This is a genomic window from Glutamicibacter uratoxydans, from assembly GCF_050753455.1.
GTDB classification, from domain to species: domain Bacteria; phylum Actinomycetota; class Actinomycetes; order Actinomycetales; family Micrococcaceae; genus Glutamicibacter; species Glutamicibacter uratoxydans_A.
Genome location: NZ_CP192736.1, coordinates 173,015 through 228,225 on the forward strand (window position 1 = coordinate 173,015; position 55,211 = coordinate 228,225).

Sequence of the window (55,211 nt, forward strand, 5' to 3'; positions counted from 1 at the left end):
CAGCCGAAGCGGCGGAGGTGAAGGAGCTGGACAGCACCGCTCACGCTTCCTGTAACCGCACCTGTGAGCTGGGAATGAGCCGGGCCACCGGCAAGGACTACCAGCATGTGCTCGAACTGCTGGCACAGGTCACCGCCGGCTAAGTCGAGGCTCTAAGCACTAAACCTTGTCAGCTTGCCCCCGAGTATGCTCCGTGAACTCACAGGTAGAACTCGGGGGCGCAAGGTTGTCTTAGCTGCTCGCCTGTGACTAGATAGAACTATGACGGTCACCGGTGAAGTGCAACTGCCCTGGGATATTACGCGGACCTTTCACTGGTTCGCCCAACCCGGCGCGGTGCGCCGGTTACTGCCGCCCTGGCTGCCACTGAAGGTGCTCAGCGAAGCACAGAGCCTGCGTGCGGGCACCGCGCTCATGCAGCTGCCCGGCGGGGTGCGGTGGATTGCGCAGCATCAGGCAGATGAGTACGTGCCCGAACGTCGCTTCGTGGATGAGCTGGCGCCAGCTGGGGTGCGAGCCCTACCCACCCGTGCCCTGACTTGGCGTCACGAACACGACTTCGAACCGGTCGGTGCACACGAGACCCGGGTGATTGATCGGATCAATAGCAACCTGCCCCAACGCGCCGTGCGGCGCATGCTGGACTACCGATACCGGCAACTTCGCGGGGATTTCGCCGCCCACCAACGTGCCCAGGATGCCGGTTTAGGCCCGCAAACTATCGCCCTCACCGGCTCCAGCGGTCTCGTGGGGCAGGCGCTTGGCGCCTTTCTCAGCAGTGGCGGCCACCGTGTGATCAAGCTGGTGCGACACACGCCGCAACAGGACCTGGAACGACGGTGGGATCCCCAAAATCCACAGCATGATCTCCTCGCCGGGGTAGACGCGGTAATTCACCTAGCCGGGGCGAGTATTTTTGGGCGTTTCGGTCATCAGCACCGTAGGGCGGTGATGGCTAGCCGGATCGAACCCACGCGGAAGCTTGCCCAGCTGGCGGCTGCCAGTGGCGTGCGCAGTTTCATTAGCGCCTCGGCGGTGGGGATTTACGGGAGTCAGGCAGGTCCAGCAGAGCTTGATGAGCAAAGCCCGCCCGGCTACGGCGGGGATGATTTCTTGGCTGATGTCACCCGGCGCTGGGAAGCCGCAGCTCGCTCCGCAGAGCACGGGGGTGTGCGTAGCGTCCAAGTCCGCACCGGGGTAGTGCTCGATTCGGCCGGCGGCATGCTCTCGGTATTGCGCCCGCTCTATGCTGCGGGACTTGGCGGGCGGCTGGGCTCCGGAAAACAGTGGTTCTCCTGGATCGGGCTAGATGACTTGGTGGAGATCTACCATCGGGCGCTATGGGATACCGAATTAGCTGGCCCGGTCAATGCGGTGGCGCCCCACCCGGTACCTAACGCTGAATTCTCCACCCAGTTAGCTGCCGTGCTACGTCGGCCGGAAATTTTCCCGGTACCGGCCCTCGGGCCCAAACTCGTGCTGGGTCAACAGGGTGCGGAACTCTTGGCCCTAGCTGATCAGCGCGTTATCCCGCGGCTGTTGCTGGAACGCGAGCATTCGTTTCGGACCCCACGCGTTGAGCAGCTCCTCGCTCACACCTTGGGCAGGGTGGGGCAATAGCCGCAGCCACGAACAGCAGCCGACGGGCCAGAACCCGTCGGCTGTTGCGTTTTAGGCTTCTTGCAGCCCGAAACCGGAGACGATTTGTGCCTGACCGTCGGCCAAGTGATAGCTAATGCCCACCACGGCAGTGCGGCCGGCCTCGATCGCATCACCGATGATGCGTGAACGGTCCACCAAGCGCTCGGAGGTTTCCCGAACATGCTCCACCACGGTGGAGTTCACATCGGTTAACCCGCGCCGTTCGGCGGCGAACACCGATGGGGTAATGTGCTCCACCAGATCGCGGATGAAGCCCTTAGGCAGGTTGCCGGTGCGTTTGGCCTCGATCGCGCTGGTCACCGCACCACAGTTATCGTGGCCCAAGATGACGATCAGCGGAATATTGAGAATGTCGACGGCAAATTCCAAGGAGCCCAACGCGGCCGAGTCGATCACGTGACCGGCGGTACGAACCACAAACATGTCGCCCAAGCCCACATCGAAAATAATTTCCGCGGCCAGCCGTGAATCCGAACAGCCGAAGATCACCGCGAAGGGCTCCTGTCCGGCGACCAAGGATTGACGTCGATCGCCGTCCTGGTTGGGGTGCTCGGTGCATCCGTCCACAAAACGGAGGTTTCCTTCGCGTAGCTTTTCTAGGGCTTCGGTGGGTGTCATGGAATGGGTTGAGGAATATGCCATGTCCTAAATTCTATGCCTCACCAGTGACGATCACCCCGAAAACCGGGTGTCAGACCGCAAATGTGAACTATGTCGTGTTGCCCTTTCGCGACTTCGTGCCTAGCCAGTGTCATTATCTGTCAGCTGAGGGCAGGCACGTAAGAATTCGTCGAAAAGCGTCCCCCGCGCCCGCAAGGCAACAGGCACCGCTTCTCAGACGAGGTACTTTTCTCATCTAGCGTTAGTTCGCATTAATGTCGTATCCTTTTCCTGTCAGGAACCCATCGCGTGGTTTCCGGCGCTCTCAAAAGGGGCGATACCCGTTACCGGTTCCGGTAGCGAATGGTAGCGGCAGACATATATGGAATTTTCTTCACCGAAGCAACATTTTTGAAAAGAGTCCATTATGTCGAGTGTTTCTGCAGTCATTGCCCGCGCCCTGAAACCCATCGCGCCCCAGATCTTTGGTTTGATGGGCAACGGTAACGCCCACTTCCTTGATGCTGCGGTCCGCCAAGGTTTCAGTTACACCGCGGTACGCCACGAGCAGGCCACCGTCACCGCGGCCGACACCTACTTCCGGATGAGTCAGCAGCTGGCGATAGCTTCCACCACCTATGGGGCAGGGTTCACCAACGCTATTACCGCGCTTGCCGAAGCCGCTGCCGCCCGTACCCCGTTGTTGCTGGTTACCGGGGATGCGCCCACCACGGGTTTGCGGGGATGGGATGTTGACCAGAGCGCCATCGATACTGCCGTGGGTGCGGTGACCTATGTGGTTGATGCTCATGCTCCGGGACGAACCGCCGTGCAAGCCGCCGCACACGCCCTGCGTGAACGGATCCCGGTGGTCTTGGCCATCCCCTATGACCTCGCGGCCCGCCCTTGTGTGGAGCAAGGCCCGTGGGAGCTTGCGCAGTACCAAGCGGCACCGGCAGCACCGAGCCTAGAGAGCGCACAGCTGGCAGGAATTGCGCAGCAGCTGAATGCCGCCCAGCGTCCGCACGTCCTGTACGGTCACGGGGCAATTGATGCCGCGGAGCTCATCACCGAACTGGCCGATAAGCTCGGCGCTACCAGCTCGGGAACGTTGTTGGCCCGCGACTTGCTCACGCGTCCGGCCGACCTAGGGATCACCGGAGGCTTCTCAACGGACCGTACTGCCGAACTGATTGCGCAAGCCGACACGGTTCTCGTGTTGGGAGCGAGTTTGAACCAATTCCAACTGCGTTTCGGGCAACTTTTCAATTCCGCGGCTTCGGTGATTCAGCTTGATCTGGGCGGCTCGCCAACCGCAGCACGCGTAGATGTCTTCGCCACCGCCGAGGTGAGTGTGGCGCTGCGCCAGCTGTTACCGCTAGTGACCGAACGCGATGCCGCCAACCTTTACTGGAAGCAACTGGATCTCAGCTCGGTCCGCACCCGCCCACAAGGTCAGCCGCGGGCATTGGACGGCTTACTGGACCCACGCCGTGTGGCCACCGAACTAGAGAAGATCCTGCCTCAGCAACGAGTTCTGGTACAGGATGGTGGACATTTCATTGGCTGGGGCCCAATGTATTGGTCTACTGCCGGGGCGCGGTCTCTAGCCTGCGTAGGCACCGCTTACCAGTCCATCGGTTTGGGAGCGGCATCGATGCTCGGCGCGGCAGCCGCCGCCGCAGGGCGCACCGTCGTGTTAGCAGCCGGTGATGGTGGGTTCTTGATGTCGCTCGCGGACCTGGAGTCCATTGTGCGCACGGTGGAGAGTGGAATCATTGTCATCTATAACGATTCTGCTTACGGCGCCGAGATCCACCAGTATGGCTCGATTGGTCTACACGAAGACCCCATGTTGATCCCCACGGTGAATTTTGCGGCCTTGGCCAACGCTTTTGGAGCCACCGGAATTACCGTTGAATCCCTATCTGACTTGGAAGGTGTGAAAGATTGGGTGGATTCGGGGGCGCGCGGAGTGTGCTTGGTGGATGCTCGCATTTCCCCCGATGTCCGCGCCCCTTATATGGAGGAAGTGCTTCAGGCCAACGCTCAAGCTACCCGCGAACTGGTATCACAATCTGATTAAGCCGCTGGAAATCCCCAGTTGGTTCGGCGTAGGGTTGCCACGTGCTCTTTATGTCGGTTAGTCTTGCAGTTTTTGGTTTAGGGATCCCCTTCGCGGCTCCTGCTACACCTACAACTGGCGACCCGATCGACCCAGTGGACTACCGTTGTAAAATAATCAGCATCGAGGAGAATTCTGGGCACCCTTTCAGCTCGGAGCTACTTGAAGGTCTGCTGATTGAACCGGCCGGTCCGCGACTGCGTGTGGCAACCTTTGATGTGAACCTCACGGCCGCAAGCCCTGGCGCTCTCGCCATCAAACTTGCTGGAGGTAACCACCCACACGCACAGCAGGTTGCGGCGGCGATCCAAGAATCCGACGCCGACATTTTGTTGTTGACTGGGATGGACGCGGACGAGGACGCGGTCCGTATCTTCAATGACGAGTACCTGAACCATGCCCGGACTGAGGGGCGAGCAACGGATTACCCACACCGATATGTGGGACCCAGCAACAAGGGCGTACAAAGCGGCGCGGATCTTGACCAAGACAAGATCATCGGCAGTCCCGTCGACGCTTGGGGTTCTGGTGAGTTCCCCGGCCAAGGATCCATGGTGCTGCTCTCTAAACATCCGATCGAACAGGAACGTATCGCTACTCTCACGCAGCTGCGTTGGGCCGATATGCCTGACAGTAGGATTTCCGAAGCGCAACTGAGCGAAGCCGTGGCTTCGGCGATGCCAGTGATGGAATCGGCGCTGTGGGATGTTCCGGTGACCGTTGCCGGGCAGGAAATCCGTGTGATTGCTACACAGATCGATGCTGCGCACGCTGATACCGAATACGCCGGTCCTCGACGCCTGGATCAGCTCAACGCTATTGGTGACTGGATCTCGGCCGAAGACTATCTGCGTGGCGATCACGGCGTTCTTCCGGCCGGCGAAGGAAGCTACGTGGTCGTGGGGGAACTTGGCCAAGGTGCCGGGCAGAACACCTCCATCGACCAACTGCTTGAAACCATCGGCGTGGCCGAGCAGGGTGTGCACAATGAGAGTCACTACATCCTGCCGGACACAGATCTAGAAATTCAGCGTCATGGCAGTATCCCGGTAGCCCCGGCTCCCGGTTCTGCGGTCAATGATGGTTCGCCAACTGTTACCGGGAGCAACCCGGGGCTACTGTTTAGCGAACTGAAATTCTAGGTTCGTCATGACACGGGACACTGGGCTATCGGCCGAAATGCAGTTGAATCCCTGAAAACACCCAACAATATTCGTTAGGGTAGGGGCATCATGAGTAAAGATCCCATCACCATGTCCCTTTTCGATTCGGAGGGCAAGCCGCGCTCCGGAGTGCAACAAGCCATTCTGAAGGGTATCGGCGTGCAGCGCCCGATCGTGCTGGCCTACCTGCGGCGTTTAGAACGTAAACACCCCCAGGCCTCCAGTGCGGAGCTGGCAAAACTCGTTGAGCGCGACTATTTGGCCATCGCCACCGGATCAGGTGCCGCCGTGGGTGGCACCGCGGCCGTGCCTGCCGTGGGCACTGCAGCGGCCCTAGGATTGTCAGTGGTCGCGACACTGGGCTTCTTGGAAGCCAGTGCACTCTATGCGCAGGCACTTGCTGAACTGCACGGTATTGCCATCGAGGACCCCGACCGTTCGCGCGTGTTGGTCATGGGTGTGCTGATGGGGGAGGAAGGCAGTTCGATGATTGCCGGGCTGAGCGCGCAGGCTGCCGGTCGCGGCAGTGGGCCAGTTAAGGGCTGGGCCAAGGCCTTCGGTGCAGGGAAACCCACGAGCTTCTATTCCACCCTGCAAAATTCTCTGCAGAAGAAGTTCATGCGCAAGGTTGTGGGCACCCAAGCCGCAAGCGTCTTAGGTCGTGTGGTGCCCTTTGGTATTGGTGCGGTCATTGGTGGTGCGGGCAACCGTTACCTCGCGCAGCGCGTGATTGAAACCGCTCAGGTGGCCTTCGCAGGGATTCCCACCATCCACAGGGACCAGTTGGAGCTGGACGATCCGAATATCGTGGAGGCCGAGGAACCGCGCGGATCCGGAGACGACCGGTAGGAAGTCGCTGAAGAAGCGTTAACGTAAAGCAGTGGGTGGGGATACCGTCACGGTATCCCCACCCACTGCTTCAGCTGAAGACCTACTTCACTGGGTCGAGCACGAAGTCGTATGTGACCTGATTGCCTACACCGGAAGTAGCTGGCTGAATGTCCAGCATGAGTTCAGGCTTCACCGCGCTGGCGATGTCATCGTCGTTATGCTCATCGCCCGGGAAATAGAGCTGCGCGGTGAGTAGCTCGTGGCCCGGAGCCGAAACCTTCAAATGCAGGTGAGCTGGGCGCCAGGCGTGCCAGCCGGCGGCGGCGATCAGCTGGCCGCAGGCACCGTCGGTCGGGATCTGGTACGGGGCTGGCTGCATGGTGTTGATCTGGAAATTGCCCTCAGCGTCAACCAAGAAGGTGCCGCGCAGATTCCACTCCGGGATCCCGGGAGCGAACTGCGAGTAGAAGCCTTCCTCATCGGCGTGCCACAGTTCGATCTTGGCGTCCTGCAAGGCGCTGCCATCAGTGGAACGAACCTGCCCCTGGAAGAGCAGCTTGGTGCCCTTCTCGTCCTCGCGCATGGAAATGGTGGCGGGGGACTGCTGGGTAGGAGCTTCGGGAACATAGTAGGGGCCCTCGATCGAACCCTTGTTGCCTTCGCGGTGATCGGTGGCGACTTCCTCCACCGAGTGCTCAAGCCACACGTCGAGGAAGAGTGGCCACTCGCCGTCCTCGCCCACCTTGATCAGCCAAGCCTTCAGCGCGTTGAATTCGTCGTAGCTCACGCGCTCTTCGAGGATGATGTCATTGGCGGCCTTGACCAGACGACTAGCCAGCCGATTGACACGCTCGGTGGAAGCCGCAACCCGGTTCAGCTTGCCGGACTGGCGGAAGCTCTCGGTAGCGGCGTTGCCGGACTTGGCGGCGGTTGCGTCGGCTGGAGTTTCGATGCTCATGATGATCCCCTTGGTTGGTCGGTGTGGTGGGCAGGAACCGGTACATCTCATACCGATCGCAGTTTGTGGTTATCCTCACTGTAATGCGGGCCATAGGGTAGAGAGAAATACTTATTTCGGCCCCACTAAGACTTAGCGCATATCAATTGAGGTGAGCTACAGATAGCTAGTCCAGCGCATTCGGGTGCTTCGCTAGCGCGGTCACCTTGATTTTCATGTAGGGGTACATGGGGAACCCGGAGAGGATCTGATGCAGCTCGTCATTGGACTCCACCTTGAAGAGCGAATGGTTGGCGTATTCGCCAACAATCCGCCACAGCCCGAGCATTTTTCCGGTGCGCTGCAAGTTCCCGGAATATTCCTTCTCACGGGTCTGAAAATCGGCAACCTGTTCCGGGGTCAGTGACTCGGGGAAGGTGACATCCATGCGGGCTAGAAACAACATAAGAACTCCTTTTTCGAAATCGGCTTTAGGCCTGACGGTAGTGTGCAAGCTTGTCTTCGTCGATGATCGCCCCCACGCCAGGTAGGTTGCGCACCGCGATTCGACCATCGCGGATTTGGATTGGATCGGCCAGCAGGTCATCGGACATGTCCAAGAAGTTGGATAGCTCCCCGGCCCGTCGGCTGGTGGCTTCGAAGGCTGCGCCGAAGGTCACGGTGGCCAGCGAGCCGACCTGAGTGTCGATCTGGTTGCCCATGGTCACATCCACGCCTAGCCCGGTGCACAACCCCAAGATCTCGGTGGCTTCGGTGAACCCGGAGCGGGCAGTCTTAATGCAGATAGCGTTGGCGCCGCCGGACAGTAGCTCGCGGGAGGCATCTCCCGCGGTCGGTACCGATTCATCGGCAACGATCGGGATCGGTGAATGTTCAACCAGCCGACGCCGGCTTATTGCCTCCTTGGCATCACAGGGTTCTTCGAGCATCGTCAGACCCAGCCCTTCGGTGCGGCGCAGCACCTCCATCGCTTCATTGGCGCTCCAACCGCGGTTGGCGTCAAGGTAAATTTCGACCTCTTCCCCAAGCCCCTCGCGCAAGACATGGCAGGCTTCGATATCTAAGGACAGCGGACGACGGCCAACCTTGAGTTTGAAAGTGGTGATCCCATACTGTTCCCCAAAACGCAGCGCCTCGTCCAGCAACTCCTGAGCAGGTTTGAAACCCAGCATGTGACTGACTCGCATGGAGTCGGTGAAACCACCGAGCAGTTTGTGCACACTGGTGCCCAATAGTTGGCCGATAGCATCCCAAACGGCAATATCTACCGCACCCTTAGCTACTTGGTTGTTGATGGTGCGGTCCATGACCGCGCGGATCTTAGCGCGATCAAGGATGTCCAAGCCCACAAGTTGCGGAGCGAAAATGTCCTGAACGACGGCAATGATCGACGCTTGGGTTTCTCCGTAGGTGTAGGGCCGCGGCGGCGCGTCCGCCGTGCCGATGATTCCGGTATCGGTATGCAGTCGAATCAGCACGTGATCTGCAGTGTGTACCTCACCGCTGGCGAAACGCAGGGGGTGGGTGTACGGAATCGCGTAAGGGATGGCTTCGAGCCGCTGAATCTTCATTTTCTTAGGATCCTTCCTGGGGGAGCGTGGTGGCGCACAAGTCGAGGAAATGGCGTACCAGGGCAGAGTCATTTCCGGCTTTCCATGCCAGTGCTAGGTCAACGGCCGGGGCGTTGGCTAAAGGTCGGAACGTAATTCGGTCACTGTGCGGCAGGTAATTGGTGGTGGGCACTAGCCCTATTCCGAGTCCGGCAGCCACGAAAGTCAATAGTGTTGAGGTTTCACGGGCTACTTGAGCCACACGGGGGATGAAACCGGCCCGACGGCAGGCTTCGAAAGTGATGGTCGTGACGGCCGAGGATTGCGGATAGCAAACGAAATCTAGGTCGGCTAGCTCGGAGATTGTGACTATCTCCTGCTGTGCCAGCCGGTGGCCAGCGGGCAGTGCCACCGAAAGCTTGTCCTCCTCCACCAATTGGTATTCCACTTGGCTGCTGCTTACCGGCGGACGCAGGATCGCCACGTCTAATCGCCCCTCAATCAACGCTTCTTCCATTTGTGGAGTGAGTAGCTCACCGTGGACGTTGAGTTGAATGCCGGGCATTTTTTGGCTGGTGGCCGCGATAATCCGTGGCATCACGCGGTAGGTCGCGCTGCCGGTGGAACCTAAACGCAGCACTCCCGAGGCGCCTTCGCCCACGGTGCGTACATCGCGGGCGAGCTGTTCGTGCTCTTCGAGAAGTACTCGGGCGCGATTCAGGAGCAGTTCCCCGGCGGGGGTAAGTTCTACCTTGCGGGTGGTGCGAATCAGCAACTGGGTTCCCAGCTGTTCCTCAAGCTGTTTGATCTGCTGGGATAGTGGAGGTTGTGCCATATGCAGGCGCTGGGCGGCCCGACCGAAGTGGCGTTCTTCGGCGACAGTGACAAAGTATCGCAGATGTCTGGTGTCCATGGGTGCTCCGATCGTCGAGCCGCGCTCCGGTTGCGCGGGGACGCTTCGAGGCAACTCTAACGCAGCATTCCAATAGTTAGAAATACTTATTCTCGCACCATTCAGAGCAAAAACATATCAATCAATCGGGGATGCTGAGTGTTCCCAAGCCGGGTTAGCCCCAGAAATGCACGAGGATCTGCCCCATAGAGAAAATCAGCACTCCGGCCAGAGCACCGATGACGGTTCCGTTGATGCGGATGAACTGGAGGTCCCGCCCCACCTGAAGTTCTAGCTTGGCGCTCGCTTCGGCCGGATCCCACGCTCGCACGGTGTCGCTGACCAGTCCGGCCAGTGCCGGACCATGATCCTGAATCAAACGTTCAACCATCTGGATCACCCGAGTCTCTAATGTTTCGCGCAAGGCCAGATCAGAGATGAGACGTTGTCCAAAGCTGGCCACCGCTGCCTGTAGCGCCACACGCAACGCGGATTCGGGCTCGGCCAAGGATTGCTGCAAACCTGCCTTGAGCGAGGCCCAGCCACGAACCGCGAGTTGGCGAAGCTGTTGATCATTCAGCAGCGAGTGTTTGAATGCTTCAACCTTGGCGATGGTCGGTGCATCATGTTGCATCCCGTCGGTGAATTCTAGGAGCCACTGGGTCAGTGCCCGGCGCAGCGGGTGTCCCGGCTGGTGACGTACCGCAGCTAGCAGGCTGAGCAGTTCGCGCTGAATTTTCTGAGCTAACAGTTCATCAACCATGCGTGGCACCCAGCTGGGAGACTGGCCGGAGACTATCTCGCCAAAGACCTCGGGATGCTCGCCTACCCAGGTTTCGGCCCGTTCAGCAAGTAGGGTGACGGCTTGCTGGTGGTGCCCATCGGAAATGATCTTCTGCCCCAGCATGCCCAAGGTGGTAGACCATTCGGGGCGCACCATATAGTCCTGTGCCAAGGTCTGCAGCACGCCCAAAACTCGCTCATCATCCAAGGTGTCCAAGACACCGCGCGCAGCGGCGGCTAATTGTGCCGAAGTGAGCGTCGCACCGGACTCGGTCGCCAAGTAACGTCCTGCGTTTTCAACCAGCCGAGCGTTACGCAGTTTGTCCGCCACCACTGGCGCGGAAAGGAAATTTTCTTGGACGAAACTACCTAAGGACTCACCCAGCTCGTCTTTTTTACGCTGAATCAGGTTGGTGTGGGGAATCTTCAACCCCAGTGGGTGACGAAAGAGCGCGGTGACCGCAAACCAGTCGGCGATAGCCCCAACCATGCCACCCTCGGCAGCGGCTTTGAGGTAGCTCAGCGCAGGCCAGCGGGATTGCAGTAGCAGGCTGCCAATGAACAACAGGCACATGACGAGAAATAGAGTGGTGGCTACACGTTTCATCTTGCGCAACGCCTGCGCCTGCGGATCCAAAAGCTGTGGCATGCGCCCAACTGTACCGATTGCCAAGTCACACAGTCGGCCACCCACGCCTAAGTGCCGCTGAGCAAGTAGCGTAGAACTATGCACACGCAAATCTTTGCTCATCGCGGAAGCTCCACTAAATACGCCGAAAACACGCGCGCCGCATATCTAGAAGCTATCGCGGAGGGGGCGGACGGCATCGAATGCGATGTGCACCTCAGCGCCGACGGGCACGTCATCTGCCACCACGATCCAACGGTGAACCGTACCTCGAACGCTGCCGGACCGGTCGGAAGTTACACCTTGGCGCAGCTACGGCAGTTGGATTTCACCGTCTTGCGCGATGAGCCGATCCCCGACACCTATGGGACGGTGGTCGAACAATTGCTGACCTTGGACGAGTTGCTGCTGCACATTGACCAGTGCGAGGTGGAGCTGGCTCTCGCCGTGGAGATCAAGCATCCGAGCCCGGCGGGCCGCGGGTTGGAAGACGCTGTCTTGGCGGTTCTGGCGGCGCACGGCTTTGATCCGGTCACCGGCCGAGCCGGTAGTCGTGGACAGATCCGGGTGAGCATTATGAGCTTTGAGCCCGAGGCGATCCGGTATCTCGCCAGAACGCTGAACCCAGAGTTGTTGTGCCAGTTGATTACGCAGGTGGATGAACAGTGGGTGGATGAGTTGTTGGCCAGTGGGCAAACGGACCGTGCTGCGGTGTACGAGGTGCTGCAGCGCTCCATGCACGAGGGAATCGAGGTTATCGAGCAGGGTTTAGTCGGTCTAGTGGGCCCGGGGGTCGCTTGGGTGCGCCAGCACGAGGCGAAAGTCCAAGCATGGCTAGCTCGCGGCTTGGAGGCGCGGATCTGGACGGTGGATTCGGTTGACGATGCGCGTTACTTGCATAGTTTGGGAGTGCGGCAGTTAACCAGCAATCATCCACGTGTATTACGCGAAAAATCTAAACTAGAGTGATGGCTGTGGAAAAAGTAACCAACTCACAGACGATATATTCGTCGCGCGACATATCTTCGTGGTTGAGCTAAACATGTCGAGACCCGCTCTACGCTGGATGACTCCGGCCACCAAAATGGGGGCGTCCATAGCGATCGCCACCGGACTTTACGGCATCTCTTTTGGCGCACTGTCGATCGCCGCAGGACTGAACTTCTGGCAAACAGTGCTGCTCAGCGCCATCATGTTCACCGGTGGATCGCAGTTTGCCTTCATCGGTGTCATCGCCGGTGGGGGCACCCCCGGTGCGGCATTTACCGCGGCTTCGTTGCTCGGTGTGCGCAATGCCGTTTATGGCATGCAAATCAAACAGACTCTACGTCCCTCGGCGTTGCAGGTGCCGTTGATGGCTCATGTGACCATCGATGAATCCACCGCCACCTCGTTGTCGCAAAGTGTGCCAGCCGAACGAGTCCGCGGGTTCTGGACTGCTGGGCTGGGAGTGTTTTTACTGTGGAACCTCTTTACGGTTGTGGGTGCACTGTTGGGTGAATCCTTAGGCGATCCGGCTGCATGGGGATTGGACGGTGCCGCGGTTGCCGCTTTTCTCGGACTCTTGTGGCCCCGGCTCAAAGGCATGGAGCCGCAACTGATCGCCGTGGCGGCCGCTGTAGTTACGGCGATTGCGGTGCCTTTAACGCCTGCGGGGATCCCGATTTTGATTTCCGCGGCTTGCGCGGTGGTCTTTGCGGTGGCCAGCTACCGGCGCGGAGAGCCGGCGACCGAACATGGGCGACGTGAACAGATTGATAGGCGGCAGTGATGAGTGAATTAAGCTGGTGGATTTTAGGTGCTTGCGCCGTAGCCTTCGCCACGAAACTGAGCGGCTATTTTGTGCCACGCAAGGTGTTGGATTCGGCATTGATGACTCGGGTGGCGGCCACCTTGACAGTCGCTCTGTTAGCGTCGTTGGTGACCATGAACGCTTTCACTTCGGGGCAGGAACTGGTCATTGACGCGCGTGTCGGGGCGCTCGCTGCTGCGTGTGTTGCCTTGCTATTCAAGGCCCCATTCTTGGTGGTGGTGATCTCCGGAGCCGCCGCAGCGATTGTCCTGCGTGCCACCGGGCTGGCCGCGTAGTCTGAGGACTTAAACAGGTGACAGTGTGGGGTGGGCGGTGGCACAGTAGGGAACATGATCGTAGCCTTTTCTGTTGCCCCCAGTACCGACCGAGCCGATGCTTCGGTTCATGATGCGGTCGCCGAGGCCGTGAAGATCGTCCGTGATTCCGGATTGCCTAATCGCACCAGCTCGATGTTCACCGAGATCGAGGGTGAGTGGGATGAGGTGATGGAGGTCGTCAAACAAGCGACTTTCGCGGTCGCGAAATACGGTTCACGGGTCTCGCTGGTGCTCAAAGCAGATATCCGTCCCGGTTATCAAGGTGAGCTCAGCGGGAAAATTGAACGCCTCGAACGCGCGATTCAGGAACGGGAGGCGGAGTAGATGGACAACTTTTCGGCCGATCAGCATGCGGCCGCGGTCGACCAATATATCTACGACGCGCTAGAACTCCACGATCCTCTCTTCGAAGCTGGGCGTGAGCGGGCACATGCCGCTGGCTTGCCGCAGATCGAGGTCTCGGCAGCGCAAGGTAAGTTTCTGAAACTACTCATCGAGCTACTCGGCGCTCAACGCGTATTAGAAGTGGGCACCCTGGGCGGATTTTCTACTAGCTGGATGGCTCGCGCTGTCGGTCCTCAAGGGCAGGTCGTCACCTGTGAATTCGAGCCCTTGCATGCGCGTATCGCCACGGAAAACCTGCGTCAAGCCGACCTTGAACAGCGGGTGCAGATCAATGTGGGTGCGGCGGCTAACACCTTGGGTGAGTTGATTGCTCAGGGCACCGAACCCTTCGATGTCATTTTCATTGATGCTGACAAGCGCAATAACGTCACCTACTTGGAACTGGCCATGGACTTGAGTCATGCCGGAACTCTGATCATTGTGGACAACGTGGTCCGCGGTGGAGCGATCTTGCAGGAAGCGACTGACGCAGAAACGCAGGATCCGGACATCCGCGGCATTCAACAAACCTACCGTTGGTTGGCCGAAGATCCGAGGGTGGATGCCACCGCCCTGCAAACCGTGGGAAGCAAGGGCTGGGACGGATTGGCCTTCGCCAGGGTACTCTAAAACGCTCTAACCAAACGTTTCAGGGTTTGTCCGCAAGAGCTGATGCCGGTTGCTGTTCGGTGACTACCGGGAAAGCCCGGACCAGATAATAGGTGGCTACACCACCGGCCGCGGCAATGAGCGACCCCAACCACCACGCTTGCGCAGACCCCAACAGGGTACAAATGCTCGGCGTGAGGATTAAGGGGAATAAGTAATACCAGTGCTGACGGTTCGGGCCGTTGGTGCCTCGTTCCAAGCGTGCCACGAGGGTAAAGCACGCCATGAGCAACGCCGCGGCCGCAAGCCCCAGCCAGAGCCCTGGAGCCAGGCTCACAACTAACGAAAACCCGGTGACCATCGCAGAGGTGACCCGAGCGAACTTCTCATTTGGAGACACGAAAAGCTACCTCCAATGGTTCCGATCGGCTGCGATTCAAGTATTAAGTCTTCCAAACTGCCTCAGGTCGCTCAATGGTACTTAAGTATGAGAGCGTCCCGGACGCGTCTGTGATGGGCCCCAAAGCTTTGCCCGGTGTGGTGGGTTGTTACCGCGAGCAACCCCTGCCGTACGCTGGATGGGTGGAACTGAAAAGTGACTATCGAATTCGACCCGCCGGACAGGCCGAGATCCGTCCGGCCCTGCTGATGAAACAACAGGCGTGGCGAGAAGCTTACGGGCACCTTCGCGACGAATCATTCTTTACCGCCTGCGAAAATAATTTTGAGGCCGAAGTTGCCTGGTGGGAACGAGGCATTGCCTCCGGCGCAGAATTTTTCATTGCTGAACTGGCCGATGGGACCATTATTGGCTTAGCTGGTGGCACCCCGGTTATCGATGAGGACCGCGACACCGGGGTCGAAATCGAATTGGGGATGCTCTACGTGCTTTCCCCGCTCTACGGCACCGGGCTGGGCGAACATCTGATGGAAACGGTGCTCAGCCAGCGTGATGCGTTGGTCTGGGTGATTGAGAAAAATGCCCGGGCTCGTGCCTTCTACCGCAAACATGGTTTTATTGCCGACGGCACCGGTGAAGAACTCACCGGCAGCTGGGCTGGACTACGTGAAATCCGGATGGTCAGAAAACGTGGCTAATAACGGCAGTGCGACACCGCTGGGGCAATACGAGATTGAGACAGGGTTGGCGGAGATTGAGGCCGACCCGTACGGGGCGGGCCGCTTCATTCTGAAAGTCAACGGGGTTCCTTCCTCGCATATTGACCTCAACGATCCAACCTTCTTGGACTTTGAATATATGCGCTGGATGGAGCCGGTGTTTACCTTCGGTTATCCGGTTCAGGAGTTTGACGGACGCCAACGTAAATTGCGCGTACTGCATCTCGGTGGTGGTGGGTGCTCCATGGCCCGGTGGGTGGCAGCTACCTACAATAACGCGCGCCAGGTTGTGGTGGAATTGGATGCCAAACTCGCCGAGTTGGTACGTATTCACTTCGCGATACCGCGGGCCCCGCTCGTCCGGCTACGCGTCGGGGATGCTGTCGTAGTACTCCCGGAACTCAGCGAAGCCAGCCGAGATGTGATTATCCGTGACGTTTTCGCCGGAAACACTACCCCTCGAGAGCTAACCACCGTGGAGTATGCCAAGCATGCTCAACGTGTGTTGGATGTTGGTGGAACTTATCTCGTCAATTGCGGCGATACCGCCGACTTGGCCGGTGCTCGGGCCGAAGCTGCGACTCTCAGCTCGGTCTTTGAGCACGTGGCCATGATTGCCGACCCGCCAATGTTCAAGGGGCGACGCTACGGGAATATTGTTTTCATGGCTAGCGATACCCCATTGCACCTCGGGCCGGCTTTCGAGCGGAACTTGCGCACCGCACCGCTACCGGCGCAGGTAATGTCCGGGGCTGCGGTCCAACGTTTTATTGCAGGAGCCAGTGTTATTTCGGCGTAGGGCGGGAATAAGCCGAGCCATCCCCGGTTCGTTCTAGCAAACCATGATCCACCATGTAGCGCCGTAATAGCGCAACATCGGGGTGCATGACTGACAGTCGCTCGTTCAGTTGCGGTTCAGTGAGCTGCTCTGAGGGATTGATTACCGCGTCCCGGATATAGCTCAATACCGCGAACCGTTCGTTGGGCTTGGCCGGCAGGGTTTGGAGTTTGAAGCCTTGGAAGAAGCGTTCTACACCCTCGCGTTCGCTCCGAGGTTTGGCTTGTTCAGCCAAAGCATCTCTCAGCAACTGCTCGTTGAGCTGCCAGCTTCCCTCCGCTTGGGAGAGTAATCCGATTTTTGCCCAACGTTCCAGGTTCTTGAGTGTGGCGCGGTCGGTTCCCAGCCGCTGTGGTTCCTCGAGTAAGAACGCACCGAGCACCTGACGCATCTTAGGGTTTCTCAGGCCAGCGAAAACCTCGACCCACGTTCCACTCACCGCGATTTACCTCGATTCACTTGAACTTTTGTGAAAAGTCTACCGCGGGTTAAAAGCTTGTGCCTTGGCACCGGTTGGTACCAAGGCACAAGCAGTTCAGCTGACCGGTTAGGCCGCGCCGCTGAGGCTTTCAATCAAACCGATACCGAAGAACAGCACGAAGGCGGCAGCCACAACCCACATCAAGGGGTGGACTTCCTTCGCACGACCCTGCGCTGCCCGGATGAAGACATAGGCGATGAAACCGGCTCCGATACCGTTGGCGATGGAGTAGGTGAATGGCATCAGGGTGAAGGTCAGGAAGGCTGGCAGCGCCAGGCCCCAGTCAGTCCAGTCGATCTTGGAGATCTGCGAGATCATCATGAAACCAACAACCACCAGAGCGGGAGCAACAGCTTCGAACGGCACCAAGTAAATCAGTGGGGTCAGGAACATGGCTGCGAGTAAGAGCAAACCAGTTACAACTGAAGCAAAGCCGGTGCGTGCACCTTCGCCGATACCTGCGCCAGATTCAACGAAGATCTGTGCCGAGGAACTTGAGGTGCCGCCGCCGACAATGGCGCCGGCCGCATCCACCAACAGCACCTTCTCGACGTCGGGGATCTGCCCGTTCTTGTCCATGCTGCCAGCCTCGGAGGCCAGTCCCACCATGGTGCCCATGGCATCGAAGAAGATCGACAGCAGGATCACGAAAGCTAGCAGTAGGGCAGCGGTGGCGCCCAATGTGTTGAAAGCGCCAAAGACGTTTACATGTCCAATGAGGCTCAAGTCCGGCAAGGTCCAGCTCGGCAGCGAAGGGACCACCAGCGACCAGCCGCCAGGATTATCTGCGCTGGCTGGACCGATCTTGAAAACAGCTTCGAAAATATTAGCCAGTACCGCTGAGGAAACAATCCCGATCAGGATCGCACCCTTAACCTTGCGTACCACCAAAGCCATGGTCAGTAGCAAACCAATGATGAAAACGAGGATTGGCCAACCCAGAAGCTTACCGTCGAAACCCAGCCCAACCGGAACGGTCGTGCCCGCGGCATCCGGGATGCGGCGTACGAAACCGGCGTTCACCAAGCCGATCAGGGCAATAAACATGCCGATACCGACGACGATCGCGGTCTTCAACGAAGCCGGAACAGCGTTGAAAACCGCCGTTCTGAAGCCGGTCAATACCAGTAAGAACATCACGACACCGGCGATAACCACCAAGCCCATGATGTCTTGCCAGGTGAGTCCGGGGTTGGTGGCAACCGTGATGGCGACGAAGGCATTTACGCCCAGTCCGGTAGCCATTGCGAATGGATGCCGGGCCCAAATACCCATGATGATGGTCAAGATGCCGGCCACGAAGGCGGTAACCGCGGCCACCCGTTGCAGACCCAGCTCGCCGCCGGAAGAGTCCGCTCCGGAGAGAATCAATGGGTTAAGAACCACAATGTAACTCATCGCAAAGAAGGTCGCGACGCCGCCGCGAACTTCGGTGGAGAAAGTGGAGCGTCGTTCGGAGATCTTGAAATATCGATCTAGGCGTTGCTTAAAACTGGAAGCCTCAAGGGACTTGGTGCTGGATGACATGCTGAAAATTCTATTAGCATATGGTGCACGAATAAACCTCTAACCCCATGCTGAGTAGGCAACGCGCGAAACTATTAGACCCAACTCACATCTTTGAGCAAGAATAGAAGTACATTGGAGGTAACGCCTATCACAGTCGTTACTGTAGCCGGTCAATGAGGAGTGAACTGATGAGCGACGAGACACCAGCCACGGTCGAAAAAATCGAAGGGATTGTCGTCGGCGTTGATGGCTCCCAACAGTCACGTTGCGCGTTAAAGTGGGCTGAAAAGGAAGCCCGCCGCCGCTCGGTGGCGCTCAATGTGGTCTCTGCCTACACGATCCCGGTGTTTGCTGCGTCCTCGATGGACGCCGGATACTCCACTCTCGATGACGACCTGATTCGTGGTGGAGCCGAAGATATTGTGCGACAGGCTCGCGAAGAGCTGGGAGACACCGATGTCACGGTACGTACCTACATTGAATCGGGAGACCCCGCCGGGGTGCTGCTCGATCTGAGTAATGATGCGGAACTTGTGGTGGTCGGCACCCGAGGCCGCGGAGGCTTCGTTGGACGTATGCTCGGGTCGGTCTCCTCCGCGCTCCCAGCCCACGCTAAGTGCCCTACCGTTGTGGTGCCGCTGCGGATGGCCAAGGAACAAGACGGCCAAACTGAACAAGTCCGAGATGCCATTGTGGTTGGCGTGGACGGTTCGGATCGAGCCCGCGCTGCTGTGCTCGCGGCTGCCGATGCAGCAATGGCCCGGAACATCAAACTACGCATCGTTTGCGCGGTGGCACCGGTCAGCGCGGCGCTTGCCTGGATGCCAGCAACCGTGGATCAGGAAGCGGTGCTTGAAGATGTGCGTCACCAGATGCAAATTGGGGTGCGTTGGTTGAAGTCCCATTATCCAGAGCTTGAACTGGAAACTGATGTGATCTCCGGGCCACCTGTTGAGGTATTGATCGGGGAGTCGGAGCGTGCGGTGCTAACCGTCACCGGTTCCCGTGGCCGCGGTGGTTTCACCGGGATGCTGCTCGGTTCCACGAGTCAGGGCGTACTACACCACTCGAAGGGGCCGGTGATGGTGGTTCCTGATCGTGAAGATCCACGTCTGGCCGACCGGAAGAACTTCGAAACCCCGAGCTAGCCGGCAAGCAGATAATAGTTGCCATAAAAGAGAAGGCACCGTGCACAATTCATCCTGTGAATTGTGCACGGTGCCTTCGTTTCGTTTAGCTAGCGGCGTGATTAGGCTCTGCGGCGCGCTTTAAGCAGTGCCACACCAGCTACGAGAACCATCGCCCCCAGCGCGAGCGGAACGAGAATCTTCGCTCCGGATTGCGCTAGTGGACCCTTGGGTTCCTCGTCATCTGTCGGTGCTGGATCGGCAGGGCTGGTGGAATCTTCCAGATCCTTATCCTGAACAGTTTCTGGCTGTTCGTCATCCAGCGGTTGCTCAGCCGTTTCGTGGTCCTGTGGCTGAGGAGATTCATGAAGATCTGGACGGTCCGAATCTACATTCTTCTCGTCAATACCCTCATCCATGTGGTTCGTTTCAGGTTCACCCAACTGCTCATCACCTTCGGGAGCCTCTTGCTGTTCAGGATCCTGTGGCTGTGGCGGATTCTGAGCATCTTGTGGCTGCTCGGTCGGCCGCACATCAGGAACCTGCGGCGAAGAGGTTGGGGTGGCCTCCGGAGCCGCTGATGGCTTCGGTGCTTCCTGTGGCTTTGAATCAGGCTTGGGTTGTGGTGCTTGTTTGGTTGGTTCTGGCTTTGGCTGCGGAGCTTGTTTGGTCGGTTCGGGCGTTGGCTCTGGCTTTGGTTTTGGTTCTGGTTGTGGTGCTTGTTTGGTTGGTTCAGGCTTTGGCTGTGGAGCTTGTTTGGTGGGCTCTGGCATCGGCTGCGGAGCTGACTCTTGGTCGGGTGCCTGAGTAGGCTCTGCAGTTGGCTCCGTACTCGGCGAGGGGTTCTCTTCGGAATCCTGACGAGGATCATCTTCCGATTCCTGGGGTGCGTTGCTCTCCTGCGGTGCGTTGCTCTCCTGTGGTGAGGTTTCCGGTTCCGGGGAGATCTCGGGCTCGGAACTGGCTTCGGGCTCAGTTCCTTCTTGCGGCTCAGTTTCTTGTTCCGATTCCTCTTCCGGAGCAGAATCGAGGTTCTCTAGGTTCTGTGGACTAAGGGCCGCCCACAGGTCTGAGAGCGCGCCGGCATCGAGCATTCCCACTAGTGGGTTCTTGCTTGCTTCAAATCTGTTCCACACCTGATTTGCGGTATTGGTCAAACCGTACAGAACAACGGTGCCTTGGTTACGGTGGTAGTCCAGTGCGGAACGTGGATTGCTGGCTCGTACTACAGTGTCGTCCTCGTTGGCGATCCACCGTTGCTCGGGTCGGGTAGTCGAACACGGGTCCAGGGTTACCGGAGAGGCAGCGCTGAAACATAGCTCGGGTTGGGAAGCGAGATGAATGCGGCCGGACACATCGATAAACCACTTATCGGAGCGAGTCTGGGCACAGTCCGGAGCGTTGTCGACGAGCACTCGATGCTGGTCTTTTTCAAGGTACAGACAATGACCATTATCAACCGTTACCGGTGTACCAGCGGGCAAGAACTGGCCCTCAGGTTCCATCTAGTCATTGCATTGCAGAAAGTTCGTCAGTGTTTCTAATTCGGGACGTGACCCGTCATTGATGGCCGCCCCGTGTTCGGCGAGGTACGCGCTCAAACTCAGCGCATCGGCCTCCAGGCGAAGGATCCGGTCGGCCACCTCTTGCGTCGCAGGACTCAGCGCAGAAAGGTCATCGGACCATCCGCGAAGAACCAGTAGTTGCTGGGGGTCAAGCAGTGGAGCAGGGATATCACTGAGTTCTTCCAGCACTGGCTCGAGTTTGGCCAGTTCCTGCTGACGAAGGGTCTCGAAGCCAGCCTCTTGGCCCACCAGTACCGGAGCGGGCATGGGGTCTAAATCGGTTGCGATACTAATTTCATTGCCCAATGCGGTCGTGGTTCCCGCGGTACGGCAGTAGATCTGCGCGGCCGTGGGTTTGCGATCCTCGGCGATATTCACATTGAGCTGTTTGACGCCGTCACTGGCATCCAAAGTTATGTACTCGGTGTCTTGGTCAGCGAACCTAACTGCCACCCAGCAGCTGCGTTCTGCACTCTGTGAATTTGGATCGGACTGCGGAAGATCAAAGGTTACGCCGTAGTTGGAACGGAATGCCGGGTACAGTACCGTTTGTTCCGGCTGAGCTCGGTTGTACCCACCGAGCAAGGCGAAGACACTGTCGCCGACCGAAACCGGTTGGGGCAGATCAAATTCCGGTTCCAGCTCTTTGGCATCGACCCAAGCGCCCTTGTCCTGATCCCAGTTACGGTAACCGCTGGGGTATTTGGTATCTGCGGTCAGCGAGGTCAGGTTTTGCTGGATTCGGTTGAGCGAATAACCCGTGTGGTGGGTATAGTCCGACACTGGGCTGGCATCCCAACCACCGGCCATTGCGTCGGTGTTGAAACTATACTTCCCTGCAAGATTCTCAGCGAAGAGATCACCATTGATGTTGCGAGGGTCGCGCAGTTCGCCAGGATCCAAATTGGAGCGCATCAACCCGCGGTAGGGAATGTAACCCCACCCTGAGTCCATATGGTGCGAGGCGTTGCGAATGATGTCATCGCCGGTCGCCGAAGCATCTCGACCAGGGTAATGCCCTAGCCCGAAAGAATGGCCGAGCTCATGACTGAGCTCATTACCAACCGAAGAATACAAGGTCGCCATACCATTGCCACCGGACAGACCGTGCGTGATCCGCCCATTTGCGTAGAGACCAGCGGAGTGGTGAATGACGCGTTGATTGGTGTATGCCGGCTGGCGCTGAATCATTGCCGCGCTGGTAATTCCGAAAGTGGCTAAGTTGATTCCCGTTGACACCTGAGCCATGCCGACATTCTCACGCATGGTGCCGGCATAAACGCTGCCTTCGGAAGGATCAGGGTTGTCTGGGGTGAAAATCTCCCCGGAAGCGACGATGACCTTGGCTAACTTCACCGCTTCGTACTGCGCCATAGTCATTTTTGAGATTGGCAGGGGTTGGAAGTAGTCTGTTGCGCCGTTGGCAGGATCATTGATGAACCGGTGAGAGTCGCTCACCGGCGCGTCGGTGAGCATTCCGAGCTGAATGTTGTTGATCACCAGTTCCTTGGGAGCGGCGGTATCGATGGTGTTCAGCTGGCCACTGTTCTCCGACTGATCGGTGAAGGTTAGTTGCAGACCTGGCTGAACCCACTGCCAAGGCAAAGTCGCTGACCAGCTTCGCAGGGAATATGCGACTTTCCCGCGTTGGTCATAGTTTTGGTCCGAACTCGGCAGTCGGTTCGGATGATGCAAATCTATGTTCCCCAGGATCTTTTCGCCGATCCTTGCTTCAACGCTGACTGACTGCACTTCTTGTTGCGGGGTAAACAACAATAACGTTTCACGGGCGGCAACGGTGGTAGGCAACTCGTTCTTGGAATTGTCCACAGGATTTGCCGAGGAAGCTTGAACCAGTTCGACCATACCGTTTAGATCACCAGAGAGATCCTCACGAATTTCACGTGGTTCTCCAGTCCTCGTTAGGTCGTGAAACCCAATCTCGGCCTGAGGGTAAAAACTCTCAGAAACCGGGAGTTTGAGCTTTTCTTCGGGCTGGGCTGCCGCTGGAACGGTGCCTAACCCGAGGAAAGCGAGGGCCGATGCCAGCCCGAGTGCGATCACTCTGGGTCCAGAATCGGATGACGATCTAAAACGAGGCGTGGAGAACCTACCTGGGAATAGTGGATTGAGGCGGTGAGCTTCAGCGCTACCCGCGATACAGTAGTCTAGTTACTCGCAGGTTAAAGAATAAATCTACCACTAAAACTTTTTGACATGGGGCTAATTGGGAACTTGGCAATAATTTCCACGCATGTCGATGTGGCCTAAGAACCGATTACGCAGGTCTTTGAAGTAGCAGAATTCTTCTTGAAGAGCCCCTGCGCAGACTCCAACTAAACAGAGCGCCATGCTGAGCTCCACTAAGACGATGGTCGAACTAGAGTTCTTTGCTCTAAATCGATTCTGAGCATGGCGAAATGCGGGCCCGGGGACCGCCCCGTTAGCGGCCAAAGCATCACGACCAAGAAATGAAAAATGGCTAGGCATTCACGGAATGATCCGTGACTACCTAGCCATTCAACGGCGACAGAAACTTCTAGTAACGCGCTGCCTTGGGGTGCAGGTTGTTGACCCAGCTTAGTGGAGTCACCGAGATGCCGGCACTTGGGTTACGGGCATGAACAACCTGCCCGTTACCGATGTAAATTGCCACGTGGTACATCGAACGTCCCCCGTTGGAGGAGGAGAAGACCAGGTCTCCCGGACGTAGCTGGCTCAGTGAGACGTACTGTGGCGCGGCCAAGTACTGCTGGGTGGAGGAACGCTGCAAGGAGATTCCCGACTGGGCAAAAGCTGCGCGAGTAAAACCGGAGCAATCATAGGAGTTTGGTCCGTTACCGCCATAGACGTAGCGCTTGCTAGGGTCTTTAGCCGTTTTCATTGCCCAAGCAATCGCAGCCGCGTAGCTGTTGTTGCTCTGTGGCTTGATCGTTTCCTGGGGCTTCGGGGTCTCCTTTGGTTTTGGAGTTGCCTTTGGCTTTGGGGTGGTCTTCGGCGTCGGGGTAGGAGTCGGCGTGGCCTTAGGTTTCTGAGTTTCCTTAGGCTTTGGAGTTACCGTCGGCGTAGGGGTGGGTGTGACCTTAGGCTTCGGGGTTTCCTTTGGCTTCGGAGTCGCCTTTGGTGTCGGGGTCGACTCTGGCGTTGGCGCGGCCTCAGGGGTTGGCGCAGGCTTGGGTGTGGGTGCAGGTTGCGGAACTACCCGAACTTCGTCACGTTCTGTTTCCGACTCAGTCGCTTCGAGCTCTTGCGGTGCCTGAACACTTAGAGGTTGGACCTGAGAAACCTCGGGAGTCGCATTGATTTCAATCTGCGGCACTGCGTTCTGTGAAATCTGTCGTTCGAGTTCTTCGGCGGCTGCAGCTTCTTCGGCCTGAGCGATCTGTTCACGAACGGCCGCTTCTTCCCGCTCCTGCAAGAACGCTAGGTGACCGATGAGTTCATCACGTAGCTGCTGCTGGGGAGCGAGTGCCGATTCATAGCGCTGCACCGAACTGCTGGCCTGGGTGGCCGCCTGGTCGTACGAAGCGGTCGCCTCGCGGGCAGCCTGTTCGGCCGCGGAGGCGTAGTCCTGCCATGCGGTGACCAGCGACTCGGCCTCGGCAGCCGAGTTCAACTTACTAGCCTGTGACTGGCTCAAAGCGTTGATGGTGGCGGCTTTATAAAAGACGTCGTTACTCTCGTCGTCCTGCAAAAGAATGCCAAGTGTGGAGCTGCTCGCTCCTGTGCGGTAGAGGTCGGAAGCGATGTTTCCGATCTCGATTCGGCTTTGCTCAAAGTAGCTCGTAGCTAGCTCGATCTGCTCACGGGCTTTATCGGCTTCAGCAACTCGTACGTCACGCTCTTCCGTGGCGGTGAGTAGGGCATCTTGCGCCTCCAAGGCCGCGGCCTGGATTGCGTCCAATTCAGTCTGGCTCGAAGCAAGGGACTGCTCAATGCGGGCGATCATTGCATCCGTAGCGGCCTTGCTTTGTTTAGCGGCCTCTACTTCTGCGGCACTAGGTAGATCCTGGCCGGACGGCGCTGCTGGAAGAGTGAAGGTGGAAGCGAGCGACGGCTGGGCAGATGCTGCAGCAGGAAGTGCGCCGGCAAGGCAGGAGGCTGCTAAGGCCAAGGTGCATGCGGCAACACTGAGCGTGTGGCGTTTAGCCATGTAGTCGTTCCTCACAAGTTCGAGTTGATGACAGTGGCTCATCCAAGCGTTATGAAACCTGCAGAAGGTCACATTTTGGATAAGTTCCCAAATAGCACACTAGGCCAGATTTATCCCTATTGGCAACACTAGTCACACCAGTAACACTGGAATCTTCGGCGATAAATCAACAATCTGATAGTTGACCACAGATGTTTTAGTCGGAGTGTCGGAGATGAACTTTTGGAATCTAACGAAATGAACCTCGGGGGAGCTTTTCCAAAGATCGACAGAATGTCGCGGCCGGGTCTCAGTCGGCGGATAGTCCGCTGATGATCTCGCGCTGACCTGTTGCCGGTCAGAGTCGTTGGAGCTCTTTGTGCGCCGCGCTAATCGATCCGCTAAGGGGCAAGTGGCGCATTATCGGGTAGATCTAAAAAATCTGCAGAACTTTATGCAGGTTCTCTTCGCTCAGGAGTGCCACTAGCGACAATCGCTACGGATGTACCAGTCAGGCTTTTTCGTGAGCTAGATCTCAAAAATAAGTTTGATGATTTTCTCGCTCATCCCCATCCCAGTTCGTGCAATCGTGCATCATCGATGCCAAAGTGATGGGCCACCTCGTGCATCACGGTGATACCTATTTCGCGCACCACATCCTCGCGGGTTTCACAGGCACGCAGGGTGGGGTTTTTGAAGATGGTGATCCGATCGGGCATGGCCCCAGCGGCCCAGTCGTGATCGCGCTCCGTTAGCGAAACACCCTCATAAATCCCTAGAATCTCGGTGTTTTCGGGTTCTCCTGGAAGGGGTTCATACTCATCTTCAACGAAGAAAATGACGTTGTCCATCATGACCTGGGCTGCTTGTGGAATGGCCGCGAGGGCCTCCTCAACCAGTGCGTCAAACTCGTCGTCGGGCATCTGCAAATCCATGCATCCAGCCTACGTGGCAACGTGATTTTTGAGTGTCTCAGATCGTCAGATTTGGCCGGGTTTGGCTCGTTTTGCGAAATCAAAAAATGCCACGTATAGTTATTGGAGTCCGCAGCGGAGACGCAAGAAACCGCAGCTGATATAGGCCCCCATCGTCTAGCGGCCTAGGACACTGCCCTTTCACGGCAGCGGCACGGGTTCGAATCCCGTTGGGGGTACAAACAGTTGTTTAGCAACTGTTAGGCAAAGAAATTTGCTGGCTTGCATTTTGCAAGGCCCTGTAGCGCAGTTGGTTAGCGCGCCGCCCTGTCACGGCGGAGGTCGCGGGTTCAAGTCCCGTCAGGGTCGCTCAGGTTCTCCAATTCTTTGGATAACCGGGTGTCCGCCAGAAATGGTGATACCAGGCTCTGTAGCTCAGTTGGTAGAGCGTTCGACTGAAAATCGAAAGGTCACCGGATCGACGCCGGTCGGAGCCACGCAAGCCCTCGGGTGACCGGGGGTTTTACTGTGTAATTTGAGTTTTCTCAGATCACATGGCCCTGTAGCGCAGTTGGTTAGCGCGCCGCCCTGTCACGGCGGAGGTCGCGGGTTCAAGTCCCGTCAGGGTCGCCACTAAACTAAGCCTTCCTTCGGGAAGGTTTTTTGGTTTAACCCCCGCTTGGCCGCGCCAAGCCCAGCCGAGTCGGGATTAAGGTATCCGGAGGGTACGGGTCTAATTCGCGCGAGCTAAATGCCGGGGACCGAGCCAACGGTTAGCGAGTCGGCGATAGGCCGCCGCCGCAGAGGTAAGATCCTCGTCTTCAAGAGCCTGAAGCCCGTGACGCAGGTCGTTAGCGGAGTCGTCAGGCCAAACCAGTTCAGCGAGTGTCCCATAGTCCAACTCGATTACCGATTCGGGATCAAAACCCTCAAGCCAACTTCCTAGCTGACCGAGTTCTTCAAACAGTGGTGTCTGTGGGGCGTGGGTGACAAGCACCTGCATCGCCCAAGCCATACGTTCCACAGCTTGCCCGAAGGTAGTCAGCAAACGGACCGAGCGGAGCTTGTCACCTTCTTGATGCACTTCATACTCGTCATCTTCATGGAAAAGGACAAACCAACTCAGCGGGATTCCCCAAGTGGCAGTACGCGTGTTCAGGTGGGTGAGATCAACCGCCAGCCTGTTGGCATCTAAGCGAGCGGCGTTGGCGCTGCGGGCGGCGGGTGGAACCAAGAGATCAAAGACCTCGGAGCGCATGGCGTTCTCAGCCTGTTCGGAGGCCAGAACTGATCGAGCCTGCAGTTGTGCTGGGCAATACCGCGTGTGTTCGGCCCCATCGTGGCCGAGAATCGTCACGGAACGGAAAAACTCGGGTTCATCATGCGGGAACGGGTCGGATATTTTGCGTAGGGTGCGCGCCCACAGCAGGTTCGCCTCAAGCTCATTCGCTTGCTGCCAGCTGCGTTTGGGTGAAGACAGGATGATGCTCTGGGCCCAGTCCTCAAACGCGCTCAACGGTTCGTAGACGCGCAGGTTTGCAGTAGCCGCGGTGAGTTCCTCGTGGGGCCCAGAGATCTTGGGAATCATGTCAGTTCGTAAGCTCGATCATCACGGGGGCGTGGTCCGAAGCGCCCTTACCCTTGCGTTCTTCGCGGTCGATGCTGGCCGTGGCCACCCGAGCGGTCAGAGACGGGGAAGTCAGGAGAAAATCAATGCGCATACCTTCGCCCCGGGGGAAGCGGAGTTGCGTGTAGTCCCAGTAGGTGAATGCCCCTTCGGTATGTTGGCGCACGGGATCACTGAACCCAATCTCCTCAAAAGCGCGGAACGCGGCACGCTCGGATTCCGATACGTGCGTGAGATTGTTATCGCGGAAGAATTGAATATCCCACACATCCGCATCGGTGGGGGCAATGTTCCAGTCCCCGGTTAGAGCGATCTGTGCTTGAGGGTCTGCCTCCAGCCAGTTCTTTGCGTTGTTTTTTAAGGCTTCAAGCCAGTGCAGTTTGTAGGCCATATGTTCATCATCCAAAGCACGGCCGTTTGGTACGTACAAACTCCAGACGCGGACCCCACCGCAAGTTGCGGCAATAGCGCGCGGTTCTTGAATTGGGTCCTTACCGCCCTTGCCGAAGACCGGCTGTTCGGTAAAAGTACGCTCAACATCATCAAGGCCGACGCGGGAAGCAATAGCTACCCCGTTCCACTGATTGACCCCAAAGTGTGCGACCTCGTAGTCATTGTTCTCGAACAAGTCCCACGGGAAATTTTCGTCCTTACATTTCGTTTCCTGAATAGCCAGGACATCAACATCGGTGCGGCGCAGCCAATCCTCAACACGGTCGGCTCGGGCGCGGAGGGAGTTCACATTCCAGGTAGCAATCTTCACCTTTCCAACCTATCAATTTTCCGAAGGGGATTCGGGGGATGTCGACACCGGGAACCCGGAGCCAACTGAACCACACAATTGACCCTTCTAATTACTTGGATGTCCGAGTATATTCAACAATGACGTGTGATCCACCTCATGACAGGGCGTGTTGAATGAGTGACCTTCTAGCAGAACGGCGAGGAGATCTCGGCCTGCTGACATTGAATCGTCCCGAATCCCTCAACGCGCTGACCACCTCGATGTGCCAAGCGATGCTGGATACGCTTTTGCGATGGCGTGATGATCCACGTATTAAACAGGTCGTGGTGACCGGTGCCGGGGAACGTGGGCTGTGTGCGGGTGGCGATATTGTGGCGATTTACCGCGACATTAAAAACCGTACGGGGGCCACCGAAGAATTTTGGCGCATCGAGTACCAGCTCAACGCTCTGATCAGTGAGTATCCCAAACCATATATCGCCTTAATGGACGGGATAGTTCTGGGTGGCGGGATTGGAATTTCGGCACACGGCAGTCATCGAATCGTGACAGAACGCAGTAAATGCGGCATGCCGGAAGTCGGCATCGGTTTCTTCCCCGATGTGGGAGGGACCTACCTGCTAGCTCGAGCACCTCGTCCTGCCGGCCGGTACGCCGCGCTCACTGGAGCCAGCTTCGGCGCAGCCGACGCAATCACTCTGGGTCTGGCCGACGTTCATGTATCCAGCCACCGGCTTGCCGAACTGCTCCGGAAATTGGAGACAGAACCGGTTGATGCGATGTTGCATAAATTCGCGAGTATTCCCGCCCCCGGCAGCTTAGCTCAGCAATGGGTGCAGAGCTTCGCAGCTAAGGACCTGGCGCAGATCCGCAACCACTTGGCCGAATCGAATGACCCCGGCTCTGCGCAAGCACTCCAGCGCTTAGCGCGTGCCTGCCCAAGCTCGGTTGACCTTGTCAACACCCTTTGTGAGTTGGCCGGCAGCGATCTGCGTCAGGATTTGAAACGAGAATTCCGCGCCGCCGTTCATCGGCTCGATGACCCGGACTTTGCGGAGGGAATCCGAGCACAGGTGATTGATAAGGATCGCACCCCGCGCTGGTCAATTACCCGTGAAGGGTTTTCGGCCCAGCAACGAATCAGCGCCCACCTGGCCCCTTTGCCAACTGCGGAACTTGATTTCCAACTAATAAATAAGTCACCAAGCCGCAACAAGGAGTGAAAACAGTGAAAACCAAACCTCGTATCGGGTTCCTTGGGCTGGGGCATATGGGTCTGCCGATGGCGCGTAACCTGCACACGGCGGGCTATGACATCAAAGCCTTCGACGTGCTCCCCGCAGCACTTGCGGCAGCTGAAGCTCAGGGGATTGCAACCGTCGCTACAGCCAGTGAAGCTGCCAGTGACGTACAAATTGTGCTGACGATGTTCCCTTCTGGGAAGCATGTCCTTGATGCCTACCGGGAGCATTTGCTCGCGACCGCAACGCCGGGAACTTTATTCCTCGAATGCTCGACCATCGATGTTGCCCAAGCCCGTGAGGCAGCAGAGCTTGCACTGGCTGCCGGACACCGAAGCGCGGATGCGCCGGTGTCCGGGGGAGTGGTAGGCGCCGAAGCCGGGACCTTGACTTTTATGGTGGGCGCCGAGCCCGAAGACATGAATGAACTGAGCGAAGTACTGGAAGTCATGGGGCGGCGGATTGTGCACTGCGGCGGGCATGGCGCGGGGCAGGCAGCCAAAGTCTGTAACAATATGCTGCTGGGAATTTCCATGATTGGTGCCTCCGAAGCCTTCGTCCTCGGAGAGCGGCTCGGGTTGACCCATCAGGCACTCTTTGATGTGATTTCTTCGGCCTCGGGACAATGTTGGTCGGTCACCACGAACTGCCCGGTTCCGGGTCCGGTGCCCAGCTCACCGGCAAATCATGAGTATCAGCCAGGTTTTGCCGCCGCACTGATGAGCAAAGATCTGGGGCTTGCCAGCAACGCCGTGGAGTTGACGCAGACCGACGCTAACCTCGGAGTACGTGCCGCCGAACTGTACCGAAAGTTCAGTGAATCCGGTGGCGCGAGCGCTGACTTCTCAGCCATAATCAACGCGATTCGCGATGGGTCACTGTAGAAAGTCACCGGCGCGATGCCGGAAATTCGCCAATATGCGAAAAAGCTCGGTCGCTTCGGGTGGTGTTAGCCCGCTTTGCGAGAAAAGCTGGATGTTCAACGCATCACGTGCCTCTTCCAAAACCTTTCGACCGCTGTCCGTTAGTTCCAATAAGCGGGTTCGCCCATCGGAAGGATGCGCGGTGCGCAGCACCAGCCCGGCAGCTTCCAGTCGGTCAACCGAACTGGTCAATGAGGTGGCATGAACTTGCAGGCGTTGACTGGCCAGCGTCATGGGCAGCGAGCCCCGTGAGGAGAATCCGAGCAGCGCAAGTACTTCGAAACGTGCAAAGGAAAGTCCATGTGGTTTAAGGATCGAGTCAGCGCGTTGCAAAAAGATTGCCGCTGAGCGCAGCACCGCGGTGACCGCAGCCATGGAATCGGCTTGCTTGGCCCAGCCATGTGAAGCCCATTGGTCGCGTGCCTGAGCAATTGGATCGCGCGGAAGCGGATGAGACATCAAGAACCCCCGAAATAAATGGAACTAGTCCAACAATATACTTGGACATCCAAGGTTTGGAAGGAGATCCCAGATGGACCTGTTAGGAATCGAAGCGCAACTTACTTTGAGTGAGCGAACCCGACTCGAACAAGTGCGTTCATTGCTCCAAGAGCAAATACGTCAGCAATCGATCGAGTACTGGAACAAGGAAGCGTTTCCGGCCGATCTGCTGCGCTTGTTGGCAGATTCCGGGTTGGGGCGGATGCAACTGGACGGATATAGTCCGTTGCTCAGCGGGCTGCTACATGCAGAAATCGCCAGAGCCGACATTTCTTTGTCTGCGGTGGTGGGTATCCACAATGAACTAATTGTCGGCATGATCGATGCGTTGGGGACCGCTGAACAACGCAAAACTTGGTTGTCGCGCTTGGGAAGTTTTCAGGCCCTTGGAGCTTTTGCGCTGACCGAACCCGAACATGGTTCGGACATCGCCGGCGGTTTGACCACCACCGTCCGCCGGGATGGGGATGAATATGTCGTTAACGGAATGAAGCGCTGGATCGGTATGGGAACCATCGCAGATTTCGCGTTGGTGTGGGCCCGTGATGAGCGCACCGGCGAGATTGGGGCCTATTTGGTCGAGAGCCATCGTCCGGGATACCGTGCCAGCAAAATTGAAAACAAAATCGGTTTACGCATCATGCCTAACGCTGATATCGAATTCGATCAGGTGCGCATCCCCGTGACGAACAAGCTGCCCGGGGCGACCGGGTTCAACGCAGCAAATGACTTACTGATGCGCTCCCGGGCGTGGGTGGGGTGGCAAGCAGTGGGAGCCTTGATGGCTACCTCCGATATCACCAGAGCGTACGCCCAAAGCAGAGAGCAGTTCGGAAAGCCGCTGGCCTCATTCCAGCTCATTCAGCAGTCATTGGCCGAAATCGCCGGACACCAAGCGGCGTGCACGGCAATGATGAAGCAAATCGCGGCTAAACAGGAACGCGGTGATCTAACTATGGCCGATGCCGCCCTAGTGAAGTCCACCGCCACCCGCCTAGCGCGTGACTCGGCTGCACAAGGGCGAGCTCTGCTCGGCGGCAATGGAGTGATCTCAGATGGGGAGATGGCAAAAGTCTTCTGTGATTTAGAGATCCTTTACACCTACGAGGGAACTTACGAGATTAATTCGTTGATCGTGGGCCGCGCGCTGACCGGAATCGGAGCCTTTGTTTAGTCATATTCAGCTTAACGATGGGCACTTGACTGCGGGATATCGTTAGCCTCAAGATAAACGACTACGCAGATCAACGAGGGAAACCATGCAGGATACCAGGCTCATCAACCATCCGGCGCTTAATCTTGAGGCGGCCGAAGCACTCTTGGATACCGCGGTCGCTGAAGCTCACGCGCGGCAGCTTGCCTTGTCCTTCGCTGTGGTCGACCCGGCCGGACATCTGATCGCCTTTCGGCGAATGGACGGAGCAAGCCTAGTCACCGTCGAAGCGGCACAGGGCAAGGCGCGAACTGCAGCACTGCTTAAAGCACCGAGTAGTCGGTTTTCTCAGATAATCGATCAAGGGCGGACCTCCATGCTGAGCATGCCGGGCCTGTTGCCGGTCGCCGGTGGTGTGCCGGTGTTCCTAGGTTCGGAGATGGTCGCCGCCATCGGGGTTAGCGGAACCAAATCCGAAGTCGATGAGGAAATTGCCCAGCTGGCGGCCGGTTCGCTACGTTAGGGAGTTAGTCGCGCCACCAAGTATCTGCCGGAGTTGCCGGTACGGCACGCTTATGCCGAGAGAGCAGAAAGCGACGTTCGAGTAGCTCGGCGGCTTCCTCAGCGATTGGTTTACCCTCAAGGTAGTCATCGATCTGCTCATAACGCAGTCCAAGCTCATCCTCATCGGTGCGCTGCGGCTGGTCATCTAGCAAATCTGCAGTGGGAACCTTCGCCCAGAGATGCTCCGGGGCACCCAGCTCGCGCAACAGGGCTTGGTTCTGTCGCTTATTCAGCCCGGCCAATGGCACCAGGTCCACGCCTCCATCACCGTGCTTGGTAAAGAAGCCCGTCACCGCTTCAGCGGCATGGTCGGTGCCGATGACGAGCATGCGCCGATCACCGGCCAGCGCATACTGCACAATCATGCGCATCCGGGCTTTAACATTGCCCCGGTTGAAATCGGAAAGCTGCTGATACCCGGCCTCGGTCACCGCATCATCCAGTGCCTGCACGGCTGGGGCGATATTAACCGTGTATTGCTCATCGGGTGCAATGAAATCCACTGCGGCTTGAGCATCTGCCGCGTCTTGTTGCACACCATGGGGCAACTGCACCGCAACGAACGTTGCCTGTTGCCCTTCAGCACGCAATTCCTCTGCCGCCAACTGTGCTAACTTGCCACCCAGCGTGGAGTCGACTCCTCCGGAAATGCCCAAGGTGAAACCCGCGGCGCCAGTAACCCGCAGATAATCCTTAAGAAACTTAACGCGTTGTCGGATCTCTTCGGCGGGATCGATCTGAGCCTTGACGCCGAGTTCATTGATGATTTCAGCCTGCAGTGTTCGCATGTACCCATCCTATGGGGTATGAGGCAAAGTCGCGCGGCGCGGGCAAAATAGCCTAGGAAGTGCTCTCTTCGGAAGTGTCTGGTTCCCACCCGAGATTCCGGGCCATCTGCTCCAAGGAGCTCACCGTCGTGTCATATTGTTCGGCACTCAAATCGGAGCCGCAACGCTCGCGGATTTCTTCGACCAATGCACTGAGGGTCTGTAAGGAGTTCTGACCGCGATCGGTGATCGAATAATACTCACCCTCATGTGCGATCCATCCGGATTCAACTAATTCGCTCAGATGCTCGGTAACGCTGGGTGGTTCATCAGCCGAAGCGAAATATGGGGCGAGGGCATCAATGAACTCTCGTTCGGTGGCAGGGCGTTGCGCCAACATGTTCAGCACCTGCCACTGCCGCCGGGTCACCCCATGCTCCTCCAAGGTTGCCGCAAAGTGCTTATCGATCAGCGAATCTACCAATTTCAGCCAAAAACCCAAGGGGCGTGTTGTCTGCACCGAATCAGCCTTTCTGTATCCAACTAACGAACCAAGTGAGGCCCTGATCATCGGGTGAAATGATCAGACTGGATTGTTAGTCTATCGGCCCACATGAAACAGGGCTAGGGGGTGAAAATCCGCTAGTTCTCCGCGCTCCATGCCCCCACGCGGTAGCGCGGGACCCGATTTTCCCTCGGCCGATGTTGCTTTGTGACCCCGGGCAAAACCGCCTCATTTTTAAGCTCCTGTCGCCGCGCTTCATAGAGCGTTGCCCACCGTGTAGAAAGATGCTTGAGCTGGAAGCTGCCGACTAGAATCAAGACCATGAGCAAAACCAGCGCCCGTGAGCGTCTCAAAGAACTAATCCAGGAGCTTGCCATTGTCCGTGGCAAGGTCACTCTGTCATCCGGTAAGGAAGCGGACTACTACATCGACTTGCGTCGAGTCACCCTGCATCATGAGGCATCCGGGTTGGTTGGCCAGGTCATGCTAAATATGCTGGACACCGCCAAGCTGGAGTTCTCGAATGTCGGTGGCCTGACCATGGGTGCGGACCCGGTAGGTACCGCGATTCTGCATACCGCACGGACCGCGCACCGCAACATTGATGCCTTCGTGGTGCGTAAGGCACAGAAGTCCTACGGGATGGGGCGTCAGGTTGAGGGTCCGAGCGTGGAGGGTAAGAACGTGATCGTTCTGGAAGATACCTCCACCACCGGCGGTTCTGCATTGACCGCAGTCGAAGGAGTGCGAAAGGCCGGCGGCAATGTGGTTGCTGTTGCCGTGATCGTGGACCGTGACACCGGGGCTAAGGAACGTATCGAAGCCGAAGCCGGTGTTCCTTACTTGTTCGCCTATGGCAAGGACGAACTGGGTCTGTAAAGAATTGCGAATGACGTAACGGCTCCTGCGATCTGGAGCCGTTACGTCATTTTGGTTTAACCGGCCGGTTTTAGTGCTGCCGAAGCTGCGCGGGCTAGTTCACTTCCGGGGCAGGGTTGGGCTGTGGATGGGTCAGCTGTTGGTACAGCTCGGCAACCGAAGCGAGACTCAAATCCGGACGGAAGGGGAAGGTCGCGACATCGCTGGGGGCGGTGATGCCGGTGTGCACCAAGACGGTGAGCAGGCCAGCTTCCATCCCGGCAACGATATCGGTGTCCATCCGGTCCCCGATCATCGCGGTGGTTTCGGAATGCGCGTTAATGCGGTTGAGCGCCGAGCGGAACATCATCGGATTAGGTTTGCCCACCACATACGGATCACGGTTCGTAGCCCGGGAAATCATTGCCGCCACCGCGCCGGTGGCTGGCAGTAACCCTTCGGCCGAGGGCCCGGTGGCATCGGGATTCGTCGCGATGAAGCTGGCTCCGGCGGCAATCAGGCGGATCGCTTTGGTGATCGCTTCAAAGGAGTAGGTTCGGGTTTCGCCCAACACCACATAGTCGGGGTCGGTGTCCGTCAAGATGAAGCCCGCGTCGTGTAACGCGGTGGTCAACCCGGCTTCCCCGATCACGAATGCGCGGCCTCCGGGGCGTTGTCGAGCAAGAAATTCTGCGGTGGCCAGCGCCGAGGTCCAGATGTTTTTCTCGGGCACATCTAATCCACTAGCCAAGAGACGCGCCCGCAAATCACGCGGGGTATAAATCGAGTTATTGGTCAGCACCAAAAAGGGTTTGTCGCCGCTACGCCAGAAGTCGATCAGTTCGGCGGACCCTGGCAAGGCCTGATTTTCGTGGACCAGCACCCCGTCCATATCGGTGAGCCAGCTGTCGATATCGTGAATGGTGCGTGTAGCGCGTTCAATCTTGGTCACGGTGCCAAGGTTCCTTTCGTAGGCGTGCAACGGGCGGGATCAGTCGTCGTTGAGCAGCTTCCCTACGCTTAATAGGGTACACAGCCTCCACCGGGATGTCGGTCGAGCTCGGCACAAACTAGGAAGATCACAGCCACCTGTTCTTTTTGAACACCAGATAAAGCACCACTGCGGAACTGGCCATGAGCCCCAGTGCGAACGGATAGCCCATGCTCCAGTGCAGTTCGGGCATCTGATCGAAATTCATCCCATAGATCGCCCCGATCAGACTCGGGGTGAACAAGATCGCGGCCCAGGAGGAGATCCGTTTCATCTGCTCATTTTGCGCTAGGCCGGCCTCGGTGGCGCGTTGCGAAGCCAAGGTAGAGGACAGAGACAAGGCGTTGGAAAGCAGCGCGCGGAAGGATGCGACGCGTTCCGCGCAGCGGATGGCATGGTCGATTACGTCAATTAGATTCGCATCCAGTTCCTTGGCCTGAGATTTTTCCAAACCCATACGGCGTACCACGCGACGCAATTGCTCCAGCACCTCGGGTAACGGAGCTACCGCCCGCTGAAAGTCGATCACTTCCCTGGACAGCTGATAGATCCGTCGCGAAACGTTCAAATTGCCCTGAAATAACTGTTCGTCAATTTCGTCAATATCGTTCTGGAGCCCATCAATCACGGGAAAATACTCGTCAATGACTTGGTCGATAATCGCGTAGAGCACCGCGGCTGGACCGGCCGAGAGAAGTTTTGGCGCGTTTTGTAGGCGCTGGCGGACCGTGGCCAATTGTGGAGCTTCGGCGCGACGCACGGTCACTACATAATTGGTGCCAGCGTAGATATGAATTTCACCGAACTCCACCTCTTCGGCCTCATCGAGATATCGCGCGGGGCGCAGCACTACGAAGAGATGTTCATCGTAACGGTCGAGTTTGGGGCGTTGATGACCCTTGGTGGTGTCCTCGACTGCTAGTGGATGCAAACCGAATTCCTCGGTCACCGCTGCTAATTCCTGCTCGCTGGGACGGTAAAGCCCGAGCCAGCCCATTCCGCCGGTTTGCTGCATAATCTGCAGGGTTTGAGCCAGATCTTGCGGATGCTGCACCGCCTTGCCCGCCACGTAAACGACATTGTCGATTACCGCCATGAGTCTCCCGTCCGCTGGTTGTGTAATGAATGCGCTCCTGAGCCACTACCCTAGTAAGGGTGAGTCAAGAAGTGCATGATCCCTCGCGCGAGTCGAATCCCGAGCATATTATTGGTGTCGGACCCTGGCAGGGCCCTTGGCCCGAGGATGCCCGATATGACCGGCAGTTGCTCGAAGAAGGTGACCGTCGGAACGTTGCGGACAAATACCGTTACTGGACGATGGACGCAATTATCGCCGACCTCGATGAGCGGCGCCATGATTTTCATATCGCCATTGAAAACTGGCAACACGATATGAACATTGGCACCGTGGTGCGTACCGCTAACGCCTTTTTGGCCAAGGAAGTGCACATCATTGGCCGGCGACGCTGGAACCGACGCGGGGCCATGGTGACCGACCGTTATCAGCATGTGCGGCATCACCCGACGGTGGAGAACTTTGTTGTTTGGGCGAAGGGTGAAGGGCTTGCGGTCATCGGGGTGGATATCTTCCCCGACTCGGTTCCGCTGGAGACCTATGAGCTGCCCAAAAAGTGCGTGCTGGTTTTCGGGCAAGAAGGCCCCGGACTGAGCGAGGAAGTGCATCAGGCGGCCGAAGCCACCCTGTCAATTGAACAATTCGGGTCCACCCGGTCGATTAATGCGGCCTCCGCCGCAGGCATAGCCATGCATGCCTGGGTTCGTCGCCACGTATTCAACCAATCGGTGTAGTCAGCTGCGCAAATAATTAACCCAGCATTTTACTCAAACTACTTTATTAGTTGCCTAAGAATGCCTAGGCTGGTGTGTATTCGTCTGTGGGGGATTGAAAGCGAGCCAGTGTGAAACGGCGTCACCGTGTAAACCGTGAACTACTCCTGCCTACGCAGGGTAGGCCGCAACGTCGCGGCCTGAAAGCAGGCTTGGCCGTTGCGGCCGCACTAGGCCTGACCGGGGCCCTGACCATCCCAATCGTTGCTCAGGGGGTTGAAGACCGGCAGGGAAATATCCCGGTGGCGATCGACACCATCAATGACCCGAGCTTCTTCACCGGGGACGTGTACGTTGATGAACACGCGCCGCTGGCGATTTTCGGTGCCACCGGTAAACAGGTGGCGATCGATGGGCGTCCGGTGGGCATGCTCGAAGGGGCCGACGAAACGGCTGAGAATGAATCCACGTTACTGGCTGGCCAGGTGGGTCAGCTCGGCGTATTGCCCGGAGACTTGCAACTGATGCACCCGGTGACCACCCGGAGAATCACTAGTTCCTATGGCTGGCGGAAGAACCCCACCGGCCCGGGCAACCAAATACATATCGGCCAAGACTACGGTTTGGCCTGCGGTTCACCGGTCTACGCGGCCGAGTCGGGACGCGTGATCGTTTCCGGTTGGCACGGTCACTCGGGCAACCGGGTGACGGTGGATCATGGCAATAACGTCCACACCGGATATAGCCATAACTCCAAGCTCCTAGTAAAAATCGGTGACGAAGTGGAGCAGGGAGAGCTAATCGCCCTGGTGGGAACTACCGGAAACTCCACCGGCTGCCACCTGCACTTTGAAGTGATCATCGATGGTCGGTGGCATGATCCGCGGAATTATCTACCGTCTATTTCCGGGCAGCCGAACCCCATGGTTGATTCGCGCAGGTTGACGGTCAAGTCTTATACCGCGCCCGAGGGCCGACCCAACACGGGCAACAGCCCACAGCCATCGGAAGACCCGGATGTGGTTGTCCCGAAGGATGACACCCCGATGGTTCCTTCGCCGACTCCAACTACTAAGCCTTCGCCGAGCTCACCGACCCCGACCCCCTCGGAGCAGACGCCGCAGGAGCCCAGCCCGAGCACCGACCCCAATACCCCAAGTCCCAGTGATCCGGAGCCTTCCGAAGACGAGTCCTCGCCATCGCCAAGCGATGAAGCCACAGCCGAGCCCACCGCTCCGGAAACCAGCCACGAGCCGGAAGGCCCTCCGCCGCACAGCGGTACCCCGATCGAAAGCGCATCCCCAAGCAAGGACGCTAGCGAAAGTGAATCGGCCTCACCTACCGGGTCACAAGAACCCGAGAACTCGCCCCGCCCGCCCAGCAGTCAGACACCACAGGACCGCTTGAGCCCAAGCCCAGAACCAACCAGCACACCGAGCGCCACCGCGTTGAAGTCGGAACGGAGCACCGCACCAAGCGGTGCAGTGACCCCGCCTCGGCTCTCGGCCACGCTCAGTCCCAGCAAAAGCTAGCGGGCGGGAAACCCCCTACACAGCTGCGTGAGGTGTAACTCGCTTGTCACTTAGCCCGATCATCCGATGGCGGATTGCGTTGGAAGCTAGGATGGATACGAATCGCCGTCGCGGATGACGGGATACCCCCGCTCAACCATCAGGAGTGAAGCATGCCTATCGCAACCCCGGATACATACAACGCCATGATCGATGCTGCCAAGGCAGGCGGGTATGCGTTCCCGGCTGTTAACGTCACCAGCTCGCAGACGCTGAACGCCGCCATTCGTGGCTTTGCCGAGGCTGGATCCGATGGAATCATTCAGGTATCAACCGGTGGTGCCGCCTACTTCTCTGGCGCATCGATCAAGGACATGATCGCCGGATCGCTAGGTTTCGTGGCCTTCGCCCGCGAGGTAGCCAAGAACTACGGTGTCAATATTGCCCTGCACACCGATCACTGCCCGAAGGATAAGCTCGATTCCTTCGTGCTTCCGCTGCTAGCCGCTTCCGAGGCCGAGGTGAAGGCGGGACGTGACCCGTTCTTCAACTCGCACATGTGGGACGGCTCGGCCGAAACTCTGGATGAGAACCTGCGTATCGGTGCCGAACTGTTGGCCCGGACGAGCGCTGCCAAGCAGATCCTCGAAGTTGAGATCGGTGTTGTTGGCGGTGAAGAAGACGGGGTGGAAAACGAGATTAACGAGAAGCTCTACACCACCGTCGAGGATGCCATGGCCACCATTAAGGCGTTGGGTACCGGCGATCAGGGTCGCTACATCACCGCGCTGACCTTCGGCAACGTACACGGCGTGTACAAGCCAGGTGGTGTGAAGCTGCGTCCGGAGATTTTGAAGGATATCCAGGCGCAGGTTGGTGCCGCGGTGGGTCAGGAGAATCCTTTCGATCTGGTCTTCCACGGTGGGTCGGGTTCTTCCGAACAGGAAATCTCCGACGCGGTGTCCTACGGCGTCATTAAGATGAACATCGACACCGACACCCAGTACGCCTTTACTCGTCCGGTCGCCGGACACATGTTCACCAACTACGACGGTGTGCTGAAGGTCGACGGCGAAGTAGGCAATAAGAAGACCTATGACCCACGTGTCTGGGGCGCCAAGGCCGAAGAATCCATGGCTGCTCGGATCGTCGAGGCCGCCCAGCAGTTGGGCTCGGCTGGAAAGGCACTGAAGTAAAGATGAATATCGGTAAGAACTTGCTCGGAATCCCCGAAACTCTGCTTCCGGAAGAAACCGACGTGCTGGCCCGTCTGGCGGCCGGCGATGAAGCGGTCGATGTGGCCGCGAAGTACCCTTCCTCCTCGCTGGCCTGGGCACTCTTAGCTAATGATGCTCATGCCGAGGGGCAGATCGTTGAATCCTACGCCTACGCGCGGGTGGGCTATCACCGTGGACTGGATGCGCTGCGGCGCGCCGGTTGGAAGGGCCAGGGACCGGTGCCGTGGCGTCATGAACCGAACCGTGGCTTCCTGCGTGCGTTGTACGCGCTGGGCCGTGCCGCGGCAGCGATCGGGGAGAGTGAGGAAGTGCAGCGCATTGCCGACTTCCTCAATGACTCGGATCCAGCGGCCAAGGCGGCTATCGAAGCCGAGTAACAGCTAATGAACGGTCGGGGCAGGGCATCCTGCTCCGACCGTTCTGTTTAATCGTGAGAATTCGCAGCGATACAGCTAAGGCTCGGCCTTGCTCCGTCTGCGTCTCATGAAACCCGTGACGCGTAGTCTTTAGCTGTGCCTCGTGCCGTAGCCTGAGATGCTCCCTTAAATGGGCTTTGACAAGGCGTTTTAGGTTGACGTGTGGTCGCTAATGTCGATTGTTGCCGTGAGATGAGGGGATTCTCATTTAATCTTGAGCTAAATCCGCGTGATATTGTCCAAGATCCCGACAACACCTGTCTGACCTGCGAAAACCTTGTTTACACCTAGGGTTAATTCGGATGACGCTCTTCGTTTACCTCGGTTCAATCCCGAGGTTTTTCATGAATATGAGAACGCCCTCATCAAATTCTCTTTTTCTCTTCATTTGAGGCTCGTAGTGTCTTAGCCAGACGAAAAGTTCCACGAAGGGAAAGAAAAATGTTGTCATTCTGGGCAGGTTTGGCTGCCAACATCGTTGGTATGACCGTTTTGGTCTACGTTGTTTACTTCCGCCGGCACTTCCGCCGCGATCTGGTTCTGGCATACATCGCCCTGAGCATGGGTATCTTCGCGGTCACCATGTTGCTCTCCGGCTCGGGGGCTGGCATGGGTCTGGGTCTGGGGCTGTTCGGCATCCTGTCGATCATCCGCCTCCGTTCGGACACTCTGACGCAGGAAGAAGTTGCCTACTACTTCATCTCACTGGCCATTGGCCTGGTCAACGGTTTGCACCCGGACCCGGCATGGTTCTCTCCGGCAGTGACCGCCGCACTGGTGCTGGTGATGTTCCTAGCCGATCACCCGGGCTTCGCCCCACGCACTCAGCGTCAGACCGTCACCCTAGAAAAGGCTTACCCGCGCAACGAAGAGCTGGTCCAAGCCTTGCAGGAACTGCTCGGCGCCCGCGTCCTGCGCACCGTTGTCATCGAGTTGGACATGGTCCGCGACCTGACCATTGTGGACGTACGTTTCCGTATCAACCCACCGCGGATGCCATACGAATACCAAGGCACCTACCAGTTGGCTAACATTCCACAGCCGGCGTCATCCAACCAACAGGGATCGTGGTCCTAATGCAACCGATTAGCGAACCGGATAGCAAGGATCCAGCCACACTACCTTTGCGTCCCGTGGGTAGGGCTCGCGCAACCCTTGAGCGAGCCGTCGCGCATCGCGACCCCATTGGGCTGGAGGAAGTCATTGCCGAAGCAGCCCTGCAAACACGCGTTGATCGTAAGTTTCTGCTCACTCCCGAGGAATTCACAGCTTTGGCCGAACGCCTAGGCATAGACTTTCGCATCATGGAGATCGACGGGCTACGCACCTTCCGCTATGAATCGGTGTACTTCGACACCGAGGACTTCGAACAGTACCGGGCCCACCGGCAAGGCCGCCGCCGTCGGTACAAGGTACGCAGCCGCACTTACGCCGATACCGGACTGTCGATGTTCGAAATCAAAACCAAGGGCCTACGCGGGGCCACCGTCAAGCATCGTATCGAACAGGAATTGGATGATGCCGGCCGGTTGACCGATGACTCGCTGAAATTTCTCGACGAGGTAGTCGCCCGAGAATATGGGGAAGACGTTCCGCGACTGGCCCCGGTGCTCGACAGCTCATATGTTCGAGCCACGTTCGTCAATCCGCTCGACGGGGAACGGGTAACCTGCGACGTAGAACTGAAGTACGCTAACTCCACGCAGCAGATTGACGGCCCAGACCTCATCGTCGTAGAAACCAAGTCCGCCGACGGCCGCGGGGTGAGTGATCAGGCCTTAGCCGAGCTGGGCATCCGCCCGGTCAGCATGAGTAAGTATTGCATTGGGATTGCTCTGCTCAATCCGCAACTCCCCGCCAATAAATGGAGTCGATTGCTGGACCAGCGATTCCAAGCCCCGCAACGAGCCACCGCTCCGCGGAATCGCGGTGATCTTCAGCGTCGCCGTGCTCCGCTGCCGCACTACGCATAGAGTCCCAGACCTTAGGACTTGGAAATCACGCCTAGTGCACGCTAACCGCCACTTCCCCCAGGTGGCGGTTAGTCGTTTAAGCCGCGTAATTGTGAGGCGGCTATCGACTAGCGGTGCCCAAGTCCACGAGTCCCCGTGACAGGACGCGATCTGCAACGCATTGGTGGGCCGCGCAAATGCCGTGCGGTAGTCCGGAATAGAACCGCTGGACTGATCTCAGGCCGCACCGCAGGGCTCGGTGGCCCAGTGGTGCGCGCAGCGCGACTCAAGGTTGGTCGAAGGGTCCCGACTCCGTGATGAAGTCATGTTCTTTGGAGGTAAGACTGTGCAGATAGAGCCCGATCGTGGTGGATTAGGTGCCCGCAAGGAATGAGGGCGACGAGACTATCGCGCACCTGAACGCCCATAATTTGCGGCTCTGCAGCCCGCGCTGCGTGCAGTTAACGGCTGCTGTGACTTCCGCAATGGGCAGTGCCAGGAGATCGAGCACACCTAGGAACACCCCCACATGGCTGCAGTTTCAAGGCTGTGGGGTGTTTGAGGCATCCGCGAGGACGGGAGATGGGTTAGCTTTCGCGCGCCAGTCGGTAGCCCACGCCGCGCACGGTCTCAAAGCGCTCGCCGCCGAGTTTATTGCGCAGGTACCGGACATAAACGTCCACGACATTTGATCCCGGATCAAAGTCATAGCCCCATACCCGCGACAGTAGCTGCTCGCGGCTGAGCACGAGGCCGGGGTTGCGAAGGAATGCTTCGGCCAAGGAAAATTCACGTGCCGAAAGATCTACTTCGTTACCTGAGACCTTGACGGTCCGTCGCAACAAGTCCATCTCCAGCTCTCCGTGGTTCAGCACGGCAGTATCAGAACCATTGTCTTCAGTGCGCAGCCGTAAGCGCACCCGGGCCAGCAATTCATCGAAGTGGAAGGGCTTAGCCATGTAGTCATCGGCGCCGTTTTGCAGCCCTGCCACCGTGTCATCGACGCTGTTGCGGGCGGTGAGAATGATGACCGGCGAATCAATGTGGTTTGCGCGGATCCGTCGCAGAAGACTGAAACCGTCCTCATCGGGCAGACCCAGATCCAAAATAATTAGCTCGAAGTTACTGGCTTGGACTTGATTGAAACCCTCGGCGGCAGTGGCGCACACGGTGGGCGTTAACCCCGCAGCGCGTAAGCCCTTGGCGATGAAGGAACTGATACGTGGTTCATCTTCGATGATTAGTATTCGACTCATTCGCTTGGCACTCCTTCGGCGAGGGGAATGTCGATGTAGAAGGTGGAGCCGCTACCGGGCACCGAATCCATCCACACTATTCCACCATGCGAGGCCGCGATCGCCGAGACGATGTTAAGCCCCAAACCGGAACCGCTGGCACGATCGCTGTTCTGGCCACGACCAAAACGCTCAAAGATTCGATCACGATCTTCCTGTGCGATGCCTACCCCCGCGTCATGTACCCAAAGCCGCAGTGTCGCTTCATTGTGGGCATCGGTGATGACCGCGGAACCTAAATCGATACGGGAGCCCTTATCGGAGAATTTCACGGCGTTGGCGCTCAACTGCAGCATCGCTTGGGTAATCCGCGAAGCATCCAGAGCGATATTTACTTCGGCGCGATTACCGATGCGCCAGTCCCGTTCGCCCAGTGCCCGCGCCTTGTCCAGAATCTCATCCATAAGCTCTCCAACATGCGTGGGTTTACTGCTGACGAAATCGGCGCGATTAGCCCCCGCGAGAGTCATCAAATCATTGATGAGGATCGACATGCGCTTGAGTTCGTCCAGAGAAATCTCCTTGGTCTGCTCCACATCCTCGGAATCCCTGGAATCCATCAGTTCGAGGTGACCGCGGATGATCGTTACCGGGGTGCGCAACTCGTGCCCCACATCGTCAAGCAGCTGACGTTGCGAGTTCAGTGCTGCTTCAAGCCGGTCAAGCATTTCATTGATGGTAACGGTTAGCTCGGCAAATTCATCGTGCCCGGACACCTCAATACGAGAAGATTGATCGGATTCGGAAATCTGCCGGGCGGTGTCACGCAATTTCCTGATCGGTTCCAACATGCGACCGACCACGAGGTAGGCGGCACCTCCGGCCAGCAACATCACCACGAGACCGACTCCAATGAACACGGCAAATTGTGTGTTGATCTGTCGAACCTCGGCCGAATAGTCATAAGCCAGAACGAAGCGCGCCGGCTTCGGATCCGAGGACAGCTGAATGGGGACCACCACTGCTCGGTAGCTGCTCATGGCCGTCTCGACATTGGTGATGCGCACACTCGCGTCGGGGGAGTTGCTTGTCGCCCATTCAAAGAACTCGGGGTCATCTTCCAGACGTAACTGTACGTTCGCCGGGGCGGTCCATTGCAATTGATCGGCGCTCAGTCCCAACATCCCCTGATGCCGTGCGGGAAGTGTGCGCTGCATAGCGGTATACAACAGATCCTCAGCACGCGTGAAATCCTCACGGGTCGTCGGATCGACACCGGTTTCTGCTAGCAGGCGGAATTCTTCGACCGTTCGCGAGAGTGAATCATCAATGTATTCATTGAGTTCGTGACGTTCCAGGACGTAGCTGGCGGTACCCGAGACCGCCAGAGCCAAACCGACTAAAATGATCATGCCGCTGAGCACCCGAGTGCGGATAGAGACCCGACGTTTCATCGGCTTAGTCGTCATCGTCATCATCATCGTCGTCGTCGTCGTCCCAGTCATCATCGTCGTCGTCATCGTCCCAGTCATCATCATCGTCGTCATCGTCGTCGATGTAGACCTTCGGGGTCTTAGGTGGCAGTGGCTTCACCGGGCCTTGAGTGCGCGTAGGTTGCGGCGCAACGCTGGGTTTGGGCGCGACAGATTCCGTAGGTTTGGGGGTTTCACTTGCGCCCTGCTGCGGTTGGGGGCTTTCATCGGATGATCCCTCCCCAGAGTTTTCTGTTCCTTCGCCAGGAGACTGAGTGGCACCTTGCTCACCACTGGGATCCCCGATTGGATCGCGACTTGGATCGGTGGGGTCCGAGTCGGAGGGCACGAAGGGCTGGTCTACTACAATCCCTGGCCCAAGGTCCCGTTGGACGGGGCCGGTGAGGACCTGCGCGAGGCCAGCGACGCCTAGGCCGATCAGTGCTAAGGCAAGGAGCAGACCGATCGTACGAAATATGCCGAGTTTTCCCATAGCCCTATTGTGACGAATTCAAATGAGACGAATATGAGAAAGCGCAAAAATAACCGTACGTACGGTCACCGCCGGATTGGTGCATTGTCTGGCCAGTGGCTCGATAACCCAGTGCCCAGATCCTGGCTGTTTGTCGCTGATCCCTTAGAAGGGCTTGTCACTCCGGGGTTCTAGCGGAGGTGCTCAAAAATAATATTCGTTTGGGTCGAGGAAAAAGCCCGGTTAGATCCCAAATGGCTGGCGACGAAATTTCTTAAGTCATCGATGGATCCGGTAGCCACTCGAATCAGTAAATCCGGGGTACCGCCCAATACGAATACATCACGGACCTCCGGAAGCAGCGCCAGCGATTTAGCTGCCGGAAGCATTCGATCCCGGGCCTGTGCCGCAACAACCACAGAGATCATCGCATTGACGGTGACACCGAGCAGTTTCTCATTGATCCGCGCTTCGAACCCTTCGATAATTCCACGGGAACGTAGGGCTTTGACTCTTCCCAAGCACGTTGAGGGCGCAAGTCCTACACGTTGAGCGAGCACATTATTGGGTAGCCGCGCATCGCGTTGTAACTCAATAAGGATGCTCACATCGATGGAATCGACCGGAATAGAATTCGCTTCGGTGCCTACCGATACGGCCCACGGTGAATCTTTCACGAAAATGTCACCTCTTTTCTTATAAAAGTTTGGATTCAAAGAAAAATTCTCACTGAGGATTCTAGGATATGGGAAAGATTGTGAATAGGTGGAAGGAAAGAGAGATATGGGTGCGTTGCTGAGCCGCGAAGCATTGCAAGAGTTGGACCAGGCAGATGCCTTGGCTTCCTATAAGGAGCAGTTTGTGCTGCCCGAAGGAGTGCTCTATCTGGATGGGAACTCACTCGGGGCACTTCCTGTAGGTGCCGCGCAGCGCGCCGCCGAGGTGGTCGCCACGGAATGGGGGCAGGGCCTGATCCGTTCGTGGAACTCTGCTGGCTGGTTCGAGATGCCCACCCGGCTCGGAGATAAGCTCGGTCAACTCCTGGGGGCCAACGCCGGGGAAACCGTCGTCACCGATACCACCAGTCTGAATCTCTTCAAGGCTTTAGCCTCGGCATTGCGTATCCAGCAGGTCGATGGGCCGGGACGGCGGGTGCTCATCACCGAACGTGATAATTTTCCGACCGACATTTACATCGCCGAAGGCCTTGCCGATCTCTTGAATTCGGTGGGAGCCGAACATGGGGTGAGTTACGAGGTTAAGCTCATCGACACCGAGGCCGAGTTGCGCGCTGCGCTGGGTGATGACACCGCGGTGGTTTCGCTCTCCCATGTGAACTACCGGACTGGAGCCATGTGGGATATGGCCGCAATAACCCGGGCTGCACATGAAGCCGGGGCTTTGATCGTTTGGGATCTGGCGCATGCCGCCGGCGCGGTTCCGGTTGAGTTGAATGCCAGTGGTGCCGACTATGCGGTGGGATGCACCTACAAGTACCTCAATGGTGGGCCGGGCTCGCCGGCGTTCATTTGGGTGAATGCCAAACACCAAGACCGTTTTTGGCAGCCGCTGTCGGGTTGGTGGTCCCATGCTCAGCCCTTTGAGATGGCTACTAATTATGCCCCAGCCATGGATGTCCGGCGGTTTATGTGCGGCACTCAACCAATCACCTCCATGGCCATGGTGGAAACCGGTTTGGATGTCACTCTCTCGGCGGATATGGGGCAGCTACGGGCGAAATCTTTGGAATTGACGGATCTATTCATCGAACTGGTCGAGACGCGTTGCGCTGGCTTTGGGTTAGAACTGGTCACCCCGCGTGCGCACGCCCAGCGCGGCAGCCATGTCAGTTTCCAGCATCCGCAGGGGTACGCAATAATGGCGGCACTGATCGATCGCGGAGTGATTGGTGATTACCGGGAGCCAGAAGTCCTGCGTTTTGGGATAACCCCGCTCTACCTTTCCCGCACGGATATCTGGGATTCGGTGGAGATTCTGCGTGAAATTCTCCACACTGAGGCTTGGCAGCGTGAAGAGTATTCGGTCCGGAATGCGGTGACCTAAAGGCCTTTTCCTGCGTTCCCGGTGACTTTAGCTGTCACCGGCCGCGCCGCGACGGGACAGTACCGTGGTTCTCGGAAGCTCATCTTGGCTTTTGAGAACCAGGGACTTTTTGCAAGGACTGAACTTGTCACATACCTCGGTGCCTAACGCATCCACTGCGGGCTTTAAGCGGAGTTTGAGTTCGCGACAGATGTCGATGATTGCGCTGGGTGGCGCTATCGGTACCGGCCTATTTATGGGCAGCAAATTAGGTATCGAGCTGGCCGGATCAAGTGTCATCCTCAGCTACGTAATCGGTGGACTGATTGCGCTGATAGTCATGGCGGCTTTGGCCGAACTGACCGCACATCGGCCACTGGGCGGCTCCTTCGGCAGCTATGCGCAAGAGTATCTCGGAAACTACGCCGGGTTCCTCACCCGCTACATCTACTGGTCGGCTCTGGTGCTGGCGGTGGGCACCGAAGTCAGTGTCGTGGGGCAGTATATGCAGTTGTGGTTTCCGCAGGTTCCGGGGCTCGTTTGGGTTATTGGGTTCTCGCTTGCTTTGCTCGGCGTGAATATGACCCAGGTGAAAACCTTCGGTAGTACCGAGTACTGGTTTAGCGCCATTAAGGTATTTTCCATCGTGGCATTTATCGCGGTCGCTGGCTGGCTGGTGTTTGGCAGCAGTAACCCCCAGCATTCACTCGGTAATTATGTTGCTGAGGCTTCCTTCTTCGCCGGAGGAATACCCGGGCTGTGGGCGGCGGTGATCGTCGCGATCTTTTCCTATATGCGGATCGAGGTGATCGCGATCGCTGCCGCGGAGGCCAAACATCCGCGGCAGGCGGTGAAACAGGCCTTCAAGATCACCTTCCTGCGATTACTGCTCTTTTATGCTCTGACACTGGGTCTGATTCTGGCGCTTGCGCCACCTAGCGAACTGCTTAGCGGCGGTTAGCCGTTCGTCACCGTCATGCAGCTGGTGGGGATCCCCTTCGCTGATTCAATCCTGAATTTTGTGCTCATTGTTGCGGCACTGTCAGCGATGAACGCCCAGTTGTATGCGGCGTCGCGAACCTTGAACTCGTTGTCTCGGGCCGGATATGCGCCACGGTTGGCTGGGTCGATCGCCCGCAATGGGGCACCAGCCCACGCCGTGTGGATGTCCGCCGGTGGGATTGCGATTGCCGCGCTGGTTTATGCCTTCGCCCCGGGTGAGGGGATGGAAATCATGATCTCCTTGGCCACCTTCGGCGCGATGGCTACCTGGGTGATGATTCTGCTGACGCATCTAGCCTTCCGCGGCAAAAGTGCACGCCAGGGGACCGAACCGGGTTTTCGGATCCGTGCCTCGGTGCCAGCATCGTTACTTGGGGTTCTGTTGCTTGGAAGTTTGCTGGTGACCTCGTATTTCACCGACCAATTCCGATTAACTCTGGTCTTTGGGATTCCGTTTCTGATTCTGCTGAGTCTGGGCTATGGATTACTGGCTAGAGCCCGTCGCGCACTAAACTCGGAAACGGTGTCATCCGGGTCGACCGGAAGTAACTGAGGAGACTTTAGTGGCCAAGCTGTACTTCCGCTACGGGGCGATGAACTCGGGCAAATCAACGAGCCTGCTGCAGGCCGCGTTCAACTATGAGGAACGCGGGCAACGTATTGCGTTAGCGAAGCCCGGCGTAGATACCAAGGGAGAAGCCTCGATCGTTTCACGATTGGGGTTGCGCCGTGAGGTGGACCTGGTCATCGGCCCCACCGACCACTTACGCGAGGAATTTAGTGCGCTGGCTTCCGGTGAGGATCCCGAAGCCCTGCTCACCCATGTGGATGCTCCGCCAGTTGCCTGTTTGCTAGTTGATGAAGCCCAGTTTTTGACCCGCGAACAGGTCGATGATTTGTTGCGAATCGCGGTGCTCGATGATGTCCCGGTGCTCGCCTACGGGATCCGCACCGACTTCCGCTCCCACGCCTTCCCGGGCTCAGCCCGGCTTATGGAATTAGCGCATTCACTTGAAGAGCTCAAGACCATCTGCCGGTGTGGCAGCAAGGCCATGTTTAACACTCGTCGGGTTGGTCAAGACGTGGTGTTCGACGGCGATCAGGTAGCTATCGATGGCGAGGACGTTTGGTACGAATCCTTATGCGCCAAATGCTACTTGGAAATTTCGGGCGGCCAGCTGGGCTAGTAGGCCACTAGCTGCCCCAGGGCTCTTCGAACTTTCCGGCGGGTAAGAGCACAACGTAACTCCAGATCGCGATGATCAACACCACCAGAAAGGCCAGCAGGCCATATCCGATCGAAGCCCCAGACGCAGCGGCGGGGTCGACACCGCGCACATTGAATATACTGGCCAGCAATAAGCCAGACACGGCGTAACCGGAAGCCGCAAAACCGACCACCATCATTTTCTGGGTTTGATACCAGTGCTCATGCTTCCAAAAATCGATAGCGCAGCATAAGGCCACCACAAAAAGAGCTGCCGCCACGCCACTGCCAATCAGCAAGACGACCCCTGTGGAGCTCAGCCCAACACCGTCCGGCCCGATATGGCGGGCTAGCTGCGCGGGCAATTGGGGGCGCAACAGAAAATAAGCTGAGCCAACGACGGCCAGCGCCAGTAACGGTGCGAGTACAAAAAGACGTGCCACCGGCAACGTGGGTGCTGGGCCCAGGTGAGAAACTTCTGAGGAGCTAGATGCCATGTACAGGTTCCTTTGATCTAGTTTGAGCCAGGCAATAAGCCAGTGAGGGCGCGTTCGAGGGCCCAGTCGAATCCGTCGGGCTGATCCTCGCCAGCCACTTCCAGTTGAATCAGATTCTGTCGGTGCGCCACGGAACCCAGAATATGGTTCAACAACAGTTGTCGGCCAAAGGCGGCTTCCTGCGCAGCGAGCTCGCCGCGCTGCAGTATCTCTTCCATCCGGTTCAGCGGACGCAGCTCACTGGTTCCCAACACGCTGGCCACCTCCAGAACCTCCGCGCTATCCTGAATCGGAAGTAGCGTCAGGTAGAGCCGGCGGCAAAGTTGGAGCAGCGCCTGCCGCGGTTCAGGAAAGTCATCAGGGTCAAGATCGAGCTGGGGGCTATTGAGCAATTGTGCGGCGACCTGTGCTAGGAGCTCTTGTTTATTCTTCACATGCCAGTACAAGGCGCCCACCTGAACATCCAGTTCACGAGCCAACCGACGCATCGACAAATCAGCTAAGCCAAATTGCTGAAGAATGTCTACCGCGGCTTGGACTACCGCCGATTGTGTCAGAGCCATGGTCAACAGTCTATGCGTACGCACTGGTCATTGAGCGAGCTGAGCTGACGCAGCAGTATGCTGCGAAGTACCCTGAGAACCAGTCGACGTTGTCTGAGGTAGGTAGGGGATCATGAGCAGCAAGCTGGATTTTAAGAAGGAACTGGCTAGCTACCGTGCCAAGCGTGGGGAATTCGAGGTCCTACACCTGCCAGCTCTGCAATACCTGATGATCGACGGCCAAGGGGACCCCAACGCTTCGACGGAATTCTCCGCCAGTATCGAAGCCTTGTACCCCGTAGCCTACAAACTTAAATTTCTGAGCAAGATCGAGCTGGGTCGCGACTATGTGGTTCCGCCATTGGAAGGGCTCTGGTGGGCCGATGATCTGCGCAGCTTTAGCTCCCGGCGGGACAAAGCCACATGGAAATGGACGTTAATGCTGATGCTGCCCGCGTGGCTGGGCACCGAGCATGTGGAGCGGGTACGGGAACAGCTTCGGGTAAAGAATCCTGTAGAACGGTTGGATGATATTCGGGTGCAGCTGCTTGCTGAAGGTCTGTGCGTACAAACTCTTCATGTGGGCTCCTTTGATGATGAGGGTCCGGTGATCGAGAAAATGCATACCGAGGCAATCGCCGACGCCGGTTTGAAATTGGCCGGCAAACACCACGAGATCTATCTCAATGATTTCCGGCGCACCGACCGCGACAAACTTCGCACGATCTTGCGGCAGCCGGTACAAACCCGTTAGGTGCCGGATAAGGAGGGTCTGTAGATTTCTTTACACACACACTGGCTGCGTGCAGCTCGCGGACGAAGATTTCGAAGTGCATGGTCGGCCCGCTTTCGTCGCTGGTATTCATTGGGGCATAACCGTCGTTGCCTTCCTCGCGGCCTTCGGTGATGTACTGAGCACTCGGTGAGTCGAGACTCTGGCCCTGTCGGATCTGGGCAAACCTCCCCACGGATAACATGTTTCGGCCCTCCGCCCGAAGCCTGTGTCTGGATGGAGAGCTGTAACATGGGCGTCGGCTTTGTGAGGCGGAGCTCGAGATTAACCTCTCGCTTCGCTAAACTTTGGTCGTAAGAGCCCCTAACTCTTGCGTCCGGCCACTTAGGCCAAGCGAGCAGGACAGGGGCATATTTTTTGCCCGGTACCGTGCCGGGCCGGCGCAAAGCACGCCGGTACAGCTGCTTTATGCAAGGGGGAGGATCCCATGCCAGCAATCGTGATCGTCGGCGCCCAGTGGGGCGACGAAGGCAAGGGAAAGGCTACCGACCTACTCGGTGGCAAGGTCGACTACGTAGTCAAGCCGAACGGTGGAAATAACGCCGGGCATACCGTGGTCGTGGGTGGTGAGAAGTATGAACTCAAGCTGCTGCCAGCCGGTATTCTGTCCCCGAACGCCACCCCGATCATTGGCAACGGCTGCGTGGTGAACCTCGAAGCACTTTTCGAGGAGATCGACGGGCTTGAAGCTCGCGGTGCAGACACTTCGAAACTGCGGGTCTCGGCCAACGCCCACCTGGTTGCCCCGTACCACCAGACCATGGACAAGGTCACCGAGCGCTTCCTCGGTAAGCGCGCCATTGGGACCACTGGTCGTGGCATCGGTCCAACCTACATGGACAAGATCGGACGCTTGGGCATTCGCGTGCAGGATGTCTTTGATGAGTCGATCCTGCGTCAGAAGGTCGAAGGTGCGCTGCGCCAGAAGAACGAACTGCTGGTCAAGGTCTACAATCGCCGCGCGGTCACTGTCGATGAGATCGTGGAGTACTTCCTCTCCTTTGCTGACCGACTGCGCCCGCTGGTGATCGATGCGACCTTCGAACTGAACAAGGCTCTTGACGAGGGCAAGGTCGTGCTGATGGAAGGCGGACAGGCCACCTTCCTGGACGTAGACCATGGCACCTACCCGTTCGTGACCTCCTCAAACCCGACCGCTGGCGGCGCCTCGGTCGGATCGGGCATTGGCCCGACCCGGATCAACCGCTCCATCGGCATCATCAAGGCCTACACCACGCGTGTTGGTGCCGGACCGTTCCCTACCGAGCTCTTTGACGAGATGGGCGAATACCTGCAGAAGACCGGTGGCGAGTTCGGTGTGAATACCGGGCGCCCCCGCCGTTGTGGCTGGTATGACGCAGTCTTGGCGCGTCACGCCTCGCGCGTAAACGGTTTCACCGATTACTTCGTGACAAAACTTGATGTGCTAACCAACATCGAAAAGATCCCGGTGTGCGTGGCTTATGACGTGGACGGCGTACGTCACGATGAGATGCCCATGACACAGACCGAGTTCCACCACGCCAAGCCGATCTTCGAGTACTTCGACGGCTGGACCGAGGACATCACTGGTGCGCGGACCTTGGAGGACCTGCCGGAGAATGCCCGCAACTACGTTCTGGCGCTGGAAGCAATGAGTGGCACCCGGATTTCCGCCATTGGTGTGGGCCCGGACCGCGATCAGACGATAGTGCGTCACGATCTGCTAAGCGACTAGGTTTAGACCTTCGCCCAAGGGCTCCATTTCCGTTCTGTGGACTTCGGTTCATGGAACAGAAACGGGGCCCTTGGGCTTTTTCGGTAGCGTAGCGAAGCCTCGAAGCTATAGGCTCGGGGTGACTAGGGGCATCGACAGTACACGCCTAAGGAGAGCCCATGGCAGCCAAGGAACCGGCTATGTCACCCTCGGATCAGCCGATTGCTCCGGTGCTTGACCGGGCGGCAGGTCCCCGGCGTGCCGAGGTGGACGAATTGCTGGAATTGCACCGTGAAGTCAGCGGATGCGAACCGGTGGTGTGGGCCGGACGAATCCTCGAATTCGGCGAGTACGAGTACCGCTACGCCAGTGGGCATTCGGGTCGTGCTCCACTCTTAGCCTTCGCCCCGGGAGCTTCGCAACACACCATTTACCTCACTACCGGATTCAGTGAACTATGGCCCGAGCTCCTGGAACGTTTAGGAAAACATCGCGCCAGTAAAGCCTGCCTGTACCTGACTCGGCTCAGTTCAGTGGACAAAGAAGTCTTGCGAGAGCTCTTGGAGCGTTGCCTCGCGGACACGCTGGCAAATAACTAACTGACCTTGTCGCTGAAGGCAAAGAACCACGCCTCGGCGCCTTCCTGCGGTGGCCGGAGGCTAGGCCGTGGGCTGATCCACAAACGTCAACTACGCGCATTCACCCTAGTAGGCCGGGGGCGGGTTGTTCATCAACATCCCCACCTTCAGGATGTAACGCATGTCACAATTGCTTAGTGAATGCGTGATTCATGGACAATCTGATCAGCTCTACTAGATGTAGAAGTCATTCTGACATAATCGCGTAGTATTTCAGCTTCAAAATGCGTGTTTTGTCTTTAGCGTTGTAGTGTTTTCGACAATGCATCCTCTCGAGACGTTATACCGAGAGAAGTAATGACACGGAAAGTTGCCTGAAAACATGAGCGAAAACAGTCACCGCGCGACAACGAAGTCTGCGGGACATGTCATTGTTGACACCTTGGAAGCCCACGGCGTGGAACGCGTTTACGTAGTTCCCGGAGAAAGCTACTTGGACGTATTGGACGGGTTACACAAATCCTCCATCGAAACCGTGGTGACCCGTCATGAAGGCGGCGCCGCCTACATGGCCGAAGCCGACGGTAAGCTGCATCAGCGTCCGGGCATTGCGATGGTAACCCGTGGACCGGGCGCCGCAAATGCCTTGGTCGGACTACACACCGCATGGCAGGACTCCACGCCGATGGTGTTGTTCGTTGGCTTGATTCCTTTCGAGCACCGCGAAAAGGAAGCCTTCCAAGAATTCGACCCCAAGGCATGGTTTGGCACCAGCGCCAAGCGCGTGATGGTGCTGGATCACCCCGAGCGCGCCAGTGAAGTTGTCGCCGAAGCGATGTTCGCTGCCGTCTCCGGCCGTCCCGGCCCAGTGGTCGTGGGACTTCCCGAAGACAT

At 57.7% G+C, this 55,211-nt stretch carries 57 protein-coding genes, 4 tRNA genes and 1 pseudogene (2 of these 62 running past the window's edge); 36 read left to right on the forward strand and 26 right to left on the reverse strand.

The window, feature by feature from the left end:
- Both ACQQZ8_RS00800 and ACQQZ8_RS00805 read left to right on the forward strand, forming a co-directional pair.
- A protein-coding gene (locus ACQQZ8_RS00800; protein ID WP_431710865.1) for an FAD-binding and (Fe-S)-binding domain-containing protein crosses the window boundary here: on the forward strand, positions 1–143 show its final stretch. Its footprint begins 2,692 nt before the window's first position; 143 of the gene's 2,835 nt are visible here — the last part of the coding sequence; the start codon falls outside the window, past its left edge; the stop codon is at positions 141–143.
- Between the two features lie 118 nt (positions 144–261).
- On the forward strand, positions 262–1,620 hold the full coding sequence (locus ACQQZ8_RS00805; protein ID WP_431710866.1) for a TIGR01777 family oxidoreductase: 1,359 nt from the start codon (positions 262–264) through the stop codon (positions 1,618–1,620).
- A 51-nt stretch (positions 1,621–1,671) separates the two neighbouring features.
- Here the strand turns inward: ACQQZ8_RS00805 and ACQQZ8_RS00810 are convergent, their stop codons facing one another.
- The gene (locus ACQQZ8_RS00810) at positions 1,672–2,304 is read right to left on the reverse strand and encodes a carbonic anhydrase (protein WP_431710867.1); all 633 of its coding nucleotides are present in this window, start codon (positions 2,302–2,304) and stop codon (positions 1,672–1,674) included.
- A gap of 385 nt (positions 2,305–2,689) precedes the next feature.
- Here ACQQZ8_RS00810 and ACQQZ8_RS00815 point away from each other — a divergent pair, with 385 nt between their 5' ends.
- The 3 genes from ACQQZ8_RS00815 to ACQQZ8_RS00825 all read left to right on the forward strand — a co-directional run bounded on the left by ACQQZ8_RS00815 (position 2,690) and on the right by ACQQZ8_RS00825 (position 6,399).
- Positions 2,690–4,348 (forward strand): thiamine pyrophosphate-binding protein, encoded by a 1,659-nt coding sequence (locus ACQQZ8_RS00815; RefSeq protein ID WP_431710868.1) that lies wholly within the window; start codon positions 2,690–2,692, stop codon positions 4,346–4,348.
- A 50-nt stretch (positions 4,349–4,398) separates the two neighbouring features.
- Positions 4,399–5,529 (forward strand): endonuclease/exonuclease/phosphatase family protein, encoded by a 1,131-nt coding sequence (locus ACQQZ8_RS00820; protein WP_431712102.1) that lies wholly within the window; start codon positions 4,399–4,401, stop codon positions 5,527–5,529.
- A gap of 90 nt (positions 5,530–5,619) precedes the next feature.
- Complete coding sequence (locus ACQQZ8_RS00825) at positions 5,620–6,399, forward strand: hypothetical protein (protein ID WP_431710869.1); 780 nt, start codon at positions 5,620–5,622, stop codon at positions 6,397–6,399.
- An 82-nt stretch (positions 6,400–6,481) separates the two neighbouring features.
- On the opposite strand, the gene catA is transcribed toward ACQQZ8_RS00825, so the two are convergent.
- From catA to ACQQZ8_RS00850, 5 genes are all read right to left on the reverse strand, one after another.
- The gene (gene catA, locus ACQQZ8_RS00830; protein ID WP_431710870.1) at positions 6,482–7,339 is read right to left on the reverse strand and encodes a catechol 1,2-dioxygenase; all 858 of its coding nucleotides are present in this window, start codon (positions 7,337–7,339) and stop codon (positions 6,482–6,484) included.
- Positions 7,340–7,505: 166 nt separating this feature from the next.
- Complete coding sequence (gene catC, locus ACQQZ8_RS00835) at positions 7,506–7,784, reverse strand: muconolactone Delta-isomerase (protein WP_431710871.1); 279 nt, start codon at positions 7,782–7,784, stop codon at positions 7,506–7,508.
- A 25-nt stretch (positions 7,785–7,809) separates the two neighbouring features.
- A complete protein-coding gene (locus ACQQZ8_RS00840; protein WP_431710872.1) occupies positions 7,810–8,910 on the reverse strand; it encodes a mandelate racemase/muconate lactonizing enzyme family protein in 1,101 nt (366 codons plus the stop codon).
- Between the two features lie 4 nt (positions 8,911–8,914).
- A complete protein-coding gene (locus ACQQZ8_RS00845) occupies positions 8,915–9,802 on the reverse strand; it encodes a LysR substrate-binding domain-containing protein (RefSeq protein ID WP_431710873.1) in 888 nt (295 codons plus the stop codon).
- Positions 9,803–9,956: 154 nt separating this feature from the next.
- The gene (locus ACQQZ8_RS00850) at positions 9,957–11,213 is read right to left on the reverse strand and encodes a DUF445 domain-containing protein (RefSeq protein ID WP_431710874.1); all 1,257 of its coding nucleotides are present in this window, start codon (positions 11,211–11,213) and stop codon (positions 9,957–9,959) included.
- A gap of 78 nt (positions 11,214–11,291) precedes the next feature.
- On the opposite strand from ACQQZ8_RS00850, the gene ACQQZ8_RS00855 reads away from it, so the two are divergent.
- The 5 genes from ACQQZ8_RS00855 to ACQQZ8_RS00875 all read left to right on the forward strand — a co-directional run bounded on the left by ACQQZ8_RS00855 (position 11,292) and on the right by ACQQZ8_RS00875 (position 14,336).
- Entirely contained in the window at positions 11,292–12,161 is an 870-nt protein-coding gene (locus ACQQZ8_RS00855; protein ID WP_431710875.1) for a glycerophosphodiester phosphodiesterase, read from the forward strand.
- A 73-nt stretch (positions 12,162–12,234) separates the two neighbouring features.
- The gene (locus ACQQZ8_RS00860) at positions 12,235–12,963 is read left to right on the forward strand and encodes an AzlC family ABC transporter permease (RefSeq protein ID WP_431710876.1); all 729 of its coding nucleotides are present in this window, start codon (positions 12,235–12,237) and stop codon (positions 12,961–12,963) included.
- Positions 12,963–13,280 carry an AzlD domain-containing protein gene (locus ACQQZ8_RS00865; protein WP_431710877.1) on the forward strand — a complete coding sequence of 106 codons (318 nt, stop codon included), beginning with the start codon at positions 12,963–12,965 and terminating at the stop codon, positions 13,278–13,280. The genes ACQQZ8_RS00860 and ACQQZ8_RS00865 overlap by 1 nt, the downstream gene beginning before the upstream one ends.
- A 54-nt stretch (positions 13,281–13,334) precedes the next feature.
- Positions 13,335–13,646 (forward strand): thiamine-binding protein, encoded by a 312-nt coding sequence (locus tag ACQQZ8_RS00870; protein WP_431710878.1) that lies wholly within the window; start codon positions 13,335–13,337, stop codon positions 13,644–13,646.
- A complete protein-coding gene (locus ACQQZ8_RS00875) occupies positions 13,647–14,336 on the forward strand; it encodes an O-methyltransferase (protein ID WP_431710879.1) in 690 nt (229 codons plus the stop codon). It begins immediately after the preceding gene.
- 19 nt (positions 14,337–14,355) lie between these two features.
- Here ACQQZ8_RS00875 and ACQQZ8_RS00880 read toward each other — a convergent pair whose 3' ends face one another.
- Positions 14,356–14,715 (reverse strand): hypothetical protein, encoded by a 360-nt coding sequence (locus ACQQZ8_RS00880; protein ID WP_431710880.1) that lies wholly within the window; start codon positions 14,713–14,715, stop codon positions 14,356–14,358.
- 182 nt (positions 14,716–14,897) lie between these two features.
- Between ACQQZ8_RS00880 and ACQQZ8_RS00885 the strand changes: the two genes are divergently transcribed.
- Positions 14,898–15,413 carry an N-acetyltransferase family protein gene (locus ACQQZ8_RS00885; protein WP_431710881.1) on the forward strand — a complete coding sequence of 172 codons (516 nt, stop codon included), beginning with the start codon at positions 14,898–14,900 and terminating at the stop codon, positions 15,411–15,413.
- Entirely contained in the window at positions 15,406–16,233 is an 828-nt protein-coding gene (locus ACQQZ8_RS00890; RefSeq protein ID WP_431710882.1) for a spermidine synthase, read from the forward strand. The genes ACQQZ8_RS00885 and ACQQZ8_RS00890 overlap by 8 nt, the downstream gene beginning before the upstream one ends.
- Here ACQQZ8_RS00890 and ACQQZ8_RS00895 read toward each other — a convergent pair.
- Positions 16,220–16,711 carry a DUF2087 domain-containing protein gene (locus ACQQZ8_RS00895; protein WP_431710883.1) on the reverse strand — a complete coding sequence of 164 codons (492 nt, stop codon included), beginning with the start codon at positions 16,709–16,711 and terminating at the stop codon, positions 16,220–16,222. The two genes, ACQQZ8_RS00890 and ACQQZ8_RS00895, sit on opposite strands and share 14 nt — an antisense overlap.
- 108 nt (positions 16,712–16,819) lie before the next feature.
- Positions 16,820–18,280, reverse strand: a complete 1,461-nt coding sequence (locus ACQQZ8_RS00900) for an NCS2 family permease (protein ID WP_431710884.1) — start codon at positions 18,278–18,280, stop codon at positions 16,820–16,822.
- Between the two features lie 170 nt (positions 18,281–18,450).
- On the opposite strand from ACQQZ8_RS00900, the gene ACQQZ8_RS00905 reads away from it, so the two are divergent.
- Complete coding sequence (locus ACQQZ8_RS00905) at positions 18,451–19,410, forward strand: universal stress protein (protein ID WP_431710885.1); 960 nt, start codon at positions 18,451–18,453, stop codon at positions 19,408–19,410.
- 101 nt (positions 19,411–19,511) lie between these two features.
- Here the strand turns inward: ACQQZ8_RS00905 and ACQQZ8_RS00910 are convergent, their stop codons facing one another.
- From ACQQZ8_RS00910 to ACQQZ8_RS00925, 4 genes are all read right to left on the reverse strand, one after another.
- Entirely contained in the window at positions 19,512–20,804 is a 1,293-nt protein-coding gene (locus tag ACQQZ8_RS00910) for a ricin-type beta-trefoil lectin domain protein (protein ID WP_431710886.1), read from the reverse strand.
- 90 nt (positions 20,805–20,894) lie between these two features.
- Positions 20,895–23,018, reverse strand: a complete 2,124-nt coding sequence (locus tag ACQQZ8_RS00915; protein ID WP_431710887.1) for a M66 family metalloprotease — start codon at positions 23,016–23,018, stop codon at positions 20,895–20,897.
- Between the two features lie 475 nt (positions 23,019–23,493).
- A complete protein-coding gene (locus tag ACQQZ8_RS00920; protein ID WP_431710888.1) occupies positions 23,494–25,107 on the reverse strand; it encodes an NlpC/P60 family protein in 1,614 nt (537 codons plus the stop codon).
- Positions 25,108–25,649: 542 nt separating this feature from the next.
- Positions 25,650–26,021 (reverse strand): metallopeptidase family protein, encoded by a 372-nt coding sequence (locus ACQQZ8_RS00925; RefSeq protein ID WP_431710889.1) that lies wholly within the window; start codon positions 26,019–26,021, stop codon positions 25,650–25,652.
- A gap of 145 nt (positions 26,022–26,166) precedes the next feature.
- Between ACQQZ8_RS00925 and ACQQZ8_RS00930 the strand changes: the two genes are divergently transcribed.
- From ACQQZ8_RS00930 to ACQQZ8_RS00945, 4 genes are all read left to right on the forward strand, one after another.
- Positions 26,167–26,239: transfer RNA gene (locus tag ACQQZ8_RS00930), tRNA-Glu, on the forward strand.
- 56 nt (positions 26,240–26,295) lie between these two features.
- Positions 26,296–26,369, forward strand: a tRNA-Asp gene (locus tag ACQQZ8_RS00935).
- Between the two features lie 55 nt (positions 26,370–26,424).
- Positions 26,425–26,497: transfer RNA gene (locus ACQQZ8_RS00940), tRNA-Phe, on the forward strand.
- Positions 26,498–26,556: 59 nt separating this feature from the next.
- Positions 26,557–26,633: transfer RNA gene (locus ACQQZ8_RS00945), tRNA-Asp, on the forward strand.
- A 100-nt stretch (positions 26,634–26,733) separates the two neighbouring features.
- On the opposite strand, the gene ACQQZ8_RS00950 is transcribed toward ACQQZ8_RS00945, so the two are convergent.
- On the reverse strand, positions 26,734–27,588 hold the full coding sequence (locus ACQQZ8_RS00950) for a hypothetical protein (RefSeq protein ID WP_431710890.1): 855 nt from the start codon (positions 27,586–27,588) through the stop codon (positions 26,734–26,736).
- A gap of 1 nt (position 27,589) precedes the next feature.
- Positions 27,590–28,390, reverse strand: a complete 801-nt coding sequence (locus tag ACQQZ8_RS00955) for an exodeoxyribonuclease III (protein WP_431710891.1) — start codon at positions 28,388–28,390, stop codon at positions 27,590–27,592.
- Positions 28,391–28,545: 155 nt separating this feature from the next.
- Here ACQQZ8_RS00955 and ACQQZ8_RS00960 point away from each other — a divergent pair, with 155 nt between their 5' ends.
- Positions 28,546–29,595: a 3-hydroxyisobutyryl-CoA hydrolase gene (locus ACQQZ8_RS00960; protein ID WP_431710892.1), complete on the forward strand. Its 1,050-nt coding sequence runs from the start codon at positions 28,546–28,548 to the stop codon at positions 29,593–29,595.
- 5 nt (positions 29,596–29,600) lie between these two features.
- Entirely contained in the window at positions 29,601–30,497 is an 897-nt protein-coding gene (gene mmsB / locus ACQQZ8_RS00965) for a 3-hydroxyisobutyrate dehydrogenase (protein ID WP_431710893.1), read from the forward strand.
- On the opposite strand, the gene ACQQZ8_RS00970 is transcribed toward mmsB, so the two are convergent.
- Entirely contained in the window at positions 30,489–30,995 is a 507-nt protein-coding gene (locus ACQQZ8_RS00970; protein ID WP_431710894.1) for a MarR family winged helix-turn-helix transcriptional regulator, read from the reverse strand. The two genes, mmsB and ACQQZ8_RS00970, sit on opposite strands and share 9 nt — an antisense overlap.
- 73 nt (positions 30,996–31,068) lie before the next feature.
- On the opposite strand from ACQQZ8_RS00970, the gene ACQQZ8_RS00975 reads away from it, so the two are divergent.
- The gene (locus ACQQZ8_RS00975; protein WP_431710895.1) at positions 31,069–32,211 is read left to right on the forward strand and encodes an acyl-CoA dehydrogenase family protein; all 1,143 of its coding nucleotides are present in this window, start codon (positions 31,069–31,071) and stop codon (positions 32,209–32,211) included.
- An 85-nt stretch (positions 32,212–32,296) separates the two neighbouring features.
- Positions 32,297–32,713, forward strand: coding sequence for a GlcG/HbpS family heme-binding protein (locus ACQQZ8_RS00980; RefSeq protein ID WP_431710896.1), 417 nt, complete (start codon positions 32,297–32,299; stop codon positions 32,711–32,713).
- A 4-nt stretch (positions 32,714–32,717) separates the two neighbouring features.
- On the opposite strand, the gene nadE is transcribed toward ACQQZ8_RS00980, so the two are convergent.
- Together nadE and ACQQZ8_RS00990 are read right to left on the reverse strand one after the other, a co-directional pair.
- Positions 32,718–33,542 carry an ammonia-dependent NAD(+) synthetase gene (gene nadE, locus ACQQZ8_RS00985; RefSeq protein ID WP_431710897.1) on the reverse strand — a complete coding sequence of 275 codons (825 nt, stop codon included), beginning with the start codon at positions 33,540–33,542 and terminating at the stop codon, positions 32,718–32,720.
- Between the two features lie 52 nt (positions 33,543–33,594).
- Positions 33,595–34,041: a MarR family winged helix-turn-helix transcriptional regulator gene (locus ACQQZ8_RS00990; protein WP_431710898.1), complete on the reverse strand. Its 447-nt coding sequence runs from the start codon at positions 34,039–34,041 to the stop codon at positions 33,595–33,597.
- A 306-nt stretch (positions 34,042–34,347) separates the two neighbouring features.
- Here ACQQZ8_RS00990 and pyrE point away from each other — a divergent pair, with 306 nt between their 5' ends.
- A complete protein-coding gene (pyrE, locus tag ACQQZ8_RS00995) occupies positions 34,348–34,905 on the forward strand; it encodes an orotate phosphoribosyltransferase (protein ID WP_431710899.1) in 558 nt (185 codons plus the stop codon).
- Positions 34,906–34,999: 94 nt separating this feature from the next.
- Here the strand turns inward: pyrE and ACQQZ8_RS01000 are convergent, their stop codons facing one another.
- Positions 35,000–35,776, reverse strand: a complete 777-nt coding sequence (locus tag ACQQZ8_RS01000) for an HAD-IIA family hydrolase (RefSeq protein WP_431712103.1) — start codon at positions 35,774–35,776, stop codon at positions 35,000–35,002.
- Between the two features lie 187 nt (positions 35,777–35,963).
- Complete coding sequence (corA, locus tag ACQQZ8_RS01005) at positions 35,964–36,971, reverse strand: magnesium/cobalt transporter CorA (RefSeq protein ID WP_431710900.1); 1,008 nt, start codon at positions 36,969–36,971, stop codon at positions 35,964–35,966.
- A gap of 59 nt (positions 36,972–37,030) precedes the next feature.
- Here corA and ACQQZ8_RS01010 point away from each other — a divergent pair, with 59 nt between their 5' ends.
- The 6 genes from ACQQZ8_RS01010 to ACQQZ8_RS01035 all read left to right on the forward strand — a co-directional run bounded on the left by ACQQZ8_RS01010 (position 37,031) and on the right by ACQQZ8_RS01035 (position 42,801).
- Positions 37,031–37,684, forward strand: a complete 654-nt coding sequence (locus ACQQZ8_RS01010) for a TrmH family RNA methyltransferase (RefSeq protein ID WP_431710901.1) — start codon at positions 37,031–37,033, stop codon at positions 37,682–37,684.
- 110 nt (positions 37,685–37,794) lie between these two features.
- Positions 37,795–39,195, forward strand: coding sequence for a peptidoglycan DD-metalloendopeptidase family protein (locus ACQQZ8_RS01015; RefSeq protein WP_431710902.1), 1,401 nt, complete (start codon positions 37,795–37,797; stop codon positions 39,193–39,195).
- A gap of 152 nt (positions 39,196–39,347) precedes the next feature.
- Positions 39,348–40,370, forward strand: a complete 1,023-nt coding sequence (gene fbaA, locus ACQQZ8_RS01020) for a class II fructose-bisphosphate aldolase (RefSeq protein ID WP_431710903.1) — start codon at positions 39,348–39,350, stop codon at positions 40,368–40,370.
- Positions 40,371–40,372: 2 nt separating this feature from the next.
- Positions 40,373–40,789 carry a DUF3151 domain-containing protein gene (locus ACQQZ8_RS01025; RefSeq protein ID WP_431710904.1) on the forward strand — a complete coding sequence of 139 codons (417 nt, stop codon included), beginning with the start codon at positions 40,373–40,375 and terminating at the stop codon, positions 40,787–40,789.
- Between the two features lie 480 nt (positions 40,790–41,269).
- Complete coding sequence (locus ACQQZ8_RS01030; protein ID WP_431710905.1) at positions 41,270–41,905, forward strand: DUF4956 domain-containing protein; 636 nt, start codon at positions 41,270–41,272, stop codon at positions 41,903–41,905.
- Complete coding sequence (locus tag ACQQZ8_RS01035) at positions 41,905–42,801, forward strand: polyphosphate polymerase domain-containing protein (RefSeq protein ID WP_431710906.1); 897 nt, start codon at positions 41,905–41,907, stop codon at positions 42,799–42,801. The genes ACQQZ8_RS01030 and ACQQZ8_RS01035 overlap by 1 nt, the downstream gene beginning before the upstream one ends.
- Before the next feature lie 566 nt (positions 42,802–43,367).
- On the opposite strand, the gene ACQQZ8_RS01040 is transcribed toward ACQQZ8_RS01035, so the two are convergent.
- The 4 genes from ACQQZ8_RS01040 to ACQQZ8_RS01055 form a co-directional block, all read right to left on the reverse strand.
- Positions 43,368–44,036: a response regulator transcription factor gene (locus ACQQZ8_RS01040; RefSeq protein ID WP_431710907.1), complete on the reverse strand. Its 669-nt coding sequence runs from the start codon at positions 44,034–44,036 to the stop codon at positions 43,368–43,370.
- Positions 44,033–45,484 (reverse strand): sensor histidine kinase, encoded by a 1,452-nt coding sequence (locus tag ACQQZ8_RS01045; protein WP_431710908.1) that lies wholly within the window; start codon positions 45,482–45,484, stop codon positions 44,033–44,035. Before ACQQZ8_RS01045 ends, ACQQZ8_RS01040 begins: the two co-directional genes overlap by 4 nt.
- Entirely contained in the window at positions 45,474–45,980 is a 507-nt protein-coding gene (locus ACQQZ8_RS01050) for a hypothetical protein (RefSeq protein WP_431710909.1), read from the reverse strand. The genes ACQQZ8_RS01045 and ACQQZ8_RS01050 overlap by 11 nt, the downstream gene beginning before the upstream one ends.
- A gap of 170 nt (positions 45,981–46,150) precedes the next feature.
- Positions 46,151–46,636, reverse strand: a complete 486-nt coding sequence (locus tag ACQQZ8_RS01055) for an Lrp/AsnC family transcriptional regulator (protein WP_431710910.1) — start codon at positions 46,634–46,636, stop codon at positions 46,151–46,153.
- 106 nt (positions 46,637–46,742) lie between these two features.
- Between ACQQZ8_RS01055 and kynU the strand changes: the two genes are divergently transcribed.
- From kynU to ACQQZ8_RS01070, 3 genes and pseudogenes are all read left to right on the forward strand, one after another.
- Positions 46,743–48,023, forward strand: a complete 1,281-nt coding sequence (kynU, locus tag ACQQZ8_RS01060; protein WP_431710912.1) for a kynureninase — start codon at positions 46,743–46,745, stop codon at positions 48,021–48,023.
- Between the two features lie 235 nt (positions 48,024–48,258).
- Positions 48,259–49,557 (forward strand): annotated as a pseudogene (locus tag ACQQZ8_RS01065) (amino acid permease).
- Positions 49,558–49,567: 10 nt separating this feature from the next.
- Entirely contained in the window at positions 49,568–50,191 is a 624-nt protein-coding gene (locus ACQQZ8_RS01070; RefSeq protein WP_431710913.1) for a thymidine kinase, read from the forward strand.
- 7 nt (positions 50,192–50,198) lie between these two features.
- Here ACQQZ8_RS01070 and ACQQZ8_RS01075 read toward each other — a convergent pair whose 3' ends face one another.
- Together ACQQZ8_RS01075 and ACQQZ8_RS01080 are read right to left on the reverse strand one after the other, a co-directional pair.
- Positions 50,199–50,708, reverse strand: coding sequence for a hypothetical protein (locus tag ACQQZ8_RS01075; protein WP_431710914.1), 510 nt, complete (start codon positions 50,706–50,708; stop codon positions 50,199–50,201).
- 17 nt (positions 50,709–50,725) lie between these two features.
- Complete coding sequence (locus tag ACQQZ8_RS01080) at positions 50,726–51,271, reverse strand: TetR/AcrR family transcriptional regulator (RefSeq protein WP_431710915.1); 546 nt, start codon at positions 51,269–51,271, stop codon at positions 50,726–50,728.
- A 112-nt stretch (positions 51,272–51,383) separates the two neighbouring features.
- Here ACQQZ8_RS01080 and ACQQZ8_RS01085 point away from each other — a divergent pair, with 112 nt between their 5' ends.
- From ACQQZ8_RS01085 to ACQQZ8_RS01105, 5 genes are all read left to right on the forward strand, one after another.
- Positions 51,384–52,004 (forward strand): GyrI-like domain-containing protein, encoded by a 621-nt coding sequence (locus ACQQZ8_RS01085; protein WP_431710916.1) that lies wholly within the window; start codon positions 51,384–51,386, stop codon positions 52,002–52,004.
- 49 nt (positions 52,005–52,053) lie between these two features.
- Positions 52,054–52,176 (forward strand): hypothetical protein, encoded by a 123-nt coding sequence (locus tag ACQQZ8_RS01090; RefSeq protein ID WP_431710917.1) that lies wholly within the window; start codon positions 52,054–52,056, stop codon positions 52,174–52,176.
- A gap of 294 nt (positions 52,177–52,470) precedes the next feature.
- Positions 52,471–53,760, forward strand: coding sequence for an adenylosuccinate synthase (locus ACQQZ8_RS01095; RefSeq protein ID WP_431710918.1), 1,290 nt, complete (start codon positions 52,471–52,473; stop codon positions 53,758–53,760).
- Between the two features lie 158 nt (positions 53,761–53,918).
- A complete protein-coding gene (locus tag ACQQZ8_RS01100; protein ID WP_431710919.1) occupies positions 53,919–54,338 on the forward strand; it encodes a DUF1801 domain-containing protein in 420 nt (139 codons plus the stop codon).
- 361 nt (positions 54,339–54,699) lie between these two features.
- Positions 54,700–55,211, forward strand: the start of a protein-coding gene (locus tag ACQQZ8_RS01105; RefSeq protein WP_431710920.1) for a thiamine pyrophosphate-dependent enzyme. Its footprint extends 1,144 nt past the window's final position; only the first 512 of its 1,656 coding nucleotides appear in the window; it begins with the start codon at positions 54,700–54,702; its stop codon lies off the right edge, out of view.

What these genes read in the sequence shown, in the direction of transcription:
- ACQQZ8_RS00825 (WP_431710869.1), top strand. Translation starts at nt 5,620, where the DNA reads ATGAGTAAAGATCCCATCACCATGTCCCTTTTCGATTCGGAGGGCAAG.
- ACQQZ8_RS00875 (WP_431710879.1), top strand. Translation starts at nt 13,647, where the DNA reads ATGGACAACTTTTCGGCCGATCAGCATGCGGCCGCGGTCGACCAATAT.
- ACQQZ8_RS00840 (WP_431710872.1), bottom strand. Translation starts at nt 8,910, where the DNA reads ATGAAGATTCAGCGGCTCGAAGCCATCCCTTACGCGATTCCGTACACC.
- ACQQZ8_RS00850 (WP_431710874.1), bottom strand. Translation starts at nt 11,213, where the DNA reads ATGCCACAGCTTTTGGATCCGCAGGCGCAGGCGTTGCGCAAGATGAAA.
- ACQQZ8_RS00815 (WP_431710868.1), top strand. Translation starts at nt 2,690, where the DNA reads ATGTCGAGTGTTTCTGCAGTCATTGCCCGCGCCCTGAAACCCATCGCG.
- ACQQZ8_RS01080 (WP_431710915.1), bottom strand. Translation starts at nt 51,271, where the DNA reads ATGGCTCTGACACAATCGGCGGTAGTCCAAGCCGCGGTAGACATTCTT.
- ACQQZ8_RS00855 (WP_431710875.1), top strand. Translation starts at nt 11,292, where the DNA reads ATGCACACGCAAATCTTTGCTCATCGCGGAAGCTCCACTAAATACGCC.
- ACQQZ8_RS01085 (WP_431710916.1), top strand. Translation starts at nt 51,384, where the DNA reads ATGAGCAGCAAGCTGGATTTTAAGAAGGAACTGGCTAGCTACCGTGCC.
- corA (WP_431710900.1), bottom strand. Translation starts at nt 36,971, where the DNA reads ATGGCGGTAATCGACAATGTCGTTTACGTGGCGGGCAAGGCGGTGCAG.
- catA (WP_431710870.1), bottom strand. Translation starts at nt 7,339, where the DNA reads ATGAGCATCGAAACTCCAGCCGACGCAACCGCCGCCAAGTCCGGCAAC.
- ACQQZ8_RS00975 (WP_431710895.1), top strand. Translation starts at nt 31,069, where the DNA reads ATGGACCTGTTAGGAATCGAAGCGCAACTTACTTTGAGTGAGCGAACC.
- ACQQZ8_RS01035 (WP_431710906.1), top strand. Translation starts at nt 41,905, where the DNA reads ATGCAACCGATTAGCGAACCGGATAGCAAGGATCCAGCCACACTACCT.
- ACQQZ8_RS00845 (WP_431710873.1), bottom strand. Translation starts at nt 9,802, where the DNA reads ATGGACACCAGACATCTGCGATACTTTGTCACTGTCGCCGAAGAACGC.
- ACQQZ8_RS00810 (WP_431710867.1), bottom strand. Translation starts at nt 2,304, where the DNA reads ATGGCATATTCCTCAACCCATTCCATGACACCCACCGAAGCCCTAGAA.
- nadE (WP_431710897.1), bottom strand. Translation starts at nt 33,542, where the DNA reads ATGCGAACACTGCAGGCTGAAATCATCAATGAACTCGGCGTCAAGGCT.
- ACQQZ8_RS00860 (WP_431710876.1), top strand. Translation starts at nt 12,235, where the DNA reads ATGTCGAGACCCGCTCTACGCTGGATGACTCCGGCCACCAAAATGGGG.
- ACQQZ8_RS01030 (WP_431710905.1), top strand. Translation starts at nt 41,270, where the DNA reads ATGTTGTCATTCTGGGCAGGTTTGGCTGCCAACATCGTTGGTATGACC.
- ACQQZ8_RS00960 (WP_431710892.1), top strand. Translation starts at nt 28,546, where the DNA reads ATGAGTGACCTTCTAGCAGAACGGCGAGGAGATCTCGGCCTGCTGACA.
- ACQQZ8_RS00905 (WP_431710885.1), top strand. Translation starts at nt 18,451, where the DNA reads ATGAGCGACGAGACACCAGCCACGGTCGAAAAAATCGAAGGGATTGTC.
- ACQQZ8_RS01045 (WP_431710908.1), bottom strand. Translation starts at nt 45,484, where the DNA reads ATGACGACTAAGCCGATGAAACGTCGGGTCTCTATCCGCACTCGGGTG.
- ACQQZ8_RS01075 (WP_431710914.1), bottom strand. Translation starts at nt 50,708, where the DNA reads ATGGCATCTAGCTCCTCAGAAGTTTCTCACCTGGGCCCAGCACCCACG.
- ACQQZ8_RS00950 (WP_431710890.1), bottom strand. Translation starts at nt 27,588, where the DNA reads ATGATTCCCAAGATCTCTGGGCCCCACGAGGAACTCACCGCGGCTACT.
- catC (WP_431710871.1), bottom strand. Translation starts at nt 7,784, where the DNA reads ATGTTGTTTCTAGCCCGCATGGATGTCACCTTCCCCGAGTCACTGACC.
- ACQQZ8_RS00970 (WP_431710894.1), bottom strand. Translation starts at nt 30,995, where the DNA reads ATGTCTCATCCGCTTCCGCGCGATCCAATTGCTCAGGCACGCGACCAA.
- ACQQZ8_RS00980 (WP_431710896.1), top strand. Translation starts at nt 32,297, where the DNA reads ATGCAGGATACCAGGCTCATCAACCATCCGGCGCTTAATCTTGAGGCG.
- ACQQZ8_RS00870 (WP_431710878.1), top strand. Translation starts at nt 13,335, where the DNA reads ATGATCGTAGCCTTTTCTGTTGCCCCCAGTACCGACCGAGCCGATGCT.
- fbaA (WP_431710903.1), top strand. Translation starts at nt 39,348, where the DNA reads ATGCCTATCGCAACCCCGGATACATACAACGCCATGATCGATGCTGCC.
- ACQQZ8_RS00920 (WP_431710888.1), bottom strand. Translation starts at nt 25,107, where the DNA reads ATGGCTAAACGCCACACGCTCAGTGTTGCCGCATGCACCTTGGCCTTA.
- ACQQZ8_RS01050 (WP_431710909.1), bottom strand. Translation starts at nt 45,980, where the DNA reads ATGGGAAAACTCGGCATATTTCGTACGATCGGTCTGCTCCTTGCCTTA.
- ACQQZ8_RS00925 (WP_431710889.1), bottom strand. Translation starts at nt 26,021, where the DNA reads ATGGATTTGCAGATGCCCGACGACGAGTTTGACGCACTGGTTGAGGAG.
- ACQQZ8_RS00865 (WP_431710877.1), top strand. Translation starts at nt 12,963, where the DNA reads ATGAGTGAATTAAGCTGGTGGATTTTAGGTGCTTGCGCCGTAGCCTTC.
- ACQQZ8_RS01100 (WP_431710919.1), top strand. Translation starts at nt 53,919, where the DNA reads ATGGCAGCCAAGGAACCGGCTATGTCACCCTCGGATCAGCCGATTGCT.
- ACQQZ8_RS01000 (WP_431712103.1), bottom strand. Translation starts at nt 35,776, where the DNA reads ATGGACGGGGTGCTGGTCCACGAAAATCAGGCCTTGCCAGGGTCCGCC.
- ACQQZ8_RS01040 (WP_431710907.1), bottom strand. Translation starts at nt 44,036, where the DNA reads ATGAGTCGAATACTAATCATCGAAGATGAACCACGTATCAGTTCCTTC.
- ACQQZ8_RS01025 (WP_431710904.1), top strand. Translation starts at nt 40,373, where the DNA reads ATGAATATCGGTAAGAACTTGCTCGGAATCCCCGAAACTCTGCTTCCG.
- ACQQZ8_RS00805 (WP_431710866.1), top strand. Translation starts at nt 262, where the DNA reads ATGACGGTCACCGGTGAAGTGCAACTGCCCTGGGATATTACGCGGACC.
- ACQQZ8_RS00820 (WP_431712102.1), top strand. Translation starts at nt 4,399, where the DNA reads ATGTCGGTTAGTCTTGCAGTTTTTGGTTTAGGGATCCCCTTCGCGGCT.
- kynU (WP_431710912.1), top strand. Translation starts at nt 46,743, where the DNA reads ATGGGTGCGTTGCTGAGCCGCGAAGCATTGCAAGAGTTGGACCAGGCA.
- ACQQZ8_RS01095 (WP_431710918.1), top strand. Translation starts at nt 52,471, where the DNA reads ATGCCAGCAATCGTGATCGTCGGCGCCCAGTGGGGCGACGAAGGCAAG.
- ACQQZ8_RS00900 (WP_431710884.1), bottom strand. Translation starts at nt 18,280, where the DNA reads ATGTCATCCAGCACCAAGTCCCTTGAGGCTTCCAGTTTTAAGCAACGC.
- pyrE (WP_431710899.1), top strand. Translation starts at nt 34,348, where the DNA reads ATGAGCAAAACCAGCGCCCGTGAGCGTCTCAAAGAACTAATCCAGGAG.